This window comes from Lacrimispora amygdalina (genome assembly GCF_003432035.1).
In the GTDB taxonomy this organism is placed as follows: Bacteria; Bacillota; Clostridia; order Lachnospirales; family Lachnospiraceae; genus Lacrimispora; species Lacrimispora amygdalina.
This window is the reverse complement of sequence record NZ_QOHO01000016.1, coordinates 57,672-115,342: the sequence shown is the minus strand read 5'-3', so window position 1 is coordinate 115,342 and position 57,671 is coordinate 57,672. Positions and strand designations below refer to the sequence as shown.

Genomic DNA, 57,671 nt, shown 5'->3' with positions numbered 1-57,671 from the left:
TTTAAGAAAATCGTTTTGGTGTTCCTGTTTGCGAAGTTGATAGCCTTGTGCAATCAGCGTATCTACTTTCAGAGCAATTAGGTTTATGTCAGAACACATTGCCCGTGCAATCTGCTGAATGTCATAGCCGTTTTCAATGTATTCCAAAATGGTGTCGTCCGGGAGCGAAGCCTGAGAAGCGAAGATATTTGCTTCATACTCCATACGGTTCTCTCTCATATCAAAGATGTTGAACTCTTTGAACCCGCCAACAGCAACCGCTTCTTGCCTGTGTAGAACATCGTGCCCGATTTCGTGCCATAGCACTATCTGCTCCACGACCGGGTGCATACCGTTTTTAAGAAAAACAAAGCGGTTCTTCAGAATAACCTTGTATGCTCCACGCTGCTTGTCAAAATTCCGGTAGATGATATTGATATCAAGCTCTTTTGCAACCTTGTACGGGTCACGAGTACCGCAGCGGTCAATGAGCTTGTTTACGATTTTCACAATCTCAGCCGTAGTGTAATACCCCAATCCGGCTCACCTCCCATATTATAGTATATCGGATATTAACCCTATAATAAATTATAAACTATTATGTGTCCCATATATTGGACTTAGTTCACTTTGAGGATTACTCGTCTTTGCGGTATTTCTTCGGGGTGTATTTTTTATTGTTTTTCTTTGCTATGAGATATGCTTCCTGAATGGCGTCAACCATTTCACGCATATCCTCGTCAGCCATTTCGCCGCCGGCAAACAGACCGGTAACTTCTGCAAGCAACTCCTGAGCCTGTCTTGCTCCTCTGCGTCCGTACTTATCCTCTACATCGGCGATGAAAGCGTCGTCCTCAGACAGCAGATAATTCACATTTACATTTAAGGATTCTGCCAGTTTCTTATATCTTTCCATTCCTCTCGGACGGGATTTATCATTTTCATAAGAACCAATTATGCGTCGGGTTACGCCGATTTTAGCTGCCAACTCATCTTGACTCATACCAAGCTTTGTTCTTTCAGCCTTGACTTTTTCACCGAATGTCATTGTGATTTCACTCCTTAAAAGAATATTTACAGTTGAACTACCCATTTGCTCTTGACAAGTACAGTTGAAGTGTATATAATATGAAGCGGGAAGTTGAACTACACATAGTGTACACCAAACTACCCAAAATGTCAAGGGGGTTCTAAAAATGTTACGAAGCATACTTCATTGTGATATGAATAACTTCTATGCCAGCGTCGAATGTATGCTCGACCCCGCATTGAAGAAATATCCGATTGCTGTCTGCGGCTCTGTGGAGGAACGACACGGTATCGTGCTTGCAAAGAACTACAAAGCAAGGGCTTTTGATGTGAAAACCGGGGACGCAGTATGGCAGGCTAAACAGAAGTGCAAGGACTTGGTTGTAGTGCCGCCCCATTATGAGGAGTATATCAAATACTCAAAGCTTGCGAGAAGCGTTTATGAGCGATATACCGACCAAGTTGAACCGTATGGTATGGACGAATGTTGGCTGGATATTAGCGGGACAGAGAGCCTTTTCGGTTCGCCGGAAAAGGTGGCAAATGAAATTCGTGAAACGATGAAGTTTGAACTCGGCTTGACGATTTCTGTAGGTGTTTCCTTTAATAAGATATTTGCGAAGCTCGGCTCGGATATGAAGAAACCGGACGCAGTAACCGTGATACCAAAGGACACATTCAGAGAAAAGATTTGGGGACTTCCTGCCGCTGACCTGCTCGGTGTAGGACGGGCAACCCAGCGAGTGCTTGACAGCTATTGTATTCGTACCATCGGGGATTTAGCGAATACCGACCCTGAGTTCTTACGCAGAAGATTAGGAAAGAACGGAGTAGTTTTATGGAACTATGCCAACGGCAACGACCTTTCCCTTGTTGCCAAGAAAGACTTCGTTTCCCCTATAAAAAGCGTAGGACACGGTATAACAACAGTAGCAGACTTAGAGAAACCGGAGCAGGTGTGGCCCGTGTTTCTCGAATTAACCCAAGACATCGGACACAAGCTCCGTGTTCACGAACTAAGTGCAGAAGGTGTTGCAATACATATTAGAGACAACACGCTCAATACAAGGCAATGGCAGACGAAGATTGCACTTCCTACACAGTCTCCGATGATTATTGCAAAGACCGCTTTTCAGTTGTTTGAAAAAAGATATGGGTGGAACAACCCTATCCGTTCTGTGACGGTACAAGCCATAAATCTTGTTCCACAAGACACGCCCCGTCAAATAGATATGTTTATGGACGCCGCAAAACAGGACAAATTGGAGCGAATGGAAAAGTGCGTTGAAGAAATCAGACGGCGCTTCGGAAAGGACAGCATAAGGAATGGGGTTCTGTGTCAGAACCTGCGGCTACCACCGGAAAAAGCCGAAATCACTATGCCGACAGGTATGGTCGGTTAAGGAGGGCTTATTGTGATTGACGAAAAAGAGGTTACGGCTTATGTTGCGATACCCGACTGCTTTTTGCAGGGGTGCAGCGAAGATATTGTTATCTTCCGTGCGGACGGCGGAAACCATTTTACCGACTACGGTATATATGAGGGAATGTTTCTTTTCTTTGACCAGAAAAAACGCTTTAAGAAAGGAAGGCTTTCCTGTTACATCAATACTGCCGGAGATGACCGACCTAAGTACAGGGTGTCGGATAAGAACATCGACGGATACAAGCACTTGGGAAGATTAGTTTTGACTTTGAGAAATTACGAGGTATAGAAATGGAATCCGATAGAAGAAAAGTTTATGTTGAAGTAAATGTAACACACAGACCTGATGGAACGGCTCGTCCGAATTTTATCAAGTTTGAGAATGATGAAAAATATGAGATAGACCGTGTAATTCAGAAATGCCGTGCGGCTTCCACCAAAGTCGGAGGAACCGGTATCCGCTACACGGTACAGATTTGCGGCAAGCCCACATTTCTGTTCGACGAAGAAAACGGAAAGTGGTTTGTAGAAGCAAAATCCTAATGGTAGGAGGTTTTGTAACTTGAAACATTTATCGAGATTTGACATCGAAGCGATAGCCGACAAGTATGTTCAGGCATATATAGCACTTCCCGATGTCCGTAACACACAAATATACAGAATTGACCCGGAGCTTCTCTTGGAGAAGGTTCTCGGATTGAATGTCGAATACCAGCACCTATCCTATGACGGTAGTATTCTCGGGATGACCTCATTTACGGAAATGGGTGTTCAGGTATTTGAAGATGATGATAACGAAGCCTTTTTCTTTTTGGACGGGAAAACCGTTCTCGTGGAAAAGGACTTGAACTTTGACAGCAAGCTGAAAGGCAGAAAGAATTTCACCTTAATGCACGAGGGCAGCCATCAGATATTTAAGATGTTGTTCCCGAATGATTACGGTGTAACACAGAAATCTGCCGGAGTACATTATTACAAGGCAAATTCCGAGAGGAATAAGCCAATATCTGATTGGGAGGAATGGCAGGCAAACACGCTTGGAGCTGCTATTCTTCTTCCTGAAAACCTCATAAAACAAGGAATGTATCTGTTCAATCTCGGAGACAAAATAGAGTGCCTGAATAAGATTTATTTTCCGGAGGTATATAAAAGGTTTGACGCTCTTGCCGATTTTTTGGGGTGTTCCAAAAAGGCTCTTGCCATACGAATGAAACAGCTCGGACTTATGAAAAAGGAGTATCTTGACAATCCTTTTGATTTGGTCACTGTTTATCCGGAGGTGAGCAAACTGTGAAAACATTGGAACAAAAGATAATAGTAAGGTGCAAAAACTGTGGCTGGCGTATTTTCGACAAAGTAACAATGACCACAGGCGTTATTGAACTGAAATGCCCGAACTGCCACAGAGTAGTAGAGGTTGACCTGTCCCTCCGCAAAGGAACGGTCAAGTACAGATTAGTAAAGAACGATAACAGAGCGAACAATTAAATATCGGACAGATGTACCGAGCCACGAGTCCTTGAGCGAAAGCTCCTGAGTCATCAAATTGCCGGACGCTGAGAATTACGGGATAGAAATATCCTAATGTTCTTGGTGTCCGGCTTTTTTGTCGCTCCCGAAAGGAGCAAGACCGTGACATATAAGTGGCTGGCATATATCGCCAAGTATCCGTAATCTCCGAATTTTTGATTTCAACCAAATTCAAAAATTCAAATTCAAGGAGATTACGACAATGACAAAACTTACATTAGAACAACAGGAACTATTATTTGCGAACGACTGCAAGCTCATCAACTTGCGGTATGAATACCACGGTTACACCGGCACGGAGAAATGGGCGATTGTAACAGAACTGGCGGAAGAAGAATTGTGGGTTAAATACCCTGATGTTATCCGTCGGTACACTCCGTTCATTCTGCTTTCTATGGCTCAGGGAGAAGTGATAACGGAATATCAGAACTACGAAGCAAGAGAGAGAATGAGAAGGCTTCTTTTCGGACACGCATTTGACATCAATGACGGAGAATTTGAAGTGCATCATCCGGAATTGGCAGTCGATACAGACCCAATCGAAGAAATAATGCTGAAAGACAATATTAAGCGACTTCGGGAGGTTTTGTGTTACTTAAGCGAAACACAGAAACGCAGAGTTTTTAAGTATTTCTTCTACAACAAAACACTTGAAAAAATCGCAGATGAAGAAGGAGTCGATTTTACTTCTGTAAGGGAATCGGTAAACAGTGCAATAAAAAAGTTGAGGAAATTTTTCTAAAACACCCCCCAAAAACGTTCTCCCATTTCAAACAAGTGAAGGGGTTAATTCTAATCCGGATATGAATTACCTCAGAATAATCGAAAGCGAGGATTTACATATGAAAGAAAAAGAATTTAAGAATGTCAGATGGGGCGATATTTATTACTGCGACTTGGGGGTTACAAACGGCAGTGTGCAATCGGGAATGAGACCGGTTCTTGTGGTTCAGACAAATCGCTTAAATGAAAGCAGTCCTACGGTCGTTGTAGCCGCTATAACGGCTGTTAAAAAGAAAACGGCAATGAATACTCATGTTGAGCTAAACACGGATTGTGGCTTAAAAGAGCCGTCGATGGTAATGCTTGAACAGCTACGCACCGTGGATAAAGCCACAGAGCTTGATAATTTTGTCGGAAGAATTACCGACGCAGATAAAATCAGCGAAATCAAGCGAGGATTGAAATTTGCAGTCGGTATTCCCGTTAAACCCAAGACAGAGCGTAAAGGCATTGTACTAAGTCTTTGCCCTCGTTGCAGAAGCGAGTTTCAGTCTATCCCTGAAAACATTGTAAAAAGACTTGACCCCTTTCAGGCAGATAAAGAGATGTGCGATAAATGTCAGGTAGGATACGGCTATGACTATATGATTTTCAAAAAGCACCATCATCACGCTAAGGGAGGTGTTGACAATGTTTGAAGATAAGATTGAAGCAATGAACAAACTACCCAACGCTGTTGATGATAGTTCCGGCTTTGAGAAAAGAGTTTATACGGTAGAAGAAATAATGGATATTCTCAGCATTGGAAAGAACACTGCTTATGCTCTCGTCAACTCAGGCGTTTTCCATTTTGTAAAGGTCGGCGGACATTACAGAATTTCCAAAAAGAGCTTTGACCGATGGCTTGATAATATGGACAGCGAAAGCTCCGGTTGTCAAGAATGCGATTAAGCCAATCGCATAATTAACAAAAACTCCGATTTTCAGTACCATATAGCCAAGTCGCTTGGCTATATGGTAGTCATAGCGGCAAATAAGAAATCGGAGGTAAACGGTAATGCGAAAGAAAATTGAAAATAGCGATACTCGACTTCCTAATACATTCAGGCGGGCTGAACCTGATATACGAGCATACACGGCAGATGATATACAGCACATCTTGAAAGTGAGCAGAACTACCGTCTATGAGCTGCTTAAAAGCAAGAAATTCCATAGCGTTCGTGTCGGAGGTCAGTATCGAATATCTAAAAAGAGCTTTGAAAATTGGCTCAATGGTGAGGAAGGAGGTTCTGAAGATGGCATTTGTTAATATGTTCAACGACCGAGTGGAGCAGTTTAATCTCAGAGAGGAAAATGAACGCTTGGCAGAATTGTTCAGCGATGAAAAGCTTCAGGAGGAAGCACAGTGGCAAGCCTATTCTGTCAAGGAAATATCTCGGTTGTTTTCCATTTCCGAAGAAGAAGCACTGAAACTGATGAATTGCGGCTTATTCAAAACATACCGAGTCGGCAACGAATACAGAGCTTCAAAGAAAAGCGTTGAAGAAAATAAGAAAATCGTCAAGGCAGTTCTTACATATCAGGACAAAAAGACAATGTCTGTACCCGACGTAATGAGAATACTCGGTCTTGGAAAGACGGCTACATACCGACTCATCAATCAGTGCCGATTTAAGACCTATTTGGTACTGGGCAAAATGAGAGTTGATGTGGACAGCTTTGAAGATTGGTATGCAGGACAATTCCATTATGAGAAAGTAAACGGCGAAAGACCCGGCAAGAAATACGGAAAAACGCTCTCTCCTCTTACTATCGCAAAGGTACTCGGCATTCCGAGAAGCACCGCAAATGACCTTATGAACGACGGTATTGTTGAGTTTATTTGGGTTGACGGTAAACGCCGAATAAAAAGAGAAAGCTTTGATAAGTGGTACGCTTCGCAAAGCAAATACACTAAAGTTAAGGAAATTGAGGAGGTGGAGGGATATGTCGATTGAAGATAGAGTTCGTGAATTAAACGGCGGTACATATGCAAAAAAGAGTTATTCCGTAGAGGAGGTTCAGGCAATCTTGGGTATTACCCGACAGACAGTATATAAGCTCATAAAACAGGGTTGTTTTCAGGCAGTAATGCTCGAAACCGGATACCGCATTATAAAGACCAGTTTTGATAAATGGCTGGATAATGAATAAGGAGGAACGACTATGGCTTCTATTGTAAAGAGAAAGAACCGATATTCCGTCGTTTATACATACAAAGACGATGACGGAAACCAACATCAAAAATGGGAAACCTTTGATACAAACACAGACGCTAAAAAGAGAAAAACTCAAATTGAGTTTGAGCAGCAAAGCGGTACATTTATCATTCCTAATGCTACGACTGTGGCGGATTTGCTTGAAGAATACTGCTCCGTGTACGGAGTAAACAACTGGGCAATGTCAACCTACCGTTCAAAGAAAGGGCTTATGTATAATTACATCATTCCGCTTATCGGCGATGTGAAACTTGATGAACTTACTCCGAGACTTATGGATAAATTCTATCAGAGCCTTTTGAAAGTTAAGACAAAATCGGTGCAGAATAAAAAGCCAAAGAATGAGTATCTGACAGTACATACCGTAAGAGAAATTCATAAGTTTTTAAGGAGTGCCTTTAATCAGGCGGTAAAATGGGAGCTGATGACAAGAAACCCGGTTCTAAATGCGACACTCCCGAAAGAGGAACATCAGAAACGAGAGATTTGGACAGCAGAAACACTTATGCACGCTCTTGAAGTGTGCGATGATGATATTCTTGCATTAGCCATCAATTTATCTTTTGCCTGTTCTCTCCGTATGGGCGAAATGCTCGGACTTACTTGGGATTGTATTGATATATCGGTAGAAAGTCTGAGAGAAAACAATGCTTCCATTTATGTAGATAAAGAGCTTCAGCGAGTAAACAGAGATGTAATGGAGGTGCTTGATAACAAAGACATTATCCGTGTCTTTCCGAGAACCTTATCAAATACAAATACCTCGCTTGTTTTGAAAACACCTAAAACCAAAACCAGCGTTAGAAAAATCTTCTTGCCGTCAACCGTAGCCCAAATGCTATTGGAGAGAAAAAAGCAGATTGACGAAATGAAAGAGCTTTTCGGTGATGAGTATTTGGATTATAACTTGGTATTCTGCCATTCGTCCGGCAGACCGATGGAAGGTCAGGTAATCAACCGTGCATTGAAAAAGCTGATACAGGACAACGACTTACCCGATGTGGTGTTTCACAGCTTCCGTCACGCAAGTATAACCTACAAGCTGAAATGGAACGGCGGCGATATGAAATCGGTTCAGGGCGACTCAGGACACGCCCGAATGGATATGGTTGCCGATGTTTACAGCCATATAATCGACGAGGACAGGCGATACAACGCACAGAAGTTTGAGGAACAGTTCTACAACGCTAAAGGTCTCAAAAATGCGGAAGAAGGTAAAACTGCTCCAATGCCCAAGTTTGAAACTTCGGTTGAACTACTTGACCCAATGGCTGAGGTTCAAGAAGAAAGCAAAGTTGAAGAAGAAAAGCCTGTTGAAAACAGTGCAGACGAAAACGCTGCCTTGCTCGCAAAACTGTTATCAAATCCGGATACAGCAGCATTGTTAAAGGCTTTAGCAAAAACAATTTAGTCATACAAAAAAGGCAATCCGTCAGGGTTGCCTTTTGTAATGCCTGAAAAACCTTGAAATCAAGACGAAAAACCATTATAATATTTGAACACAGATTTCTTATTTGCATAAGAGAATGCTTAAACTTGAAATGCGTTTCCTGTGATTTATGGGTTACAGATTAACTCAATGATGTTTCCCATATTTCTTTGCATTTGCTAATACCCTGCTAAAAGGAAGGCAAAAAACCACGAAAAATTAGCAGGTTTTAGACGAGAATTTATTAACAACAAAACCCCGGAAAAGCCAGTAAAATCAAGGATTTTCGGGGATTTGCAGGGAGTCAAAAATGCCCCTCGGGGGCTTCTCCTAAGCGGTAGGCCGGGTGTTCAAATCACCTCGGGAACGTAATAAGGTACCGAAACCGTAATGGGTTTTGGTGCCTTTTTTTTATAAAATATTTTCTATGGAAAGACAAACAGGTAATATAGGCACTGTATTTGATGAGGCGCTGCAAACAGAAAGAGTATAATTATTTAACGAATCATAATAGTATATATGCCAGGGAGTTATCCTTCCCTCTAAAATAATTGTGTTATCTGAAACATAGAAATTATTAAGCGGATCACCTAATCCTCTTCCAATACATTTTAAATAACTTTCTTTTGCTGTCCAAAAACGAAAAAAGTGATGGTAAGATTCAGGCGCAGCAGTGGTATGAATTATTTGTATTTCTTTTTGGTGAAAATAGTGATTGGCAATGTTTAAATCTATATCATAGTTTATTTGTTCAATATCAATTCCTATCCCGGAATCTGAAATGGCACAAGCTACCCAGTTGCCTGAATGTGAAATATTAAATGACACATCAGGGTAATCCTGCAGAAGCGGTTTACCATAAGAATTATAAGTAAAGTGGAGTGGAATTTTTGGCAAAGAAGAGCCTTGTCTTTTAGAAAGAGCATACCGCAGCAGCATCTCGCCGCAGACAGTACGAATGGTGTCTGTTTCCAGACGATAGTTTGTGGCCTTTTTTTGACGTTCCGGACTAAGATACTGTATAAAATTATTTATAATAATGCTGTCAATATTTTTAATGGAAAGTATATATAATTCATAGGCACGTATCATAACAATTACTCAATTCTTTGCAAATTTATGGTAGTTACCCAAACATTATACCATAATAAAATCTATAAGAGTATGTCAAAATATATTAATTAATGCCTGGAGAATTCCAGGCATTATTAAGTGTGCGCCTTGCGGCGCACGTTTCTAAAGGGTGAAAGTCCCTAGTCCGCAAATAATTATCTACCTCCTACCCGATTGATCTAATTACTAGTGTATACATTAACCACCAAACCATTTTAGCGGCACGGTTACTAACGGCGGGAAGAAAATAAGCGCAAATACAAGGATAACCTGAAGGATGTAGTAGGGCATAACAGGCTTTATAATCTTTTCCATACTTACCTTTCCTGTAGCGCAGGCCACATTTAATACTGGACCTACAGGCGGAGAAGTGAGACCCAGTACGTTAGCAAGGGTGAATACCACACCGAAATAGACAGGATCGATTCCGGCAGCGTGAATCAGCGGAAGCATGATGGGAGTCATAATTAATATAGTTGGAACAACATCAATGCAGGTTCCCATAATAATGATGATAATCTGAAGTACAAAGTTTAACAGTGCCGGATTCGCAGTAAGTCCATGCAATGATTCCGTCAGCATCTGTGGAATCCGTGATATCGTCATCATATAGGCGGCAACCTGCGCAGTGGCAGCCAGGAACATAACAACGCTGGACATTTTAGCAGCGGCTACAAAAGCCTTAATTAAATCCTTAAATTTAAGTTCTCTGTAAACAAAAATACCTACAGCAATGGCATAGACAACTGCAACCACACCAGCTTCCGTAGCAGTAAATATACCGCCTCTGAGACCGAATAAGATGATAAGGGGCAATAACAAAGCCCATAACCCGTTAATGAATATTTTCATGATTTCTTTAACGGTATATTTTGTTGTATCTGATTTTAAATTGTCTTTGCGGGTAACGATAAACCATACACTGCACATAATAATTGTTAAGTAAATTGCAGGGGCAATCCCGCCCAGAAACAGTGATTTAATTGAGCACCCAGCTGCAACGCCATATACGATCATGGGGATGGAAGGCGGCATAATAGGTGCTACAAGATTCGCACTTGCCACCAGACCTGCAGATTTTGCACGGTCGTATCCGGAGTCAACCATCATTGGGATCAGAATTGCACCGAGAGCAGCAGTACTTGCAACCGCTGAACCTACAAGGCTTGCAAACATCAGACAGGCTAATATGGTTACATATCCGAGACCTCCGCGAAAACGTCCCACGAAAATATTGCAGAATTTAATGATCCGGTTTGTAAGTCCTCCGCGGTTCATCAGTTCCCCGGCAAGAACAAAAAAGGGGAGAGCCATCATGGTGACACTGTCAGTTCCCCGCATGAGCTGGGCTGCAATAATCTGGGAATTAACATTATTGCCTCCAAGAACCATTGCAGTGGCAACTCCGCAAAGGATAAGTGCAAATGCGATGGGCAGACCAATAGCTATTCCGCCGATCAGAAATACTAGAAAATAAATTAAGATTGACATGGTTCCTCCTTATTCAAGCGTTGCCGCGCTTTCGTCCTGCGGGGTTATCAGGTCTTTTACCGTACGTTTTAATACCCATAGTTTAAAAATATTTCCTGAAGCCAGTAGTATAATGGATATTCCCATGATAAAACCGGAAAGGTATACCACCCATACCGGGAGACCGGTTGCAACCCATTTGTTATGGTAGTTTTGCAGCATGAGACCGTAACTACCCGTAGTAAGAGCCATCATCAGCCAGATAATAAGCCCCTGTATTAATGTGTACAGCAGTTTCTGGGCTATGGACGGCAACCGGATCAGAACGGAATCAATCAGAAGATGCCGGTTATCGCGCATGGCTTCTATAGATCCCAAATAAACCAGATAGATAAAGCTGATCCGTGCAACCTCCTCCGACCAGGCAAAACCTGTATCAAAAATAAAACGCAGAATTACGTTTGCAAAAACAAGTATAATCATCACCGCCAGGGCAATGGATATTAAGACTTCAATTCCTTTAAAGAGGGCATTTAACAGCCGGCTCATAGGCACCTCCTGCGAATGTGAATCAATATTGAGTTATTGGACTGCTTTAATCTTTTCTGTCAGATCCTTTGCCCACGGATTCTCAGAATAAAGTTTATCTGTGAGAGGTTTGATCTGTTCAATGATTTTTTCTTTGTCCTCAGGAGTACATTCTGTTACCGTCACACCGTGATCTTTTAAGAACTGACGGTCTGTGTCAACACTTTTTATGTACTCATCCCAGGCTGTGTCACAGGAAGCTTTGGCTGCATCCCGGATTATCTGCTGCTGGTTATCACTTAAACCATCCATAAAGCTGGCAGAGGCAACAATCTCCAGAGTGGAAATAATATGGTTTGTCTCGTAGACATATTTTTGTACTTCGTAAAAAGCTTCACTGATAACCGTTACCATACCATTATCCTGTCCATCAACTACTCCGGTTTCCAGGGCAGAGAACAGTTCGCCAAGAGGGATTACCTGCGCGGAAGCACCAAGATTTTCTACTATGCCCATATGAATGGGATTACTTGGCATACGGAACTTCTGACCCTTAAAATCATCAACGCTTGTAAGCTGTTTATTACTTGTAAATGTTCTGGCGCTGTTCGGCCCCCAGCCCAGCATATAGACGGTAGGAAACTTTTCGTGAAACTCTCCGCTGATATCTTCTGCAATACTTCCTGTCCATACTTTTTTCGCATGGTCTAAATCCCGGTATAAAAAAGGCCAGTCGGAAATCAGCATAGTTGTATATTCCTGGTTCATAGGTGTTCCTACAATTGCTATTTCGATTGTTCCGTTCCGGACTCCATCCCATAAGTCACCCTCGTTACCCAGTGTTCCTGAATGATAAAGTTCAATCTTAATGCTGCCGTTGCTTTTTTCTTCAACCAGTGGTTTAAAAACATTGTCCAGAGCAGCAGCCATCGGATGTGTTGAGCTCCAGTTATCTCCAACCTTAATCGTCACCGGTTTTTCGGAGGTTTCTGCCTTTGAAGCAGTTCCGGCTAAAGTATTGGTCCTGTTACCGCCAGGGCTCTGACAGGCTGTGAATGAAAATGCTGTGATTGCGGATAAAATAATAGCTGTAATTCTTTTTTTCATGATAACTCCTCCTCATACGTACTTTAAATAATTTATTAGTCCCCGAATAAAATCACCATTTTTGCCATATCCTCCGGCGGATTCTGCATATTTTTGAATACCCGGTCAATTTCAGAAAATGAAATAGTATCACTGACGATTCCCGCCAGCCGGTAGGCTTTCTGACGGAATTTTTCTATCGTCGGCTCAAACTGTCCCGAAGACATACGGGTTCCGATAATAGAGAGTTCTCTTCCGTTAATCATGCTCTGGGTAATGTTTTCTTCAGAGGTACAGAAGCCCAGAGGCACGATACGGGCACCATTAGCAGGGATTCCTTTTTGCAGAAGCATGGACAGAGATCCTGGGTAGCCGGCAGCATCAAATATCACGTCTGCACCTTCCCCGTTTGTATATTCCTGTATCCTGCCATGCAGATCCTCTGTTTTGGTATTAATAATAAAGTCAGCTCCGAAATCCTCAGCCCGTTTTAAAAAATTATCTTTTATATCAGCACATATGACGGTACAGCCTTTTTCTTTACAAACCTGCAGTATAATGGTTCCGATTGTCCCCATACCCAAAACCAGAACCACATCACTTCCCTGCACACCGGCTCTTTTGGTGCAGTGCCCCCCGATTGCAAAGGGCTCGATCAGTGCGGCTTCCTGAAATGGCAGATCTTCAGGCAGCAGATAAACTTCATGCTCAGCAGCAATGAAGTATTCCCTCCAGCCGCCATCTACGGCAGCACCCCTTGCTTTTACTGATCTGCATATGTTTCGTCTGCCGCTTTTGCACTGCTTACAGGTCCCGCAGGCAACTACCAGATCCACAACTACATGATCCCCCTTCTTAATTTTTGTCACGCCTTCGCCAACCTCTTCGATAATACCTGCATTTTCATGTCCAGGGATGCGGGGAAACTCTGCCATTGGATTCTCACCCAGGAATAAATGAAAATCCGAACCGCACACACCGGCTGCTTTCATTTTGATCAGCACTTCCCCTTTTGATGGTTTTGGACACTCTGTATCCTCAATGCTGTACCGAAATGGAGCATTTACTGAAATTTGTTTCATATGACCCTCCTTTGTAAAATACTTATTGTTTCATTTCTGATATACTTGTTAATATATAAGTGAAATATATTAGAATATAGTAACTTTATATCATTATTAAGAAGGTGTGTCAATTTATAAAATATACTAAATGTGAAGATAAAATTTTGTAAATATTACCCAAATTCGGATATTAAATAGAATTTGAAAATAAAAAAGAGTTGTTATATAATTAACATGTATTTTAATTAGTATATATGGTTGAAGGGAGTAAAGATGGGAAAACAGGATAGCCAGACAAGCTTAGCTGCTGATAAAACGGTGTATGATTTTATTGGCAGAAGAATTCTTGATTTATATATTAAGCCGGGAGAGACTATTAATATAAATGAACTAGAGAAGTTTTTAAATGTAAGCCGCTCTCCGATCCGTGATGCTTTAATACAGCTTGAAAAGGAAGGGCTGGTTGTTACAACTCCTAAAAAAGGTACCATTGTTTCGAAAATAAATGCTTCGCGTGTAAAGGATGAAAGATTTTTGCGTTCCTGTATTGAAGAACGTGTCATGGAAGAATTTCTGGAAATTTTCCAGGAATCAGATATTGAAGAAATGAGAAATGCGATTAAAGCTCAGGAGAGAGCTGTTAAACTTTTTGATGCCAGAGAGTTTCTGGCCTGCGATGATACTATGCACAGCATTCCATTTAAGGTCACAGGGCATCAGTTCTGCCTTAATACCGTATTAAATATGTCGGGGCATTATTCACGAATCCGGCTTTTGTCTTTATCTGATATGACTACGCTGCGCCAGACTCTGGAACAGCATATGACAATGATTGAATTAATAATAAAAAAAGATTCAACCAGCTTAAAGACACTGATTCATGAGCATATCACCAATAAAGAATCGGAGTTCCAATCCCTCCTGAACCAATATCCGGATTTATTCGAAACAGAAATCCCCACTGCATCAAATGCCGCCAATATCTGGGAGTCAGACTTTTTAAAACAGAAGGATTTTTCCTGATCGGTAGTTGTTATACTGGCTGACAAAATATAAAAAATGTTATTGACAAATTAGTAAGGTACCTTTAAAATGAAAAACAAAGGTACCTTACTAATTTTTTGAAAGGAGTTTAGTGATGAACCCCAATACAGAATTAATGGAGAAGTTTTTCAGGATCGGTCGGCTGATGCATCAGAGTCATCACAAAAAATCTAAGCATTGCAGTGATTCCTGCAGAGGACAGGGAAGAGTATTGTCTATTTTAAAAAAGAATCCCCAGATAACACAAAAAGAGTTATCTGCTTTGCTTGATATCCGTTCCCAGTCTCTCGGCGAGCTTCTTGCCCGTTTAGAGCGTGATGGCTGTATCTTCAGGGTTCCTTCTGATACTGACCGGAGAGTGCTTCATATTACCCTGACGGAACAGGGAATGAAAGCGGCAGGTCAGGCTGAGGAGAATAAAGAGCGGTCGGCAGAATTATTTGATTGTCTCAGTGAAGAAGAAAAAGAGTATCTAGAGAAAATCCTTGACCGGCTGGTTGTTGTATTTGAAAAGGAAGCCAGTGAGTCAGGGGATATGCGATCAGAAAAATGACAGGAGGAAATTGATGGAAACCTATATTTTTTACGGACTGGCTTTGATTGGATTGGGTGTCTCCTTTTGGAAAGATAAGGAAAAGACGAAGACTGCTCTTAAGAAGTCATGGAAATCTTTGGAGAATATACTGCCTCAGCTGCTGACCATGATATTTTTGATCAGTGTGCTGCTGGCCTATCTAAACACCAGTCTGATATCCAGACTGATCGGGGGAGAATCCGGATGGGTTGGTGTTATTATAGCAGCTGTGGTCGGTTCCATTACCATGATTCCGCCTTTTGTAGCATTTCCTACAGCCTCCATGCTTCTTAAGGCAGGAGCGGGGTTTATGCAGATTGGTGCGTTTGTCTCTACACTGACTATGGTTGGAATTGTTACGATGCCGGTTGAAATGAAATATTTTGGCAAGAAAATGACGTTATACCGGAATATACTGGCATTTGTTTTTTCTTTTGCTGTGGCATTTTTAATTCAGGGGGTGACAGGGTGATATGAAACGATATCGGTATGCTATTTTCATGATAGTTGTAATAGGATTGATAGCAATATTTGACCGGCAGGCTGCCGCCTTATCTGTAAACAATGCCGGATTGCAGTTAAAACAGATGTTTTTTGTTATACCGCCAATTTTTCTGCTTCTCGGCCTTCTTGATGTGTGGGTGCCCAGAACCACCATGGTTAAATATATGGGAGAAGGGTCAGGAATGAAAGGCATATTGCTGGCTTTCCTCATTGGGTCGGCGGCAGCAGGACCTCTCTACGGAGCGTTTCCGGTGGCTGCAGTTTTTATGAAAAAAGGAGTGAAGTTTTTAAATCTCATGGTTTTTATCGGCGCATGGTCCACTACGAAAATTCCCATGCTGATGTTTGAGATTGAATCTCTGGGCTTAAAATTTGCCCTCACAAGACTGGCCATTGACATACCGGGTATTATTCTGATTGCATTTTTACTGACAAAACTAATGTCAAAAGGGGAACTTGAAGAGATCTATAAAAATTCTGAAGCTATGGCATAATCATGTACCGGACTGGCGTTCTTTGAATAGAATAAACCAAAAAGGTTAAGAAATGAGATTATGGGCTATTATATCACTGTTGACGGAAATGTCAATATTTACGTGGAGGATTTGAATCCGGACTGCGAGAAAACCATCCTGTTTCTTCATGGCTGGCCGGGGAGCCGCAAACTGTTTGAGTATCAGTTTAATGTGCTCCCGGGTATGGGTTTTCGCTGCATTGGGATTGATACAAGGGGATTTGGGGATTCGGATAAGCCTTTTTGCGGGTACGACTATGACAGACTTGCAGATGATGTGAGAGAAGTAATTGATGCACTGGGATTAAAAAACATTACCCTGGCCGGCCATTCTACCGGGGGTGCCATAGCAATCCGGTATATGGCGAGGCATAAATGCCATGGGGTATCGAAGCTGGCTTTGTTTGCAGCAGCAGCACCAAGCCTGATTAAACGGCAGAATTTCCCCTATGGAGTTGATCTGCAGACAGTGACGGATATTATAAACGGGACTTATGAAGACCGGCCCAATATGCTCAGGAATTTTGGAGATATTTTCTTTTTCCAGCATATAACCGGACCATTTGCAGATTGGTTTCTGCAGGTGGGACTGCAGGCGGCCGGCTGGGCAACGGCTAAGGTTGCGAATACATGGATTCAGGAGGTTTTGTTCCAGGATCTGACAGAAATTTGTGTACCAACTCTGATTATTCATGGAATCCATGATAAAGTAGTACCCTTCTCATTGGGGGAGATACAGCATCAGTATATTAAAAATTCTATACTTCTGCCTTTTGAATTCAGCGGACATGGCGCATTCTATGACCAGAAGGATGAATTCAATCAGGCACTGGCGGAGTTTGCAGAGTAAATATCACAATATCTAAAACAGGGCAGTTAGTAGAAACCAATTTGGTTTTATTACTATTGCCCTTTTTTCTATGCCTTAAGTGGGATTTATGGTTTATAATCTCAAGAAACGAATTGTGTAAAATATTTATATTTATCCAATATTTGCCGATATTATTAATGAGAAATAAAAATAATCTATGAATTAATGTCAGAGATATCAATTGAATGAAAATTCAACTATCTATTAACTCTAATTTTACAGGAGGTATTATTTTATGGAGATTACAAAACGCAAACTGGGAAGTCAGGGGCTTGAGGTGTCCGCTGTTGGCCTTGGCTGTATGGGAATGAGCCAGTATTATGGACCTGCAGATGAAAAGGAATCAATTGCCACTCTTCACCACGGACTGGAGATTGGATGCAATTTTTATGATACTGCAGAAAGCTATGGTCCTTTTGTTAATGAAGAACTGTTAGGAAAGGCTTTTAAGGACCGCAGAGAACAGGTAATTATTGCTACAAAGTTTGGATGCCGTTTTCTGGGAAATACACTGATTGGCTGGAACAGTCATCCAAAACATATTAAAAAGGCCGTAGAGGGATGCCTGCGACGTCTGAATACGGAATATATTGACCTTCTATACCAGCACCGCGTTGATCCGGGTGTGCCCATTGAAGAAGTTGCCGGTGCGGTATCGGAACTGGTGAAAGAAGGAAAAGTAAAATACTTTGGTCTTTCTGAAGCCGGTATTGCAAATATCCGTAAAGCAAATGCCGTTCACCCGGTTACTGCACTGCAAAGTGAATATTCTTTATGGGAACGGAATCTGGAGCCGGACATCATACCTGTATTACGCGAATTAGGGATAGGGCTGGTCCCGTACTGTCCGCTTGGAAAGGGCTTTCTATCAGGAAATGTTAAGAGAGCCGAAGAATATCCAAAAGGGGATGCAAGACGCTCAGATCAACGCTTTAAGGGCAAAAATTATGATACAAATAAACAGGCAGCCGATGTGGCGTTTAAAATTGCAGCAGAAAAAGGTGCCAAGCCCTCACAGATTGCTCTGGCCTGGCTTTTACACAAAGGGGATGACATTGTACCCATTCCCGGTACAAAGCACCGCGCTTATCTGGAAGATAATATGGGGGCAGTATCCATACGTCTTGATTCCGGTGAGATGAAGCTTCTTGATGAGGCAATGAAACCCGGTAAAATAGCCGGTAAAAGACATAGTGCACTGGCAATGACTGCAATTGACCGTAAAGTCTGACAGGAATTAACGCTCATCACCATTCACAAATTCTCTTATATGAGGTATAATGAAACCTGATATACATAATTCTGATTTGTAATAAAAGAGATAGAAAGGTGAGGGATGCTGCATGAATATCAGGAAGATTATGGCATTGATGCTTACGGCGGCACTGGTTACAGGGGTGAACTGTACCACTGCATCAGCTGCTTCCAGAAAGAAGATCACTACGGTAAAGATGACGGTATCAGCGGACATTATACTGGGTGGGACCATTTCCGAACAGCAGGCGGAAGTTACGGTAAAAAGTGATAAGATTGAGGTTGACCAGTGTGAGTTTATAAACGATGGATTCCAGTGGTATGAAAATGATGTTCCCAGACTGGAGGTAACTCTGCACTGTCAGGACGATTATTATTTCGATACAAAGGACGGAAGCTATACAATTGATGGCGGAACTTATGTAAAGCAGAAAAAGGAAGATTATAATCAGACTCTGATTGTTACCATAGATTTACCTTCTGCAGGTGAATTTACACAGCCAGTCAGCTCTTTGAGCTGGAGCGACAATCATGTGGCAAACTGGTCGAAGTGTGTGGGGGCAGGAAGCTATGAGGTTAAGCTTTACCGCGACGGAAAAGGTGTAGGTGCTGCAAAGACAACGGATCAAACAAGTATGGAACTTGGCAGTTTCCTGACGAGAGAAGGAAACTATACGTTCCAGGTACGGCCGGTAAATGCAAAGAATCCGGAAAATAAAGGAAAATGGGTAGAATCAACATTCAATTTCGTTAGTCAGGATGCTGCAAAGTCAAACTTAATCAATTTTGCAGGAAGCTGGAAGCAGGATCAGACAGGCCGGTGGTATGAAAATGGGGATGGGAGCTATTCAAAAAACAGCTGGCAGAATATTAACGGTGAATGGTATTTCTTTAATGAAAAGGGATATATGGCAACAGGCTGGATCGACTGGAATGGGAAGCAGTATTACTGCGATACGGAGACCGGACAGATGCTTACGAATGGTACTGCACCTGATGGAGCGAAGGTCGGAGCTGATGGAGCACGGCTTCCCTGATGGTGATCTTATATGTACGGGCTGCTTTTTGCAGTCCGTTTTTGATGCGGGGAAAAAAGTTCCGGATTGGCAGGCATCGGAAAAATGCTTGTAGGATGAGGAATTCTATCATATAATAACACGAAGGAGCAGATGGATATGACAACAAATAAAGCTGGAAAAAAGATAAAGCGGATTCTGGCAATGGCAGCTGTTCTTTGTATGATCTTTCTGACCGGCTGCGTTTACAAAGCAACAGGATCAGGTGCTTCTAATTCTGCTGTACCAGAAGAGACAGATGTTCAAAAGACAGGTTTTGGACTCGCATTGCATTTTATAGATGTAGGACAGGGGGACAGCACCCTTATTCAGGCAAACGGACACTATATGCTTATTGATGCAGGGGAAAAGGATCAGACAGATGTGGTTATCAACTATTTAAAGGAACAGGGAGTAAAAAGTCTGGATTATGTGATTGGAACGCATCCTCACTCAGACCATATTGGAGGTCTGGAAGGGGTAATCCGTGAATTTGATGTAAAAAATGTTATGCTGCCGGAGAAGGAGCACACAACCAGAATTTATGAGAAGCTGCTTGATGCCATTGCAGATAAGAACTTAAAGGTCACCATACCAAAGGCAGGAGAGCGATTTAGTCTGGGGGAAGCGTCCTTTCAGATTATTTCCCCCGGCAGGGATTATGGGGATAATTTAAATAACTGGTCCATTGGCATACGACTGGTATATGGAGAAACCAGCTTTGTTTTATGCGGAGATGCAGAAATGGAAGCAGAGCAGGATATGCTGTTAAGCGGGCTTCCATTAAAAGCAGATGTTTTAAAAGTATCTCATCATGGCAGCAGTACTTCATCATCACCAGAATTTATGAATGCAGTGAGTCCCCGGTATGCAGTTATCTCATGCGGGAAGAATAATGATTACGGGCATCCTCATAAAGAGACATTGGACCTATTAAAAAAACAGGGTATCAATGTTTTGCGGACCGATCAGCTTGGAACCATTGTCATAGAGAGTGACGGAAGCAGCCTTCGGATTCCGGGTCAGCCAGGAGTTTCTAAGCAGCCGGAAGAGACGGATACCGCCAGAGAGTATATCATCAACTCTAATACAGGGAAATTTCATCTTCCGGATTGTAAACTGGCAAAATCCATAAAAAAGGAGAACCGGGAACGATATACAGGAAGCAGAGAAGAATTGGTCAAGAAAGGGTTAGAGCCGTGTAAAAGCTGTAATCCATAGATAATAACGGTTATGAAGGGGGAGTGTTTATGCAATATATCATTGACCGGATCGAACAGGATGTTGTGATCTGTGAGGAGGAAAGCGGTAGTAAGATTAAACTCTCTTTACAGGAGATTCCAAAGGATGCCAGAGAAGGAGATGTTCTGCTAAACACAAACGGAGCTTTCCGGATTGACGAAGAAGAAACAAAAAGACGCAGGCAGAAGATGCGTGAAAAACTGAACAGACTCATTAAATAAAGGATTTGAATATATGAAAAACTACATTGTACTGGATCTGGAATGGAACCAGAATGCCGGAGGGAAGGAGGAAGCAGTCGATCATTTTCCCTTTGAAATCATAGAAATCGGAGCAGTAAGGCTGAATGATGCTATGGAAGAAACAGGAGAATACAGAAGACTGATTAAACCCAGGGTATACACAGAACTTCATGAAAAGATTCTGGAAGTTACCCATATGGATCAACAGACTCTGATGGAAGAGGGGATCTGCTTTGAGGAGGCTGTAGAAGAATTCATTCTCTGGTGCGGGGCAGATCCTGTATTTTGTACCTGGGGTTCTATGGATTTAACAGAGCTCCAGCGAAACATTGCCTATTATAAATTATCAAACCCCTTTAAAAAACCGCTCCTTTACTATGATATCCAAAAGCTTTACAGTCTTTTGGAGGGAGATGGGAAAGACAGGGTTTCTCTTGACGTGGCAGTTTTTGAATCAGGAGTTATGGAAGAGCGGCCCTTTCACAGAGCGATGGATGATGCCCATTATACAGGTCGTATTATGAGCAAAATGGATTTTAAACGGGTGGAGGCATACTGGTCAACCGATTATTACTGTCTGCCTTCGAACAAAGAAGAAGAGGTCTATCTGGTTTTTCCCGGATATTCCAAATATATCTCAAGGCCCTTTGAATCAAAGCAGGCGGCCATTGAGGATAAGACCGTTACAGATTTGATCTGCTGTAAATGCAATCGGATGCTGAGAAAAAAAATCCGCTGGTTCTCTGTAAACCAAAAATTTTATACCGCACTGGGCTGCTGCCCTGTTCATGGAAATGTAAAAGGGAAAATCAGGCTGAGGCGCAACGATGAGGGGATGGTCTATGTAGTTAAGACCATGAAACTGATTGGCGAGAATGAGATCAGCGAGATCTATGAGAAAAAAGACGAGACGAAAAAGAAGCGGGTGGAAAAAACGAAAGTCCGCAAGCAGAACAAGAAGAGGGGAGTATTTCCCCCTTCTTAATATTCGCTTTCACGCATTCGGTAGCCTACTCCTATTTCTGTAAATATATAATTTGGTTCTCCTGGATTTATTTCAATTTTTCTCCTGATATGAGCCATGTTAACTCTTAGAATCTGGTTGTTGCTGTCTGCATAAGGTCCCCAGATATGGTTGATTATGTAGTCGTAGGTAAGCACCTTGCCGGAGTTTTCTGCCAGCAGGGACACCAGTTTGTATTCGATCTGTGTCAAATGGATTACATGACCGTTCAGGGTGACCAGGCGTTTCGCGAAGTCTATAATAAGACCCTTGCATTCATATGGAACCTGAACCACAGACCCGTCAACCGTGCTGACTGTAGACTTACCGTGACGCAAGGCTGTACGGATTCTTGCCAGCAGCTCGCTGGTCCCAAAAGGCTTGGTAATATAGTCATCGGCGCCGTAATCAAGGGCAGCAACCTTTTCCTGTTCCTGAGTTCTGGCGGAAATGACGATGATAGGAATAGCAGACCAGCTTCTTACATTTTTTATAATATCCAATCCGTCTATATCAGGAAGTCCCAGATCCAACAAAATTACGTCCGGACAGTTGGAACTGATCAAAGCCAGTCCGTCTTTTCCGTTCACTGCGCAGATTACCTTATAATCATGTCTTTGCAACGTGCTTTCAATAAAACCTGAAATATTTTTTTCATCTTCAATAAGTGCTATCGTAAATTTATTCACAAGTATTCTCTCCCAATGGTAATGTAAATGTAAAGACTGCTCCCAGTAATTCATTGCCTGCACTTATGGTTCCATTATGCGCGGCTATAATTGTTTTACAGATAGAAAGACCGATCCCCATCCCCTTATGAGAATCTCCGCTGTTGTTGGGTGAAGAGGTATATCCGTCAAAAATGGTAGACAGTCTGTCCGGTGGGATACCTACACCGTGATCCCGGATGTCAAACCGGGCATTTCCATCTTTAATTGATATGGTTAAACTGACAGGATCTTTGGAATTTGAATGATATACCGCATTTTCCAGGAGATTGATAATAACCTGTTCGATGAGTGTAGCATCCATGGGGACCATGACCAGTTCTTCCGGTACAGACACTTTTACCCCGGCATCAGGAAAGCGCTTATGAAAACGCATGACTGCCTCCGATGCCACTTCTTCCAGTGGTTCCAGCGATTTTGTTACCTGCGCTTTTGAACCCCGGATTCTGGTAACAGTCAGCAGGTTTTCTACCATGTTAAGAAGCCAGTTGGCATCTTCCCGGATACCATTTACCAGATTTGCTTTTTCCGCTTCAGACATGGTATTATGATTCTCCAGAAAAGAACTGCTGGCACCGATAATTCCTGTCAAAGGTGTTCTGAGATCGTGGGAAATCGCCCGCAGCAGATTGGCCCGCATAGCCTCTTTTTCCGCTTCCATCAGAAGCTTTTCCCTGTCATGAATAATTTTGTTCTGATGCTTTAAATGCGTGGTAGTGGCACTCGTAATACTGGATATCACCATAAGGGCGATAAATGTTATGGGATACCCATCCATGGTGAAATTTAAGTGCATGAAGGGGTATGTAAATACCAGATTAACACAGATTACACTGATAAAGGAGGCTATAACCCCTGGAATATATCCGTTTGAAAAACGTGAGATTAAAACAACCGCCATCATATAAACGATACTTACGTTCGCCGTGTGTCCCCCGACAAAGACCAGAAGATAGGAAACAATGGTCGCTCCAGTCAGTGCTAAGAAGGTGATGAGAATATTCCACAGCAGTTCTTTCTTTGACATGGTCTTTTTCATAACTCCTCCCATTTACCGGAATTTAAACCTTCCTTTTCTCCAGCCTTTTTTTCTTGTAGTATAGATGCCGCGGCGCTGCTGCAGAAGGGAGTCGAATTCGTCTGCCGATACTCCGGATTCTTTCAGCCGTTTCAGCCGTTGTTCCCTCCGGACAAGAGAGTCCTGCTCCTCTTTGTGTTTTCTGTAAATCATAAATGTGATCAGACCGCCGATGGCGATGGTGACCCCCACACTGCCAAGAATGAGCCAGACTGTTAAGGGGATTTCAAAGGGTCTTAAAGCTTTTTCCCTGTAAGCCTGGGCTGCACGGTCCGCTTTCAGCTTTGCTGCGTCTTTCCCTGCAGAAGCGTCCACTGCTTCCGGTGAAGTTTCAGTAGCTTCGGTTCCTGGTGCATCGTCCAGCTTTGATTTCACTGCAGATTCCACCAAAGAATCATTGATTTCCAGAAAGGTCGATCCAACTACCCGGTCCTGATAGCGGTAGTTAATCCTGGCAATTGCATTCTCCGGATCGTCGTCTGATATGTCGTAGCTGAGCTCTGGCTGTGCGTCATAGAAGTCTGCGGTTTTGGGTAATATGATCCGGCTGTCCGGATCCAGTACAAGAGCTTCCGGTTTGGTGATGGAGAGCCCGCTGAAGTTTAAATCATTGGTAATGGAGCTATAGGTTTTTTCGTAGTCAGCTGCTTTTAATGAGGTAAAATTGTTAAATCCAAATTCCAGCAGATTACGGGTATCAGCCCAGTACTGGGGAGTTGAGCCTTTCAGAATAACGGTGATGAGCTTCATACCGTTCTTTTCGGCACATGTAATAAGCGTATTGCCTGCAAGCGTGGTATAACCGGTTTTGCCGCCGACAATTTCAGGGTAATAATAAGGGGAGCCTTTCCTCATCATCTTATGTCCCGGATAGATGGCAAGTCCCTCTTTGTTAATGGAATTAGGCGGAAGTTTATAGTAGGTGGTGGAATCGATCTCTTCAAAGATGGGATTATTAAAGGCTGCTCTGGCAATTAGTGCCATATCGTAGGGGGAAGTATAATGTTCCGGGTTGTTTAAACCACTGGGGTTGGCAAAGTGGGTGTTTGTACATCCCAGCTCCTTTGCTCTTGCATTCATCATGTCTGCAAAGGCTTCCCTGCTTCCCGCAACATGTTCTGCCAGAGCATTGGCAGACTCGTTGGCGGACTTCAGCAAAAGAGCATAAAGGCAGTCTTTCACGGATAGCTGGTCTCCTTCGTTGATTCCGGCATTGCTGCTTCCGGATTCCACATTAAAGACAGCGTCATGGGAAAATGTCACCGTGTCATCCAGCCTGCAGTTTTCTATAACCAGCAGGGCAGTCATCACCTTCGTAATGCTTGCAGGAAAATACTGGTTGTGTATATTCTGTCCCCAGAGAATCGTTCCGGTATCTGCATCCATTAAAATCGCGCCATCCGCCTGTACCGATATGTTGTCCGGCCAGTCAGCAGCTGCCATTGCAGTTCCTGGAAAAGCCTGGGCAGTCAAAAACAGGCACAGGAAAAAGCTTGAAACTTTTTTAATAAATTGGGTCATACTCTATAATCTCTCCATAGTCAGGTTTCGGTTTCATGCAATACTTCAACTTACAGTATAGGTGATTTGGAGTAACAAGTAAAGATTATTTGCTATTTTTCCCCTTTTTACGCATAAGAAGAACGCATAAAACCAATAGTATCACAACAGAAGAAAAGTAGAGAAATCCAATATAAAAAACAGTGTCCCTGAAAAAACCTTCCGGTACTATATTAATCAGCATGTCGGTTTCAGGGTTAAGCATCCAGAAATCATTTCTGAAAAATATATGATGAAACAGTATGAAATATCTGGTAAAATCCGTGGATATAATTCCTGCAATAACAGCAGATCCTATGAAAAACAATCCGCTTCCTGTCAGAACTGATTTGGGAAAGGTATTGTTCCAGCTGGTTTTTAAGAGCATAAGAATAACAAGGCATAGTGCCATTATCATAAGGCATCCCCTTCGGATGGACATGGCACCTAAAAACAGTCCCTGGACGTCTTCCATGTGAGCGATTTCCCTGGCGTTAAAAAATTCTCTGTGGATACCGCCCATTGTGGTTTCTACGTGAAGGTCCGGCCGGCTGCCTTTTAAATATGCCATCATCTGATCTGTAACGTCCAGAAGATCCTCCATTGTCATGGAGACCGCCTCCGTTACATTATATTTGGAATATTCTTTTTCAAAGTATCCGGGTGTCCAGTAAACGGCTGCCTCAACTGATGTAAATAATAGTACCACCATAAGGCATATGGAAAAAACAATGCCTGTAGTATATTGTAGTAAACGGTTCATGTGTAACCTCCTGATTCTATTGTTTTTTTACGGCAGTAGGCAGATTCCAGCAAAAACGGGTGGCCAGCAAACGGATTATAATGACGGCTGCGGCTCCTGCCAGCATGGCAATGTCTGCGTTGATGCGGTTCATAAGACCGGCATACAGTATAGCGCCTGTGATAGAAGCACAGGCGTAAATATGCTTTTTTAAAACATAGGGAGTCTGGCCTGCCATGATATCGCGCAGGATCCCGCCGCCAACGCCGGTAATGACTCCAAGAAATATAATGAGAAAATGATAAGTTCCATAGCCCGCTAAAACGGCAGTATCAATTCCTACTACAGTAAATGCACCCAGACCAATGGCATCAAAGATGTTCATGATCTTTTCGAAGGTTTCCATATGATGGCCGGAGAGAAATTTCTGATTCATCCTTACTGTAATAAATAGAAGCATAACCGTAATAAAGGCAAGTAATACGTAAATTGGATCCTTAAACAGGGCTGGAGGTACATTCCCAATAATAATATCCCGCAGCATCCCGCCGCCGACTGCTGTCGTAACGCCGAGAACAATAACTCCAAGTAAATCCAGCTGTTTTTTTATGGCTACCATAGCCCCGGAAGAAGCAAAGGCAATGGTACCGATTGCTTCCACAAAGAAAAGCAGAGATAATTCTATTTTCATGGGCAACCTCCGATTATTTCCAACAGAGAAATTAAGGCAAGTATAAGAGTTGAGGGAGTGTTTGTCAATATACAAAAACAGTGGGAAATCCAGCTGTTTAAAAAAAATAACTTGATTTTTTTTCTGAAATTATTTATTATATGAAAAAGTTCAAAAGTGAACAATTGGAATATGTTTCCATCAGGAAAGGAGCGGGGAAGGTATTTGGTAAAACGGCGGAACTTGATGATCTGTTTTCAGAAAGAGGTGTTTGCATGATTGATCAGAAAGAATTTGAAAAAAATGTACAGGAATGGTCGGATATCTGTTTAAATGATGAACGGATTGACTTGGAATCCTATGACAAATACGATGTAAAGAGGGGGCTTAGAGATAAAAACGGCAACGGAGTGGTTGCCGGACTGACCAAAGTGTCAAAGATCTTGTCGAGTAAAACCATAGACGGAGAAAAAGTGCCCTGCGAAGGAGAACTTTATTACCGGGGATATAATATTTATGATCTGGTAAACGGAGTGGTGAAGGAGGGAAGGTACGGGTTTGAAGAGATCGCTTATCTTCTTTTATTCGGAGAATTGCCAGATAAGAAACAGCTGGACCGCTTTTCGAAGACATTAGGCTTCAGCAGGACGCTTCCTACTAATTTTGTCAGGGATGTAGTGATGAAAGCACCGAGTCATGACATGATGTCTACTCTGGCACGAAGTATTCTGACGCTTTCAGCCTATGATGAAAAAGCGGCAGACATATCGGTGCCAAATGTGCTTCGCCAAAGCCTGATGTTAATCAGTGTGATGCCGATGCTGGCAGTTTATGGATACCATGCTTTTAATCACTATGAGCGGGGTGGAAGCATGTATATCCACAGACCGGATGAAAAACTGTCCACAGCAGAGAACATTTTAAGGCTTCTGCGGCCTGATATGAAGTATTCCAGAGTAGAAGCTCATGTTCTTGATCTGGCTCTTATTCTTCACATGGAACACGGAGGCGGTAATAACTCCACCTTTACAACTCATGTGGTAACCTCTTCCGGAACCGATACGTACAGTGTAGTGGCGGCAGCCCTGGCATCGCTGAAAGGACCGAAACACGGCGGTGCGAATATCAAAGTAGTTGAGATGATGGAAGATTTAAGGAAAGAGGTTCATGACTGGAAGGATGAAGAGGAAGTAGAGAAGTACTTAAGGAAGCTGCTTCATAAGGAAGCGTATGACCGGAAGGGCCTGATCTACGGCATGGGACACGCTGTCTATTCCAAATCGGATCCGCGTGCGGAAATATTCAAAGGATTTGTGAAACAGCTCTCTGAAGAAAAGGGACGTTTGGAAGATTTTAACCTTTATTCAGCCATAGAACGGCTGGCGCCTAAGGTAATCGGCGAAGAACGCCGGATTTATAAAGGGGTCAGTGCAAATGTCGATTTTTACAGCGGATTTGTTTACAGTATGCTGGACATTCCAAAGGAATTATTTACCCCCATTTTTGCAATTGCAAGAATCGTGGGCTGGAGTGCCCACCGGATTGAGGAACTGATAAATATGGATAAGATTATACGTCCGGCTTATGTCAGTGTAATGCAGGAAGAGGAGTATAATCCTTTGGATTTCAGATGATTTCAGAAAAGATAAAAAGCAGGCTGCAATGCCTGTTTTTTTGTGGTTTGCCGGTTAAATATGTAAATTCCGGATATAGTTTGTAAAGCTTTCGAAAAGTATCTTGAATATTATAACCGGTCGTTTTATGCTTTAGAAAATGAGAGGCGCTTCCATTCAGAAAAACAATACGATTGAACATCAAACCCAGGAGTATAAGGAGGACTTAAGTATGAAGAGCAGAAAGAATTATGCAGCTGCTTTTATTTTAGCTGCCATAACGGCGGCATTGGCGGGAGGATACGTATATGCGGCAACGGAGCACTTTTCTGATTCTACCACTGATCAGGCGTGGGATGCATGGACGCAGAAGTGGGATGGGCAGGTGAGCCGGGATTATGAAAAAATAGCCCTCACACCAGGTACAGACGAGACAAAATTAAACTTTGCATGGTACTCAAAAACCGATGGAACGGCTACTCCCAAGGTTGAAATATCCAGACGCAGTGATATGGGTCAGTCAACTGCATATGAAGGAAGTGCGGTACAGGCGGTTGACGGATATCAGAGTAACCGGGTGACGGTGGATTCCCTGGCTGAGAACACCACGTATTATTATCGGTATTATAAAAATGGCAAACCGTCTGAAACTGCCTCCTTTAAAACACATAATTTTAACAGTTATTCCATGCTTTACGTAGGAGATCCCCAGATCGGAGCTTCAAAAGGACAAACCACTTCCAGAGGAGATAAACTGGAAAATAAATCAGATATAAATACGGCAGCCCGCAATGATGCTTTCAGCTGGAACAAGACTTTAAACACGGCAATGAATGCAAACCCGAATATCAGTTTTATACTTTCTGCAGGAGATCAGATTAATAAAAATGTTGAAGGGAGAGATCCGGGAAATGAAATCGAATATGCAGGTTTTTTAAATGCGGACTGGATGAAATCCCTTCCTGTTTCCACGACCATAGGAAATCATGATTCTACCAATGAAAGCTATAGTCTCCATTTTAATAATCCTAATGATACGCAGTTGGGTAAGACTACGGCAGGTGGTGATTATTTCTATAAGTACGGTCCTGCTCTTTATGTGGTGCTCAATACAAATAACTATAATTGCGCGGAGCATGAACAGGCAATGCGCCAGGCAGTTGAAACATATCCCAATACAAACTGGAGAATTGTAATGATTCATCAGGATATTTATGGAAGCGGTCTTGACCACTCGGACTCTGACGGGATTGTGCTCAGGACCCAGCTCACTCCCCTTATGGATAAATATGATGTGGATGTTGTGCTTCAGGGACATGACCATACCTATTCCAGAAGCTATTTATTAAAGTCTGACTCTAAAACTCATTCCAACTATAACTTCTATGACTGGGATAATGTAAAAGATGAGGCAGGAAATGTATATCCTTATACGGATGCTTCCTATCAGGCCCAGAATAACTGCTACACCATTGCAAATACAATGACCGGAGGTGTAACAAATGGAGACGGCACCCTCTATATGGAAGCCAATTCTGCCACGGGAAGCAAATATTATGAACTGATCCCCAGTAAACAGGATTATATTGCAGTAAGAAGCCAGAATTGGAATCCCACTTATTCCGTAATTCGTATTAACAGCAACACCTTTGCAATTGATACATATGAAATTGCGGGCGGGAAGGTTCAGAAAATTGATAATACCTACGAGTTAAAAAAGACCAACGCATCCAGGAGATAATGTGGTAAGAATAAACCGGGGCATATAACTGAGTCAGAGTGTCCCGGTTTTATTACAAAAAATAAATGCAACCGGTGAGGAAGGAGCCGCTATATATGGTATTTAAGGAGCAGGAAAAATCCACATGGAAAATTCAGAAAAAGAGGTGGCTTCAGTGGGCTGTATTTGCAGTGTTTATTGCAGGATTCATCCTTTTTTTATTGCGCTTTAATCAGATTGATATTGCCAGTCTCATATCTGCAGAAGGAAGAACGTTTGAGAGGGGACGGGTCATAGAGGTTCTTACGGACAACTTACAGGAAGATGGCAGCAGGACGGGTCAGCAGAAAGTTCTGCTTGAGATCCGTTCAGGATCAATGAAAGGAAAAATGGTTGAAGCAACCAGTAACAATGGATATCTGTTCGGAGCGGCCTGTGAACCTGGAATGAATGTAATTGTGATACAAAGTGTATCCGGTGATATCTCCATTCATACGGTTTACAGCGTGGACAGGGAGTGGGCTGTTCTCGGATTTGTGCTGCTGTTTTTTATGGTTGTCTGCTTAATCGGCGGCCGGAAAGGTTTTTATGCCTGTGCAGGTCTGATATTTACCTTTATCTGCATCATATGGCTTTACATACCAATGATTTACAAGGGCTATTCCCCGTTTTTTGCAGCAGTACTGGTTGCATCAGTTACTACGTTTATCACCATGTACTTACTGGGTGGGTGGTCTGGAAAAACCTTGTGTGCTGTGGCTGGAACAGTCAGCGGAGTTGTCATTGCCGGAGTATCGGCCTGTGTATTCGGAGCGGCGGCCCATATCTCAGGATATAATGTATCAGATATCGAATCCCTGACAGTGCTGGAAAATATTCGGGGAATCCGTGTAGGGGAACTGTTATTTTCCGGATTACTGATTTCTGCTCTTGGTGCAGTAATGGATGTGGGAATGTCCATATCGTCTACTGTCTTTGAGATACATGCCAATAATCCTGAACTGGGGGCAAAAGAGCTGTTTCGCTCCGGCATGAATGTAGGCCGGGATGCCATGGGAACCATGGTGAATACATTGATTCTTGCATTTGTGGGAAGCGGGGTCAGCACGCTGCTGTTAAACTATGCCTATGAATTACCGTATCTTCAGATTATCAATTCAAATAATATGGTAATAGAGGTTATGCAGGGAATTTCCGGAAGTCTGGGAGTTGTGCTGACGATCCCGATTGTATCACTGATGGCATCCTTAACAGCTGCAAAATGGGGGATAAACCGCTGATACATGCTGGACTGTCTGAACGAGTCTGACAAAATCACAGGGACATGGAATGCAGGGCGCGGTGAAGCTCGTTAAATTTATCGGCAAGATGACCGGAAGCCCAGTCATACATATCCCTTGTTTCATATTGGCGGTAATCACATTCCTGGGAAACCAGGAGCATGGTGTAAACATCATACCAGAGAGCACGTAAGTATTCTTTTTCTGAAAGGCGGTCAATGCCGTAACCTTTGTAAAAATCCCTGTCTGTGCCATAAGTACGGAATCCCACTTCCATCAGGGGGTCTGCCCAGAGACTTCTTTCCCAGTCTATCAAACCGGTAATCCGGTTGTCTTTTACAAAGATATTCCCATCCCATAAATCCCAGTGTACAAGACTAGGTACTTTAACCTCATCAAAGATTACTTTGCTTTCATCTAAATCTTTAAACAGCTGTTCCCTGGATATCTTTAAGTCGATGGACAAGCGTTCTCCATCTGAAAATGCCAGCCCAGTCATAAGGGCAAAAACCTGATGCCAGTTATCTCCCTGTAAAGCCGGCTGTCCGGGATAGCCGAACTTACTGCCCTTTATTTCGTTGATTTTTCGGTTCCATCTTCCGGTTTCTGTACGAATCTCCGACTGCACTGCCGCAGAAAGACTGGGAAGAATGGAGTGTAAACTGGCTCCTTCCAGTATCTCCATGAAAAAGTATGGAGAATTAAGCCGGGTAAGGCTGTCATCGTAAAACAGGACCTCTGCAACCGGTATATCGGACTGTTCCTTCACTGTATGCATGGCGAGGACTTCGCTCATCATAATATTCTTCTCGTATGACATAACAGGGGCCTCTTTTGGAGGCGCTATCTTTAATATGCAGGAAGGAGCGTGATCCAGGAAGATTTTGTAGGCTGCATTAAAATATCCTTCTGTCAGTTCCTCTATGCCGGTACAGAATGCATCAGGAAATGCGCGGTGAATGAGAGAAAGAAGCGTCTCTTCTGATTGAATATTTTTAGTAAGACTGTTCATCTGTCACCATCCTTTCAATAATTGCTATTATCAATTGGTGCCGCGGTGGGTATTAACAGATTCTCAATATCTGCTTTTAAAATTGTTTCAGCAATAGATAGTTCATTTTTTTCAATATAATCAATAAGGGCCATATGTAAATCCATGCTGGCATACTGCTTTTTCTGAATAAAGTAAATAGTTTGAATATTTAACGCATCCTGAAGTTGTTTATAAGCATAGCGGTTGCCATAAACAGAGAAAAGCTTTAAATGAAAATCGCAGTTTAAATGCCACTTTCCTATAAAATCACTGGGGCCGCAATTGGTATAATTAATACAGATTGTTCTTAGTTCCTGGATCCATTCACGATCAATGCCTGCTGTAAGATTACGTAAGAATGAACACTCCAGAGATGAGCGGAATTTGACAATCTCATATATTTCCTCAGCGGTTGGCTGGCAAATCTTATACCCCTGTCTTGGAATACTTGTAAGAATAAGCGTAGCAGTTAACTGTGTAAGCGCTTCTCTGATTGGCGCACGGCTAACGTTATACTTTTCCATTAAAAATTTTTCCGTAAGAATTGTGCTCCCAGAATATACTCCATTGATAATATCAGCAATCAATGCATCATGCACCTGTTGTTTTAGTGATGTATCTGAGTTTTTTTCACACATATGAATCCCCCTTTTTGTTGCGACATAAGTCCTTTTATTATACATTTCTTGGAAAATTAAGTCAATATTAACCGGGTATAATATGATTAACAGTAGAATTCACACTATTCTGATCATATCACAAACTCAAATTATGTTAATTAAATGCAAATTTATTGTGACATATTCACATATTTAATGATAAAAAATAGTTAATTATGTAGAAGTTGATAATTAGTATTGATTAGGTGATAAACTCGTGATATGATTAGCACAAGTACACAGTGTATTAAAACCAAAACAAGAAAGGAATAAGGTATGGATAAGCAGACGAGTTTAAAAAAACATCTAATTGGGTACCTCCTCTTGTGTGTCATGATTGTATCATTCCTCTATTTCGGCGTTTACCAGGTGGCCACTGGTCAGGTCAAAATGGACACACAGACAGCATTTCTTACCATGTTAGTTCTACTGATCGTCGGTGAATTATTCTCACTGGCTACCAAGGCTTTCGTTCCGTCCATGTTTATTACAGCGATACTGTTTGTCGTTGGATTTTGGACATACTTCCCGCAGGACATCCTGCAGTTAGGCGGAATAGCTGCCAATCTCCCTACGTTTCTCGTTATGATTATGGTGGTCCATCTGGGTACCATGCTCAATATCAGAGAATTGATTGATCAGTGGAAAACGGTTGTTGTGACTTTAGCGGGTATGCTGGGAATTCTCGTGGTCATATTAACAGTTGGCAGTTTTTTGATTGGCAGAGAGACGGCTGCAATCGCTGCACCGCCGCTTACCGGAGGTTTTGTAGCTGCCATGATGATGCAGAGCGTTGCACCAACTGAAGAATTGGCGATTCTGGCAATGGCAGTATATGTCTTACAGGGGTTTGCAGGATACCCTCTGACCAGCTTATGTCTTAAAAAGGAAGGCAAAACTGTTTTAAAAGCGTTTCGTGAAGGGAAGATGACTGTTGACAAGTCTGCTGCTTCAAGCGGCGGAAAAGCGGAAGAAACAAAGAAAGGTTATGTTTTTCCGCAGATGCCAGAAAGCTTCAAAAGTGATTTCACCCATTTATTCTTTATTGTAACGCTGACGGTTATGGCGGGTTATCTTGATAAACTTACAATGGGATATGTTTCTAAATTTGTGTGGGCATTGCTTCTGGGGGTATTTGGCACTGCTTTGGGCTTTATTGATAAAAATGTTTTGGTACGTTCCCGCAGCATGGGATTTGTGTACACCATAATTATGATGTTTGTATTTTCGCAGTTAAAGTCGGTAACTCCGGAAACTCTGGTGCAGTTATTAAAAAGCTTTGCAGTACTGATTGTCTTAGCGGTAATAGGTGTGGCAGCATTCTCTATTCCGGTAGGAAAAAAGCTGGGACTTAGTGCAGCCATGTCATTTGCGATTGGGCTGGGTACTTTGGCAGGCGGCTTTCCGGCCAGCTATACCTTAAGCGTGGAGGCAGCTAAGGTGCTTTCTGATAATGATGAGGAATACAAAATATTAGAAGAACACATGCTCCCGAAGACTCTGGTATCAGGTTTTGTGAGTGCAACTTCAGGGTCGGTTTTAATTGCGGGCCTGGTAATGGCAATATTTTTTAAATAATAAAAAAATCAGGAGGATAATAACATGATTGATAATAAAATTACGATCAAAGGGGATACAGTAGTAGACATCCAGAGAGGTGCCATCGGACATCGCGCCACATGGACAGGCCTGACCTATACAAAGGGATGTGAAGCCGGCATGGCCGAAGAAATGGAAAAAGTTATCCGTCAGGCAATTTCTGAAACAGGAAATACCCAGGGAAATGAGATCAGAGAAAAATGTCCGGATGCAGAAGATGTATCTGTCTTTGCTGACACATTTCTCTCTCCAACTCTTCAAAAAACATTTGAAATAACTTTTAAGACAAAAAACAAAGACAGAGTGGATCTGGAATTTCATCATTGTCCGCTGTTAAAAGCCTGGCAGGATCTGGGATTTGATGATGCAGCATGTGAGAAATTATGTGATATGGCCATGGATGGAGACCGGGGTATCGCAAATGCGATGGGATATGAATTCCATTTAGGTGATACCATTGCAAAGGGCTGTAAAACATGCGAAGTTTCTTTCTACAAAAAAGAGAAATAAGCACAGCACCGTTAAGGAGAACACTTCTATGAAAAAAACTCAGTATGATAACTATTTGAAGATTTTAAAGGGTGAACTGATTCCTGCCATGGGATGTACAGAACCAATTGCCATAGCGCTTGCTGCTGCAAAAGCAAGGGAAGTACTTGGCCAAATGCCTGATCACATTCTTCTTCGCTGCAGCGGAAATATTATTAAAAATGTAAAGGGTGTTGTTGTTCCTAATTCCGGCGGACAAAAAGGCGTAGAAGTGGCGGCTATTTTAGGCGTTGTGGCTGGTAATCCGGATTCTGAGCTTGAAGTAATAAGCGGTGCTGGCAAAGAAGATATTGAACTGACCAGAAAATTAAACCAACAGGGACTTTGTACCTGCGAATTGGAAGAAGGGGAAGAAAATCTTTTTATACGCGCTTATCTGACTGCAGGGTCTGAGTCTGCAGCCGTGGAGATTCAGACAAAACATAATCATATCTCTAAAATTGAGAAAAACAATCAGATTGTATTTTGGCAGCAGGGTATACAAATTGAGGATTCAGGGGATAAATCACAGCTTAATATCAGGGAGATCCTTGAATTTGCAAATGAGGCAGATCTTAAAGATGTTGAGGATATTATAAACAGGCAGATTGAGTATAATTCCGCCATATCTGAGGTGGGATTGACTCAGGACTGGAGCTCACAAGTTGGACGGACACTGATGCTTCTATCCAACAATGATATCAGGATCAGAGCCAGAGCAGCTGCGGCAGCCGGTTCCGATGCCAGGATGGATGGCTGCGCCATGCCGGTTATTATCAACTCTGGCAGTGGAAACCAGGGAATCACCTGTACGATGCCGGTTGTCGTTTATGCAAAGGAATTAAATGCAGAAAAAGAGGTACTTATCAGGGCACTTGTTCTTACCAACCTTTTATCTCTGCACCAAAAACGATATATCGGGAATTTATCTGCATACTGCGGGGCTGTTTCTGCCGGAGCTGCGGCAGCCTGCGGAATTGCTTATCTCCAGGGCGCTGATTATGATATCATTGGTAAAACGCTGATCAATGCTCTTGGAAATGTTGGCGGTATTGTATGTGATGGAGCAAAAGATTCTTGTGCGGCAAAAATTTCCAGTGCAGTTGATGCTGGTATTCTCGGCTATGAAATGGCAATCCGCAATCATTCTTTCCCATTTGGGGAGGGACTGGTTGAGGAAGACTATGAACAAACTTTAAAGAATATCGGACGAATGGGGCGTCTGGGTATGAAATCTACCGATGTAGAGATACTTAATATTATGATAGGCAGATAAAATAAAATTCCTCCTCTGTAAAATGTTATCGTGACTGTTATAAGGTCACGATAACATTTTTATTTCATAGACGTTTTTTCCTTTCCTATGATATACTAAAATCGTGTGATTTCATCTCAGGATGAAAATAAGGAGGAATTGTCTCGTGGCAAAGAAAAGTGTGCGCAATACCAGGGGGAAAATCGTAAGCGCTGCCTGGAAACTGTTTTATGAACAGGGATATGAAGATACAACGGTGGAGGAAATCATAGAACTTTCCAAGACCTCCAAAGGATCGTTCTATCATTATTTTGATGGAAAAGATGCTCTTCTCAGCACTCTTAGTGTTTTGTTTGATGATAAATATGAAGAACTGAAAACGCAGCTGGATTCTGAACTCCCGGCTGTAGAGAAGCTGCTGCAGCTAAACAGTGAGCTGTTTGGAATGATAGAGAACAGTATTTCCATTGATCTGCTGGCAAGGCTGTTATCTACGCAGCTGGTTACCAGTGGTGAAAAGCATTTACTGGACCACAACCGGACCTATTACAAACTTTTAAGAAAAATCATAGCCCAGGGTCAGGAAGAAGGACAGATTGGGACTAAAATGAGCGTCAGTGAAATGGTGAAGCTCTACGCTCTCTGTGAACGTGCACTTTTATATGACTGGTGCCTGTGCGGAGGAGAATATCCGCTCAGACAGTATAGTGCATCTGTGCTGCCATCGTTTCTAAGCGGATTCCTGCCGGAAAAATAATTTTGCATACTTGTATTATATTTATATTTAAATATCGTATAGTTAAAAACTCTTATAAAATAAAAGAATAATTTTGTTTTTAATAAAAAAGTACAGTATTTAGTCTATACTTCGTTCTGCGTTGCGTTCTATTTTTGTTGATGCTATAATACACCCATTGTCGTTGGGTTTTATAAGAAAAAAAGCAGAAATCAAAGTGTAACAAGGAGGAACGTAATGAATACAGAGCAAGTTGGCATATTGTCTGCCATTTTGATTTATCTGGTGGCTATGGTTTATATCGGATTTTATTACAGCAAAAAGGGCGGTGGCGACTCGGCTGATGAATTCTACCTGGGAGGGAGGAAGCTGGGACCATTAGTAACCGCCATGAGTGCAGAGGCATCTGATATGAGCAGCTGGCTTCTGATGGGACTTCCGGGTGTTGCGTATATGACCGGAATTGCAGATGCCGGCTGGACAGCAATCGGTCTGGCAGCAGGTACTTACTTAAACTGGCTTTTAGTTGCTAAACGCCTTCGCCGGTATTCGGTAGTATGCAATACCATTACAATTCCGGATTTTTTCTCCAGACGCTACCGGGATGAAAAAAACGTATTAATGTGTATATCTGCTGTTATCATTCTGGTATTCTTTATACCATATACCGCTTCCGGCTTTAAAGCCATTGGCACGTTGTTTAACAGCCTGTTTCATGTAGATTATCATACTGTCATGATTTTTGGTGCAATTGTTGTCGTTGGATATACCGTAATGGGCGGTTTCATGGCGGTATCCACTACGGATCTTGTCCAGAGTATTGTTATGAGTATTTCTCTCGTCATTATCGTATTTTACGGAATATCAGTCTCTGGCGGCTGGGATAAGGTTATGGAGAATGCAGGTGCCCTGGACGGATATTTAAGCATGAGCAGAGCTCATAATATGGCAGACCAGACATCTTCTCCCTATGGTATATTAAATATAGTGTCAACTATGGCGTGGGGGCTGGGTTATTTTGGAATGCCCCACATACTTCTTCGTTTTATGGCAATCAGTGATGAGGATAAGCTTACAACATCCCGCCGCATTGCTTCTACCTGGGTTGTGATTTCCATGTTTGTAGCAATCCTTATTGGAATCATTGGTTACAGCGTTTCTGTTGCAGGCCGTATTCCGCTATTTGCCTCCGGGTCGGAAGCAGAAACCGTTATTATCAGACTCGCTGGTCTTCTGGGAGGCCATGGCTTTATTTTTTCGGTATTGGCAGGTGTAGTTCTTGCAGGTATTCTTGCATGTACCATGTCAACTGCTGATTCCCAGCTTTTAACAGCCGCATCAGGAGTGTCTCAGAATCTGATGCAGGACTTTTTAAAACTTAAGGTAAGCCATAAAACCTCTATGCTGGCAGCCCGGCTGACTGTAATCGGGGTGGCACTGATCGCAGTGTTCCTTGCCTGGGATCCGGATAGTTCGGTATTTACCATTGTTTCCTTTGCCTGGGCTGGTTTCGGAGCTTCCTTTGGGCCAGTCATGCTGTTTGCCCTGTTTTGGAAAAGAAGTAATTATTATGGGGCTGTCGCTGGTATGATAACAGGCGGAGCGATGGTATTTATATGGAAGTATCTGGTACGTCCCATGGGCGGTATCTTTAACATATATGAGCTTCTTCCTGCATTTACCGTCGCATGTGCAGCAATAATCATCGTATCTTTGTTAACCCCTGAGCCTGATGGTGAAATATATAAAGAATTTGACTCAGTCAGAAAATAATAAAAAAACAAAAAAACTGCCGGCAGATGTATGCTATGGCAGTTTTTGTTTGCAATTTTTAATTTGATAAAGACTAAGCGGCACTTTTGTGATTACATACTTTTCTTCGTTCGCTTAATAACTTTAAGTCTTGTAAACTCCTCACGGTCCTTTTCTTCCAGAGAATTGGTAATGTTTCTGGTAAGAGTCTCGTAGCGGGGGATCGTAATATTCTTTAATGCATTGGCCCGTTTCTGGGTCCTTTTAATACTGTTAGCCAGACGGTAAGCGGAGTTTTCTACCATGGAAAGTTTTATGGAAAGCTTTTTAACCCGTTCAAAATGATAACGGGCTTCATCAAGGGATTCTCTGGTGCTGTAATAAGCGTATGTTAAATTAAGAGGCATTTCCTCATGCTCCACAAGCGGAATCTCAGTTCCCATAATGCTTCGGGTCTTAATGCGCACCCTGTCATCAATGGGCACGGCCATAGCAATATCCTGGACATAGTTTATTCCCAGTTCAATATTAGCCTTTTGAAGCGCTTTATACGCAGCAGTAAATGTAACGTCAATCTCCGACTGAATTCCCTTTGCCTCATCGATTAAGCTCATCAGTTCTTTGATCAGGATGTTCCTCTTTTTATCCATCAGCTCATAACCCTGCCTGGCTAATGTCAGCGAGTTCTTCGCAAGGATTAAATTCCCCTTGGTTGGAAATGTATTCGGATTCATTCTGACCCCTCCTATTCAACTGAAGATTCAGCGGTGGTTTCCCTGTAATACTGGTCTAATACCTTGGTGTCGATACGGTCCAGTTCGGCCCTTGGTAAAAGACCAAGCAGCTCCCAGCCGATGGTTAAGGTCTCAAGAATGTTTCTGTTGGAGTGATTACCCTGTCCCACAAAACGGCCTTCAAATGCTTTGCCAAAGACCAGATATTTTTTATCAATGGGGGAAAGCTCATCTTCACCAATTACGGAAGCCAGCGCTCTTGCGTCCCCTACCTTGGCATAGCAGGAAAACAGCTGGTTTGCCACACCCTGGTGGTCAGCACGGGTAAAGCCTTCGCCGATTCCATCCTTCATCAGACGGCTTAAGGACGGGAGTACGTTAATGGGCGGATAAACAGACTGCCCGTATAAGTTCCGGTCCAGAACGATCTGTCCCTCTGTGATATAACCGGTAAGGTCGGGGATGGGGTGGGTAATGTCATCGTTTGGCATGGTTAAAATGGGGATCTGGGTAACCGATCCAGGTCTTCCCTTAACAATTCCGGCACGTTCATAGATGGAAGCCAGCTCGCTGTAAAGGTAGCCGGGATAGCCTTTTCTGGATGGGATTTCTCCTTTGGAGGATGAAACCTCACGAAGTGCCTCGGCATAGGCGGTCATATCCGTTAAAATAACCAGGATATGCATACCTTTTTCAAAGGCCAGATATTCTGCCAGGGTAAGAGCCACTTTAGGCGTGATAAGACGTTCTACTACCGGGTCATTGGCCAGATTAATAAACATTGCCACGTGGTCTGATACGCCGCTTTCCTCAAAGGTACGGCGGAAAAAATCTGCCACATCATATTTAACACCCATGGCTGCAAATACTACAGCGAATTTTTCTTCTGATTTGGAATCATCACCTAAAGATGCCTGCTGTACGATTTGCGCCGCCAGTTCATCATGGGGAAGCCCGTTACCGGAAAATATGGGGAGCTTCTGGCCGCGGATTAAGGTCATCAGGCCGTCAATGGCTGAAATTCCGGTACGGATATAATCTCTTGGATATTCTCTTGTTACGGGATTTAACGGCTTACCGTTAATATCAAGATAAATCTCTGAATTGATATCACCAAGTCCGTCTATGGGTTCACCAATGCCGTTAAAAGTCCTTCCCAGCATGTCTTCTGAAACAGCAAGCTCCATGGGATGCCCGGTCAGCCGGGTGTGGACATTCCGAAGTGCCAGTCCATCCGTCCCGCCAAACACCTGAATAATTGCTTTATCTTCATAAACTTCAATAATACGTCCCAGTTTCTGGGTTTTTCCAGCTACTGTCATTTCCACGATTTCGTCAAAGGCAGCATTCTGAACACCTTCTAAAACAACCAGGGGTCCGTTGATTGCACTTAAGCCTAAATATTCGATTGCCATCGTCTGCCTCCTTCCTATGCGTTTCGTTCTATGACAGAATCATAAAAGTTATCAATCTGTTTTTTGTAATCATCAAACATATCCAGTCTGTCATTGGGCACATCATATTTCAGAGATATGATCTTATCAAAGACAGGATCTTCCTTTAAAACGGACATGGGCATTCCCATTGAAACCAGAGAGCGGGACTTTTTATACAGGTAGAGAATTAAGTCCATCATTTTAAACTGCTTTTCCATAGGAACGCAGGTATCGTCTTTATGAAAGGCATTCTGCTGTAAGAATCCGATTCGGATGACCTTTGCGATCTCTAAAATCAGTTTCTGGTCATCAGGAAGCATATCTCCGCCAATCAGCTTGACTATCTCCATCAGGCTGCTCTCCTGGGTCAGGATAAACACCATGCGGTTTCTGTAATCCACAAATTTTTTATCTACCTTTTCCAGATACCAGGGAGCCAGATCTGTTAAATATTCGGAGTAACTGCTAAGCCAGTGAATGGCAGGGAAATGCCGCTCATTGGCAAGATTCCGGTCAAGACCCCAGAAGCAGCGGACAAAACGCTTGGTGTTCTGTGTTACCGGCTCGGAGAAGTCACCTCCCTGGGGAGATACCGCACCAATGATGGTAACGGAGCCTTCTGTTCCGTTAATGTTCTGCATCATACCTGCGCGCTCATAGAATGCGGATAAACGTGAGGCTAAGTAGGCGGGAAATCCCTCTTCAGCAGGCATTTCTTCCAGTCGGCCGGATAATTCTCTAAGGGCCTCTGCCCAGCGTGAGGTGGAATCTGCCATGATGGCAACGTGATATCCCATATCCCGGTAATATTCTGCCAGAGTAAGACCGGAATAAAGACTGGCCTCACGGGCTGCCACAGGCATATTGGAAGTGTTGGCAATCAGGGTGGTCCGGTCCATTAATGGATTGCCGGAACGGGGGTCAATTAACTGTGAAAACTCTTCCAGTACCTGAGTCATCTCATTACCGCGCTCTCCGCAGCCGATGTAGATAATGATATCGGCATCGGACCATTTGGCAATCTGATGCTGGGTCATGGTTTTTCCTGTACCGAAACCTCCCGGAATACAGGCAGTTCCGCCCTTGGCAAGAGGGAATAGTGTATCAATAATTCTCTGCCCGGTGATAAGCGGCTTGGTTGCCGGATACCGTTTTAACGTAGGTCTTGGAACCCGGATGGGCCACTTCTGTGTCATGGTCAGCTGCTTTTGTGTTCCATCTGTCAGCTTCAGTGTAATAATCGGATCGGAAATGGTATAAGAGCCGTCTTCCACTACGTCAAGAACGGTTCCTTCCACATCAGGAGGGATCATAACCTTGTGAACGATGGCGGGAGTCTCCGGCACTTCTGCGATAATCGCACCGGGAAGCAGCCGGTCCCCTTTTTTCACCGTGATATGAGTCTGCCAAAGCTTTTTTGTATCAAGAGAATCGACGTGTATTCCCCTGTCAATATAAGCGCCCCCTGTTTTTGCGATCTCACTTAAGGGGCGTTCAATACCATCAAATATATTGTTAAGAATGCCGGGAGCCAGAGTAACGGAAACAGGAAAACCTGTGGAGGTAACCGTTTCCCCTGGTTTTATGCCGCTGGTTTCCTCATATACCTGAACAATGGTGCGGCGGTCTGTAAGTCCGATGACCTCGCCGACTAAATGATCTTCTCCCACATGGACCATTTCATTCATTCTGAATCCGGGATCACCCTTTAAATAGATGACAGGGCCGTTGATGCCGGAAATGGTGCCTGTATTAGTCATTTGCCGTACCTCCCATCAAATCTTTAATATTGAACCTGAAATCCCGTTTTGCTTCCGCCAGCTTGGTCTGGAAGGAATTATCGATTAAAATGTGCCTGGAGGGAATGACAGCTCTGGTGCCTCCCATAAATGAATACTCACTGACCCGGATATCAGCACTTTCCGGTAATGATAAGCTCCGGATCTTTTCCTCATCTGCAGGGTCAATATAGATGGTGATAAATTCTTTTCCGGCCAGCTCTTTTGCTTCTTTGATTTCTTTTTGAAGAAGTTCCGTATACTGGGGAGTAGCCATGAAATTTATTACCATTTCTTTTAATTCCAGAAACAGTTTTTCTTTTAATTCATCCTGCTTTTTTCCAAATTCACGTTTTGTGCCGATCTGTTCTAAGGAGAGCCGCTTGTTAATCTCTCTTTCGATCTGTTCGCTTTGTGATGCCACCTGCTGTTTTGCTCTGCGTTTTGCATCCTCCTGATGTTCAGAAAAGGTCTGCTCTAAGGCAGCAGTATATTCATCAAGCATCTTTGCACTGCGGGACCTGGCATCTTCCATACAAAACTCAAGGAAGTGCTGCAATTTTTCCTCAGTTGTCAAGATGACCACCTCTTTCTTATAGTTTTAATCCGATTGCTTCGTTGACATAGTCCGTGATAAAGTTGGGCTTGCGGCCGGTACCGTGGCGGTCAGGAATTTCAATGATTAACGGCAGCTTGCGGTTTAATTTCACATCATTGATGATGTCCGGAAATTCTTTCCCGAATTTTTCCGTCAAGAGAATGATCCCGATCTCTTTGTCGGCCAGAACCTTATCAAGCTGGCTCTTCAATTCTGCTTTTTCATGAACGACAGCGCCTTCCACACCAGCCAGTCTCATTCCCGTCCAGGTATCTACGTTGTCGCTGATCAGATACATTTTCATAAATTATAATTTACCCAGGATCATAAAGGATATGATCAGGCCATAGAGACAGACACCTTCGGCAAGACCTACGAAGATTAATGATTTACCAAGTATGGAGCTGTCTTCGCTGATAGCACCCAGAGCTGCGCTTGCTGCTGCGGAAACAGCGATTCCGCCGCCGATACAGGCAAGACCGGTAGAAAGAGCAGCTGCCAGATAGCCCATGCCGGCTACGCTTCCGGCGGCATTCGAAGCGGCTTCTGCAGCTTCTGCCTGTCCGTTAAAGAGGAAAATACCGGAAACGGCTATTGTACCAAGGAAAAGGAGCAGGTTAATTCCAAGCGCTTTTTTGTAACGCCCTTTTGATTTCTCACCCATGGCAAATGCTCCGAACGGGACTGCGATGCTTAATAGTAATGCAGCTGCTAATGTAATTTTTACTAATGTTGACATATTGGTTTCCTCCTGAAATGATTAATTTTTCTTTCCGTAAGGTTTAAATGCACGGCCGGTTCCACGGTAGAAACGGCTGAATAATTCATAATATTCCAGACGAAGGACCTGAATTCCCACGATCAGTCCCTCCATACCGCAGACAAACAGGTTGCCTAAGATCACACCAAACCAGTTGGGGTTACCAGCTTCCGCGCCGGAAAGCATTAATACCACCCCCATCATGGCAGCATGGCTGATTGCAAAAGCGCCTACTCTGACAAAGGACAGTGTATTGGAAAAATAGCTTAGGAGAACTTCGAAGAGTTCGAAAAATCCCTGTATTACAAACATGCCTTTTCCTTCCGGCAGTCCCGCCGCTTTCTTTTCCAGCAGGGCAGTAAGCGGTTCTTTAAAGAAAATCACGAGAAGCGGAAGACCGAACATCAAAAATAAAATTGCGGATGCCGGAATGGGATTGCCTGTCATATAAAGAACAATGGTAAGGACAAGGCTTGCATAAAAGACAAGCCCGGCTGCGCCGTTGGTATCAAAAAACGTTCGTTCCGGATCGTGTGACCTGAAACTGTTAATAATATTCAGAATCATGGTAAGAAGTATGATTCCCATACCAATGCAGATCGCCGCAATAAATACGGTATTCAGCTTTCCTATAAACGGAAGGTTGGTCATATGCTCCATCGGCCTCAGCCATACGGGGTGTATCACATCTTCAAATCCGAAGACGCTGCCAAAAAGGAATCCGAATATGGTGGAAAAGAATCCGCAGCAGGAAATGATGGCCGCCAGGCTGGCTTTTTTCAGACGGAAAAGAAGAAATCCGCCAAAAAGGAGGCAGAGTCCCTGCCCGACATCCCCGAACATGAAGCCAAACAGGAATGAATAAGTAATTCCGATGAGAATAGTTGGGTCAATCTCGTTATAAGCAGGAAGACCGTACATCTTTATAAACAGTTCAAATGGCTGAAACAGCCTTGGATTCAGCAGTTTGGTTGGAGGATCGCTCATAATGTTGCTGTGGTCATCTTCCACAATACAGAAGGTCTTTTTATCATCGGAGATCTCTTTTTGAAACGCTTTGGCATCCCGGCAGCTCATCCAGCCGCAGAGAATATAAAAGGTATTGATGTTCTGTTTGGTACATGCGGCAAGCTTTCTCACATTAAAATTAGTGGAGAAGGTTTCCAGCCTGTGCAGGGCGGATAAAAGTTCACTCCGCCGCGTTTCCAGTATCTGCGATAATTTCTTTTTGATGGCATTTGCTTCCGTCTCAAGGACCTTTATTTTATCCTGAAGGGAATGAATGGCATCGGATGGTGTGCCCTTATATTCATCGGGCACAAAAAAACGTTCGAAATGCATGGACGAATAAATGGCATCAATCTGGTTTGAAACCGTATCCGGAACAAAGTAAACCAGCCAGACGTATTCCGAATCCTCCCGGCATTTATAAAGGACTGTGTCTATGGTGTCATAAACGTAGCTTTCAAATTTGTTATAATATTCATGTAAAATGCGCCCGAAACGGAATTTAATGTACTTAAAATGCAATATGGAACTCAAGTCGTAATTCAGTCCCGTAAACGGAATGATTTTTTGCAGAGATTGGTTTAAGGCATTGATTTTTTCCTCAACAGCTGTCTGGGAGGCAGTAATTTCTGCAACCTGGGTTCCGATTTCCTCAACGATTTTTGCCGCTTCTTCAACCGATATAGCCTTTGCGTTAAAATCACTGCTGCTATCCGGAAGAAGTCTGCACAGCTCCTGGGCACGCTGAAACGTATCCTTATACGGATTAGTCTCGATATAAGGTCTTAAATCCTTAACCGTTTTTAATTCGGACAACGCATTTTCCAAATGAATTTCATATTTGGATAAATAGGTATCAATAACCCGGTCTATATCATCTTTCGGTCCGGTGATACTTAAAAACTTCATTTTTTCAATCACAGGAAAAGTAACCCCCTTTACTGTTTTACTACATAGGAGATAATTTCATCCGGTTTCAGCTGATACCGGATACTCTCTATGAGTGTAATAATTTTTTGAATTTCCTCCTCCTTTAAATAAAGATAGGAATTTAATGTTGCGATGGAATAAGGATTTTGTCTGCTAGTGGAACGGTATATTTTATCGAGAACTTCACTGGTAAGCTGTTCTAAGTCCGGCTTCTCCCTTATATCCATATCTGCCTTCTGACCATAATAGGTGGTTTTTAAAACAGAAAAAAATTCATCCATAGTCCCGGCTTCCACCATTTTCGCAGTCTGATCTTTTTTTAAATGATAATGGAAAGGAATCAGCAGTGCATAAATATCAGCAGATTTCAAATGGTAATATTTAAGGGAACGGTAAATCCACTGAATATTGAGTAAGTCCAGCTTACTGCCAAAACACTGGATCAAAAGTTCCTGTGACTTCCTGTTTAAATATTTACTCATTACTTTCCATATTGTTTTAAAATAGAGAAGATCTAAATGTACTTCATAATCAAACAGGGTCGTTTCGGATCCCTCTTCTAAATGTGCCAGCAGATCATAATAAATGGAGCCTTCCAGATTTGCTATAAACTCACGTAAATTTGAGGAAGAGGAAAGCTTTATTAAATCCAGCGAGGAGTGTCTGGAAAAAAAGTCCCTGAATACAGAAAGATCGATATCCAGCCGGTTCTGTCCCATTGAATTACGGAAACATTTTTTCAGGATATCGATTTCAAAGTGCATAAAATATAAATCAAGGAATTTACGCTGTGTTAAGTTGGAAAAACGGTAAAGCTTTGCAAAATCCTGATACAGTGACAGGATCAGCCGCTGTTCAATGGCGCCCCGGTGAAGTTTTTCATCGTCCAGATCAGAAAACATGCCCTCATAGGCTTTTAAATGCCTTAAATACTCCACTGCATCGGAAACTGTTTCAAGCGCTGCCATATCCCGGAACTGGCCGTCTGTGATCAGGTGGCTGTCCATCGCCCGTACCTTGGTTGTTAAACCGCTGTAGGATAACAGATTTCCCATTTAATCACCCCTTTATCATGTTGTTAAATAGTTCCTTTGCATATAGGGTATGATGGGCTTCAAAGTTTTTCTCCATCGCCACTAAAATTTTCTGCAATTCATCCTGCTGCATCTTTAAGCGCTGGTTCATTTTAATTTCCATACCTGCTTTCAGCTTTTCTATTTCTTTCTCTGTTTCATTTTCCAACTGGGCATCAAATGCAGCAGTGCGTTCTTCCATTTCTTTTGCAAACGCCTTTTTCTGTTCATTGGCATGTTCCATGATGGAAGTGGCAGCTGATTCGATCTCAGATATTTTATCAATCACAGCATCCATTTTTGCCCTCCTTTTGTGAATAGTGAACTAAATAAAAAGGTTCTAATTAATAATAATACTACAAATTAAAAAAATTTCCATAGAATTTTTGAAATAATCGAATTGTTGACTTAATTTCAACATAAATATAAGGTATACCGATGGCACTTTGCTTATGCATTGTTAACAAAAAAAGCGAAGACCAAAAGTGTTTCACTTCTGATTCTTCGCTTTAAAATATTATTGACCAGCTGCTTTTGTGCTTTCTGAAGCCGGTTCTGATTCTGACTGTGATTCGTCTGTTCCTTCTGCTACGGTTAAAAATTCAGTTGCAACATAGGCCTGTTTGCCCTCAAACATGATAACTGTCCATTTATCATCATAGGTTTCCACATACTCCACAACAGTACCTGAAGCCAGACTTCCAAGCTTTGTGCTGTCGGAGGCGGGCTTGGACCGTACATTAAGTTTGCTTTTGGTTGTATAAACTTTAGGAGGATCTGTTTCTGCTTCTGTAGGTTCTGTCGTAGCTTCTGCAGTGGTAGAGAAAGCCTCTGAAGTGATCTCAGTTGATATCTCTGTAGGCAGGGTTTCGTTCTTTTTATCTTTTCCTGGTATCAGTTTTACAATAATCACCACGATAACAAAAAGAAGCAGAAATATAAGAAGCGGTTTTAATAATCCGGATAAATCAGAATTCTTTTTTCTGTTGCGGCGTCTGCTTCTGTTTTGAGGAGCCGGACGTCTGTCGTTCCTAGGGCCTGAGCCCTGGACAGGTCTTTGGGCAGACCTTGAACCGGAGCCCTGTGCGGTTCTATGAGAAGAACCTGAAGCGGCTCTTTGAGGTGCTCCTGTCCTTCTTGGCTCGTCTGCTGTTGCAGCGGCTCTTTGCGATGATGCTCTTGATGCTATAGGAGCGGCCTGTACTCCTGCGGTGCGCGGTCTCTGGACCTGCCCGTCCTGACGGCTCCTGTGAAAGGCGTTTGTAAAGGCAGTGACTTCAGCAGCAAGCAGTTTGCAGGCTTCAGAAGCATCATAGGGGCTGTCGCTGCCTTCATGTACTGCTTTGTTGCCAAGAACACGAATCCGATGGTAGTGGTCTTTGACAGCCTGGGAAATAAATCGTCCTTCATATAACTGATCAATGCTGTCAGCCAGATCGGTTTCCACAATCAAAGCCTTTTCGGCTAGAAAATGAATCATATATTCCAGAGTCTGGCGGGCTTTGATCATTACCATATTATACTGCTTCTGGTTCATGAGCGCCTCGGTTTCCCTCAAACCCTGCTGGATTTTGATCCAGAGACTGTTATCTATAGTTCCCATGTATTTCCTCCTTTGCAAAACGGTTATATCCTAATATACAGACATTATACTAGATTATAATAAATTGCGCACCTGTTATTTTATTGATTTTCAATTTGTAAGAGAAAATTAAAAAATATACGGGTGCATATAAATACAGGGATTTCCTTACATGAACTTGCGCATTTTATATTCTGTATGATACAATCTATCTGCCATACGCCCATAAAGGCCGTGAATTGGAAAGATGATTAATTGGAGGAATAAAGTTATGAGGCTACGTCACATCCCCGGATCGGAAGAGGAAATCGCCACGAGTCCTTATGTAATTCAAAATCCATCCGGGAAAAAAGGATGCTGGAAGGAAGTATTTGGAAATGAAAACCCAATAGAAATAGAAATCGGCATGGGAAAAGGCCGCTTCATCATGGAACTGGCCACACTTCATCCGGAAATTAATTATGTCGGCATTGAGCGGTATCCCAGTGTCTTACTGCGGGGAGTGCAGAAACGGGCTGATCTGGAACTGAACAATATTTACTTCATGTGTGTAGATGCCAAGAATCTCGCTGAAATTTATGCTCCGGGAGAGATTGAAAAGATTTATCTTAATTTTTCAGATCCCTGGCCTAAGGACCGGCATGAAAAACGCAGGCTTACGTCTGAAGATTTTATGGCGGTGTATAACCAGATTTTAAGACCGGATGGGGTTGTAGAATTTAAAACAGATAACAGGGGATTGTTTGATTATTCTCTGGAAGCCATTCCAAGGGCGGGCTGGAAGATTGTGGACTTCACATATGATTTGCATCACAGCGAGATGGGAGCGGGAAATGTAATGACAGAATACGAAGAGAAATTTTCCTCCAAGGGAAATCCTATCTACAAGCTGGTTGCCTGCCGTTAATATGTAAAAAATAATTACCGGTCTCCTATTTATAACCAGGAGGCCGGTTTTGCATATAATAAACCAAAAGGTGAGGCAGGTGAGCAAACCATGGGAATGAAAGATAAGGTAACAAATAAGCTTCTGCAGGCAACCAGCGATAAAACAGAGCTAAATAAAAAAATGCTTTCATGGAATAAATCTTTTGTGGAAGTGAACAAAACACTGGGTGGAAATTTGAAAAAAAATACGAATAATAAATAAATTCGAAAAAGTTGTAAATATTTTGTAAAAAAGGTGTTGACTTTTGCTGAATACGGTTATATAATTACACACGTGCTTGAGACGAGAGCACACCAAAAAAACGAAAGACAAGCGCCTTTAGCTCAGTTGGTAGAGCAGTAGACTCTTAATCTATTTGTCCAGGGTTCGAGTCCCTGAAGGCGCACTAAAAAAGTACTGGTTTTGCAGACGGAGAGCTGCGGGGTCGGTGCTTTTCCTTTGTGTAAAAATGACTGTGGGAATCTATTTGTCTTACAAAAGCCCTTTTGTCCGAAGTTTCTCCTGAAGACAAGTAATATCACAGGAACCACACCAGCAATTCAGAAGTGCCCTGCGTCTGTAACATAAATAAATTAAGATTGCTTCGTAATCTGAAACATTCATATAACCCAAAGAATACAAATGTTTCCAAAATGAAAGCATTGTTTATTATGTTTTTATGTATTTGAATTAATAGGACTTGCTAAAAATTGATAAAGCGTACTTGAGATTCTTTTATGAAATAAATAATAATATAGTTTTATCATGTACATCACCTCGGAGGATAAATGAAATTTAAAGTTCAAATAACAGAATGTGATAATATTATAAAATTTATTATTAGACATAAATTTATAAAGGGAAATTCAAAGTTAACTGCAATAAAAAAAGATAACTCTATTATGATATGTGACATAAATGTCAGATATAATTGTAAAGGTATCGGTACCACATTGGTAAAACACCTTATCCAGTACGCGAAAGATAACCATTATAATAAAATAACTGGTTGGATATCTTCTGTTGATTTAGACCACATTGACAGACTAAAACATTTTTACGGAAAATTTGGTTTTGAAATTTCAAAGTCCGATGATAAAGATGATCCCATAAGAATATACAATCTTAATCTTTCCATATAATGTATCTCAACCAAGTTCCCGGCCAGAGAAGATCCGGCCGATCGGGAAGATTGATTGAGATACTTTTATTTTATCTGTTGGAAGAAAATATCATTAGTTAATGTACATCTACATCTTTATCAATGCACAATAAATTGTTAAAATCTCAGTTTTGTTTGATTAATCCTATAAAAAAAGCTACTAAACCTAATATCTAAGTCAGTAGCCTATAAATAACTTTAATAGCTTTCCTATATTTCTAATATTTCATTCACCGCCTGTTCCCAATATTCTTCAGGAATGTCAGGCCAAACACAAACACCTGTTTTTTCTTTACACAGTTCCATGGCTTTTGACAATACCCGACCATGAGATATGTTACCTCCTCGTAGTATAGTCTCAGTTATTAAACTCCAATATGGTGCATGTTCATTAAGCTTTGCATTATACATATCGTTGATTACGTCGTCAACATTATATTCCAAGCTAACAAACTCTTCCGACCATGTCGTTTTGGATCCATGTAATATTAAAAACTGTGTCCTTCCTTCGCTAAAAAGAGATACCCCTACGGATCCTGGATTTAAAAGACATTTTAAGTTGTTTATAAATTTGCTTTGCACATGAGTATGACCGCAGAGAATAATTGGCGTTTTAGTTTTATTCATAATTTCAATAGTATGATCATTATCTGGTAACATTTTTTCATTTGTTTTATTAGGAGATCCATGACAAATTGTTATTGGGTCCATTTTACCAAATGCAATTTCACGTGTAAAATTCAACTTTCTAAAAAATTCCAAATCTCTATCTGTAAGAGATTTGGAAGCGTATAACAATGAACCACTTGTAGAGTTATTATCTCTCCAACCGTTTTCCCTGTTATCTTGGTAATTAAGCCAATAATCTTCCTTATTTCCTTTAATAAAATAACACTCATAAGTATCCATTAAATCATACAGAATCTGCATTGTTTTTTCAGGATATGCCAATTCTCCTATATAGTCACCTAAGAAGATAAAAGTTTCAACTTTATGCAATAATGCATACTCAATGCATTTTTTTAATGCTAAATAATTGCCATGGATGTCCGCTAATACTGCTATATCCATTTTACTCCGCCCCCAAACCATGATAATCCTTTTACATCATTTTATCAAATTAGCTACTAACTATCAATATTAATTTCTCAATGTTCAGTAATCCACTAACCAATAATCTAAATCATTTTTATCTATTTCACTAAAAATTTTACATGAATTAAATTGCCTTTTATCAATCATTAGACACCTCGCTTTAATGCATTAAAGTTTTTGCCCAAACCCTATAGTTGGGCAAATTTTAAAATCATGCTCTAGCCATTGTATTTCCTAGAAAAAATACGAATTTACATGTATTTCCAGACCACGTTTTACACGTGGTAAGGGGGTTTTTGATGTTGGCGAGTGCGCCCGGCGCGTTCAGGGGCCCCGGCTACGCCACCCCTATCCGCCCTGGGTGCCCTCGTCAAACAACTTGTACGAATCGTACATGCGATAGTACTTCTTGCGTCCATAAAAAAATGAAGTACCGCATTTTTTCTTGACCCCATACCAATATTCAACAGAAATAAAAAGGGGATGCCCAAGAGAAAAGAGCCCCAGGAAGAAACCCACAGCACCAAAGTTATTAATCTTCCGGTGACGGTATTCGTATTCGGTCAGGCTGCGGATTTGACGGTTAATCAGGCGGTCAAACTGGCTGATCAGTATAATGTTGTATCCATGTTTCCGGTGCTGAGTGAAAAAGTTGGCCCATTGCTGGCGGCTCCGGTCATTCCAGGAACGGCAGTTAAAGATAAGCTGGCATTCATCAATGATAAGCCAGGTCTGACCCTCATGATCTTTCCTCTCTTATCCCGACGGTGACACAAACGGGAGAAGTCTAAGAGACAGTCAACCGTTAAATCAAAGTTATCCTTGTAAAAAAAGATGCCCTTTTTCTTCGAGGTAATCAGATCATAATTGATATCAACATTTGCTATCACATTCTTACCGTGATTGAGCTGGAAGTAAATGTCCTTTGCAACATGGTAGGACTTCCCGGAGCCGGGATTACCAGAATAAAAATAAATCATAAATTATCCCTCCTTGTATCTCATTTTTCTTCCTGGCCGAACCCGATCAGAGCAAGACGGTGAATCATTTGAGATACATCATTCAATCATTTTTACCCAACGGAGGGCAAGCTGCACTGAAATATCACTGGATTTGGATAAAAGTTATGGGAAATCATCAGAATCAAAGATTGGATAAAAAACAGGTAAAATTTATCTTAACTCAATTCCTGATCGGAGCAGCTCCGGGAAACCAGAGAGGAAAATTGAGATACAAAAGAGGGGAACTCTCAGCAACAGTGCCCCCCTCTTTCTGAAAATTGTAGACGAAATACGAAAAAGGAAATATAATGTAAAGTGCTGTTATATCCCAGACTGCGCAGCAGGAAGGGGGTGCAACAGTTGGAATACATATTAACCCTTATGCTTTCGGTCATAGCAGGCGTAGTTACACATTATGTTTGCAAATGGCTCGACCGAAAGTACAAATAACAGCGAGCATAAGAAAACCCAGGGACGGCCATCCCTGGGTTTTCGTTTGTGCAACAATTGAAATACATAATCCCTTTGTATCTCTATTTTATACCTAAAGTACTGGCGTGTCAACAGTTGCGATTAAAAAAAGTATCTCAAAACTTTCGTACCTGCTTTTATCTGAAATAATCACTCTGCTCTGAAACAAATTCTATAGGCTTTTCCAGATCAGATTCTTTCATCTTCTGTATGGCAAGTACAATATACAGCACTGAAAGTCCAAAATTAATGATACCAAACATCGGTATGGAGAATGGTAGAAAGGATACGATTGCCTTAAGTAATAAAGGCAGCGTTCTGGCATACACGCCCATCTGATATAACTGTCCAAAGGAAAGACTGTACTTCATACAGGAGGCGGCTATCATTCCGATCAGTGCAACAACCAGTACTCCAAAGAAAAACAGTGCCGTCATGAATAGAAACGCCAGAATCATAAAAGCTGTTACAATCAGATAGGCACTGGGTACCCATTGCTGTAGTTTCTCCCTGCTGAAATCCATGTCAAAATCGGAAAAGTATCTTCCTGTAATTTCGCCTTTATTCTTTACAATAATCTTTTCCGAATCCATCAGAACTACCTGATAATAATCTGTAAGATATTCCCCGATCTCATCTGCATCATAAAAAGAGGTGTCCGGGGATGTATTTATATAAATATACGTACCGTCTTTTTCGTATTCCACAGGTTTCTCAACCCAGAGCGTTCCGCCGCTCAACTTAAAATCAGGAACATAATCTTCAATGATTTTTACAAATCCCCCTGTTTTAAACTGAAATTTTAAAAATGGAACAATCATGGTCAGCGAAAAATATAGGACCATAAGAACAACTCCTGCTAAAAAAACTTTCCTGCGTTTATTTTTAATAAATTCTTTGTAGCTTTTAAAATCATAAAGAGATAACATCAGTTCCTTAAATACATTCATTTTCATTTTCCTCCTTTATAACTGTGCCAGTGAAAGTCCAATTCCAAAAACCAAAGCATAAACCAAAATCAGCACTACAAAATCCAGGGCCACTCTTGCGGCTATATGAATTTTTGTGTTGGAAGAAATTGAAACGGTAGCAGAACAGCCAATTAAACCAATTGCCGCGCCCAAAAGGCCATTTATAAGATTTATCATGTGTAATGCCATGAAGACATATGACCATTTAGGAATATTAACCGGAACATACGTTTCTCCCGTTGCACAATCTTTCTCATCAATCACCAGTTTAGTTCCCCCGATCAGGGAACTTACAATTAATAAAGCCTTTTTAGTTCCGATATTAACGGCATAAGCAGTTTGAAACCACTCTCGCTTAACCAGGAAGTCTTTCAGTTTGTTTACTTCATTATTCACAAGAACCTTATTCCCCTTCAGCCTGATCTCATACTCCTTTTCATCAACCTTTACTTTCCATACTTTACCCATGTTTCTGTATCCTTTCTCTTAAGTGTTTTTATACATGATTATCTTATCATATGGTGCATGAAAGGAGAAGACTTTCCTTTATACTATTTCGTAATAACTTCCAGTCTGTTTTTTACATTTCTTTTTAAGCTCGGCAATGTCGGCTGAGAAGGAGTCTATATTTTGATAGGTCCTCGTCCGGTTTGAAATTCCTGCCACAGACAGGCTTGCAATTGGAAACTCTTCCGTAAGTCCCCGCCTGTTTTTGGAGATGATATACCCTCTGTCAATGTCATCTTTGTGGTACAGGGAAGGAACGCGTTGGGAAAAGTGATCAATGACCTTCTCGCAGTACTTCTCTGCTTCGTGGTAATCACAGATAACAATAAAATCATCTCCTCCGATATGGCCGATAAATTCGTTTTTGACAGCTGCTTTATTCAAAGTATCGGCAAGAAGCATAAGCATCATATCTCCGGACTGAAAGCTGTATGCATCATTATAGGATTTGAAGTTATCAATATCAAAATATATAATACAATAGGGAGCATCACCGAGAACCCGGTATAAAATTTCCTGGTCGATCAAAAGGTTACCGGGCAGACCTGTCAGCGGATTGGAGTGCATGGCGGTATCCACTTCCACCTTTGTACAGGCTTCAAGAAGATCTTTGATTGTGACGATACCCCAGTAGTTTCCTTCCTTTTCCACAACTATGGGATTGTAAAGCTGTTCGTATTGCCGCTGCATGGCCAGCTTGGAAACCTGATTGACCGGCATATCGTAATTTACGCTGAGAAAGTTCCTGCTGGTCAGCTGCTGTATGCTTTTCTTTGAGTTAAGACTAAAACCGTATCTGCCGCCGAATTTTTCGATCAGGGAAGTTCTTGTCATAAAGCCAATGGCAGCTCCTCTGTCTGTCACTGTGAACTCAGTAATAGATGGGTCATTCTGGAGCGTCTCGTATATTTTCAGAGCTTTTTCATAGGGGGAAAAGGTGTGGCCTGAACGTGATAAATATCCGGCCATGGGATAGATGGAGGTCTTGCTCTTTCTGATATAACTTTTAGCCTGAAAACTTTTGATTAAGTCTGCTTTTTCTTTGGAAATATCCTTGAAATCCTGGTCTGGTTGGCCCAGAAAAAAGCCCTGACCATAGCCAATGCCAAGACCGATTAATGTATCCAGTTCCGCTTCTGTTTCAATTCCTTCCGCAATTACAAGAATTCCTGCATTTTTTCCAAATTCAGACAGTGCTCTAATCAGCATCTGCTTCGTTTCATCTTTATGTACATCTCTGATCATGTTCATGTCTAGCTTTATTAAATCTGGTTTGGCACTGGCAATAATATTAAGGCCGGAATAACCAGCGCCCACATCGTCAATAGCGATTCCGTAATTCTGCTTCTGGTAGTGCTCTACTGCTGAAGTAAATGCGTGGGTATCCAATATAGAGACGCGCTCCGTTATTTCAAAGATAATGTCATTGGAGTTTAATCCGAATTTTTGTAAGTATGCTTTGGTAAAACCTTCCCTGAAGGTATTGTCATAAATAATATTACAGTTCACATTAAGAAATAGTTTTTTCCCCCGCTCCATATATACGGACTGCTCAAGCGCCTTTCCCCTGCACAGGGTTTCCAGCTCCCAGGACTTATTATGCTTAAATGCAGTCTGAAACAATTCCTCAATATTCATTTCAAGTTCTTTTTCCGATATGCGGCTCAACGCTTCGTAGCCGTAGGTTTTTCCATCCACAAGCGAAACAATGGGCTGAAATACCGGCGTTAAATACCGGCCTTCTAAAATTCTGTCTAATAGCTGATGTTTGTTGTCCATGACAATGCTCCTTATTCCGTTCACATTGTGATGAAACAATTTTATAGTATGGATAAAAAGAAAACAAGCACATTACAGTAAAGTATATGTAATACTTGTTTTAAAGGTCTGATGCTCCTTGAAGGCTGATCGTACAGCCAATATAGATCTTTTTAATAGGAAGAGAAACATTTAAAATGATGTTTAAATGCACGGGAGCATTTGTGTGTTTTGATAGTAACGCTTTAGCATGATAAAATGGCAACTGGTTTTTTATCCATGTAAAATGCTATATTTTGACTTTCGTTAGTTACTTATGACGGTTAATTAAAAAAACAAAAAAAAATACCTGGCAATTTACACAAAATATTAGAAAAAAATTCTACATATAACCCAGAAAAATTCGTTTAAAAAGGGTGACTTTACAATTTGTTTACATTTTAAGTTAAAAAATTAATAATAAATTCAGAATTAAGGCAGTTAAAATTGTTCCAAATGTTCAAACAATTGTGAGCATTAATAAGATGTTATGAATCAGGCAAAAAGTTGACAATTCTTTCAGATGAAAGTATGATACACGGTATACTCAAACAACATTGTACATATATGCGTACAATATGGTTGGGAACCATAAAGGAGAAAAACAGTCTCTAAGAAAGGAAGTGAGCATTACGGAGGAGCTGGCAGAGAAGTTATTAGAGGAACTGAACTGCGAAACGGTCTTTACCATTCCGATATTCGGCGGCATTCCAATCGCTGAATCCGTAGTGGTGACATGGGTGATCATGTTGGCATTGACTGTCCTTTCCATCATCCTGGTTAGAAATCTGCAGGTTGAGAATCCTGGAAAGAAACAGCAGGTGCTTGAGATGGCTATCGGCGGACTTTACAATTTTTTTGAAAGTCTGATCGGTGAGGAAGGGAAACGCTACATCCCTTATCTGATTTCTGTGGCAATTTATATCGGTGTAGCGAACTTAATCGGCATCATCGGCTTTAAGCCTCCCAC

63 protein-coding genes and 1 tRNA gene (2 of these 64 cut by a window edge) are annotated in these 57,671 nt (G+C 41.9%); 34 read left to right on the top strand and 30 right to left on the bottom strand.

Annotation, left to right across the window (positions count from 1 at the left end):
• On the bottom strand, positions 1–516 hold the 5' portion of the coding sequence (locus tag DS742_RS05720; protein WP_117416048.1) for an ImmA/IrrE family metallo-endopeptidase. 18 nt of this gene lie to the left of the window's left edge; only the first 516 of its 534 coding nucleotides appear in the window; it begins with the start codon at positions 514–516; the stop codon falls past the left edge of the window.
• 100 nt (positions 517–616) lie between these two features.
• The gene (locus DS742_RS05715) at positions 617–1,027 is read right to left on the bottom strand and encodes a helix-turn-helix domain-containing protein (RefSeq protein ID WP_003525181.1); all 411 of its coding nucleotides are present in this window, start codon (positions 1,025–1,027) and stop codon (positions 617–619) included.
• Between the two features lie 148 nt (positions 1,028–1,175).
• On the opposite strand from DS742_RS05715, the gene DS742_RS05710 reads away from it, so the two are divergent.
• From DS742_RS05710 to DS742_RS05655, 11 genes are all read left to right on the top strand, one after another.
• Complete coding sequence (locus DS742_RS05710) at positions 1,176–2,411, top strand: DNA polymerase Y family protein (protein WP_117416047.1); 1,236 nt, start codon at positions 1,176–1,178, stop codon at positions 2,409–2,411.
• A 12-nt stretch (positions 2,412–2,423) separates the two neighbouring features.
• Positions 2,424–2,723 (top strand): hypothetical protein, encoded by a 300-nt coding sequence (locus DS742_RS05705; protein ID WP_117416046.1) that lies wholly within the window; start codon positions 2,424–2,426, stop codon positions 2,721–2,723.
• Positions 2,724–2,725: 2 nt separating this feature from the next.
• Positions 2,726–2,977 (top strand): hypothetical protein, encoded by a 252-nt coding sequence (locus tag DS742_RS05700; RefSeq protein WP_014635881.1) that lies wholly within the window; start codon positions 2,726–2,728, stop codon positions 2,975–2,977.
• Positions 2,978–2,996: 19 nt separating this feature from the next.
• Positions 2,997–3,728, top strand: coding sequence for an ImmA/IrrE family metallo-endopeptidase (locus tag DS742_RS05695; protein WP_117416045.1), 732 nt, complete (start codon positions 2,997–2,999; stop codon positions 3,726–3,728).
• 438 nt (positions 3,729–4,166) lie between these two features.
• A complete protein-coding gene (locus tag DS742_RS05685) occupies positions 4,167–4,706 on the top strand; it encodes a sigma-70 RNA polymerase sigma factor region 4 domain-containing protein (RefSeq protein WP_015573050.1) in 540 nt (179 codons plus the stop codon).
• Positions 4,707–4,806: 100 nt separating this feature from the next.
• Positions 4,807–5,385 carry a type II toxin-antitoxin system PemK/MazF family toxin gene (locus tag DS742_RS05680; RefSeq protein WP_170313374.1) on the top strand — a complete coding sequence of 193 codons (579 nt, stop codon included), beginning with the start codon at positions 4,807–4,809 and terminating at the stop codon, positions 5,383–5,385.
• Entirely contained in the window at positions 5,378–5,638 is a 261-nt protein-coding gene (locus DS742_RS05675; RefSeq protein WP_117416043.1) for a helix-turn-helix domain-containing protein, read from the top strand. The genes DS742_RS05680 and DS742_RS05675 overlap by 8 nt, the downstream gene beginning before the upstream one ends.
• 106 nt (positions 5,639–5,744) lie before the next feature.
• The gene (locus DS742_RS05670; protein ID WP_117416042.1) at positions 5,745–5,996 is read left to right on the top strand and encodes a helix-turn-helix domain-containing protein; all 252 of its coding nucleotides are present in this window, start codon (positions 5,745–5,747) and stop codon (positions 5,994–5,996) included.
• Positions 5,983–6,684 (top strand): helix-turn-helix domain-containing protein, encoded by a 702-nt coding sequence (locus DS742_RS05665; protein ID WP_170313373.1) that lies wholly within the window; start codon positions 5,983–5,985, stop codon positions 6,682–6,684. Before DS742_RS05670 ends, DS742_RS05665 begins: the two co-directional genes overlap by 14 nt.
• Positions 6,674–6,880 (top strand): helix-turn-helix domain-containing protein, encoded by a 207-nt coding sequence (locus DS742_RS05660; RefSeq protein ID WP_117416040.1) that lies wholly within the window; start codon positions 6,674–6,676, stop codon positions 6,878–6,880. The genes DS742_RS05665 and DS742_RS05660 overlap by 11 nt, the downstream gene beginning before the upstream one ends.
• Positions 6,881–6,892: 12 nt before the next feature.
• A complete protein-coding gene (locus tag DS742_RS05655; protein WP_117416039.1) occupies positions 6,893–8,356 on the top strand; it encodes a tyrosine-type recombinase/integrase in 1,464 nt (487 codons plus the stop codon).
• A gap of 429 nt (positions 8,357–8,785) precedes the next feature.
• Here DS742_RS05655 and DS742_RS05650 read toward each other — a convergent pair whose 3' ends face one another.
• From DS742_RS05650 to DS742_RS05630, 5 genes are all read right to left on the bottom strand, one after another.
• On the bottom strand, positions 8,786–9,466 hold the full coding sequence (locus tag DS742_RS05650) for a 4'-phosphopantetheinyl transferase family protein (RefSeq protein ID WP_117416038.1): 681 nt from the start codon (positions 9,464–9,466) through the stop codon (positions 8,786–8,788).
• 219 nt (positions 9,467–9,685) lie between these two features.
• Positions 9,686–10,978, bottom strand: coding sequence for a TRAP transporter large permease (locus tag DS742_RS05645; protein WP_117416037.1), 1,293 nt, complete (start codon positions 10,976–10,978; stop codon positions 9,686–9,688).
• A 9-nt stretch (positions 10,979–10,987) separates the two neighbouring features.
• Positions 10,988–11,506: a TRAP transporter small permease gene (locus tag DS742_RS05640; RefSeq protein WP_117416036.1), complete on the bottom strand. Its 519-nt coding sequence runs from the start codon at positions 11,504–11,506 to the stop codon at positions 10,988–10,990.
• 33 nt (positions 11,507–11,539) lie between these two features.
• Complete coding sequence (locus tag DS742_RS05635) at positions 11,540–12,592, bottom strand: TRAP transporter substrate-binding protein (RefSeq protein ID WP_117416035.1); 1,053 nt, start codon at positions 12,590–12,592, stop codon at positions 11,540–11,542.
• A 35-nt stretch (positions 12,593–12,627) separates the two neighbouring features.
• The gene (locus DS742_RS05630) at positions 12,628–13,653 is read right to left on the bottom strand and encodes an alcohol dehydrogenase catalytic domain-containing protein (RefSeq protein ID WP_117416034.1); all 1,026 of its coding nucleotides are present in this window, start codon (positions 13,651–13,653) and stop codon (positions 12,628–12,630) included.
• 255 nt (positions 13,654–13,908) lie between these two features.
• Between DS742_RS05630 and DS742_RS05625 the strand changes: the two genes are divergently transcribed.
• The 10 genes from DS742_RS05625 (at position 13,909) to DS742_RS05580 (ending at position 21,920) form a co-directional block, all read left to right on the top strand.
• The gene (locus DS742_RS05625) at positions 13,909–14,658 is read left to right on the top strand and encodes a GntR family transcriptional regulator (RefSeq protein WP_117416033.1); all 750 of its coding nucleotides are present in this window, start codon (positions 13,909–13,911) and stop codon (positions 14,656–14,658) included.
• A 115-nt stretch (positions 14,659–14,773) separates the two neighbouring features.
• Positions 14,774–15,232: a MarR family winged helix-turn-helix transcriptional regulator gene (locus DS742_RS05620; RefSeq protein WP_117416032.1), complete on the top strand. Its 459-nt coding sequence runs from the start codon at positions 14,774–14,776 to the stop codon at positions 15,230–15,232.
• Between the two features lie 13 nt (positions 15,233–15,245).
• Positions 15,246–15,725 (top strand): permease, encoded by a 480-nt coding sequence (locus DS742_RS05615; RefSeq protein ID WP_117416031.1) that lies wholly within the window; start codon positions 15,246–15,248, stop codon positions 15,723–15,725.
• A 1-nt stretch (position 15,726) separates the two neighbouring features.
• Positions 15,727–16,251, top strand: a complete 525-nt coding sequence (locus DS742_RS05610; RefSeq protein WP_117416030.1) for a permease — start codon at positions 15,727–15,729, stop codon at positions 16,249–16,251.
• 60 nt (positions 16,252–16,311) lie between these two features.
• On the top strand, positions 16,312–17,121 hold the full coding sequence (locus tag DS742_RS05605; protein ID WP_117416029.1) for an alpha/beta fold hydrolase: 810 nt from the start codon (positions 16,312–16,314) through the stop codon (positions 17,119–17,121).
• 256 nt (positions 17,122–17,377) lie between these two features.
• Positions 17,378–18,373, top strand: a complete 996-nt coding sequence (locus DS742_RS05600) for an aldo/keto reductase (protein WP_117416028.1) — start codon at positions 17,378–17,380, stop codon at positions 18,371–18,373.
• A 112-nt stretch (positions 18,374–18,485) separates the two neighbouring features.
• Positions 18,486–19,433, top strand: a complete 948-nt coding sequence (locus DS742_RS05595) for a PspC-like choline-binding domain-containing protein (protein ID WP_117416027.1) — start codon at positions 18,486–18,488, stop codon at positions 19,431–19,433.
• Positions 19,434–19,571: 138 nt separating this feature from the next.
• The gene (locus DS742_RS05590; protein ID WP_117416026.1) at positions 19,572–20,672 is read left to right on the top strand and encodes a ComEC/Rec2 family competence protein; all 1,101 of its coding nucleotides are present in this window, start codon (positions 19,572–19,574) and stop codon (positions 20,670–20,672) included.
• 29 nt (positions 20,673–20,701) lie between these two features.
• Positions 20,702–20,914, top strand: coding sequence for a DUF3006 domain-containing protein (locus DS742_RS05585; protein ID WP_117416025.1), 213 nt, complete (start codon positions 20,702–20,704; stop codon positions 20,912–20,914).
• A 13-nt stretch (positions 20,915–20,927) separates the two neighbouring features.
• Positions 20,928–21,920 carry a 3'-5' exonuclease gene (locus DS742_RS05580; RefSeq protein ID WP_117416024.1) on the top strand — a complete coding sequence of 331 codons (993 nt, stop codon included), beginning with the start codon at positions 20,928–20,930 and terminating at the stop codon, positions 21,918–21,920.
• Here the strand turns inward: DS742_RS05580 and DS742_RS05575 are convergent.
• The 5 genes from DS742_RS05575 to DS742_RS05555 form a co-directional block, all read right to left on the bottom strand.
• Positions 21,917–22,627 (bottom strand): response regulator, encoded by a 711-nt coding sequence (locus DS742_RS05575; RefSeq protein ID WP_242996399.1) that lies wholly within the window; start codon positions 22,625–22,627, stop codon positions 21,917–21,919. The two genes, DS742_RS05580 and DS742_RS05575, sit on opposite strands and share 4 nt — an antisense overlap.
• The gene (locus tag DS742_RS05570) at positions 22,620–23,705 is read right to left on the bottom strand and encodes a sensor histidine kinase (protein ID WP_242996398.1); all 1,086 of its coding nucleotides are present in this window, start codon (positions 23,703–23,705) and stop codon (positions 22,620–22,622) included. The genes DS742_RS05575 and DS742_RS05570 overlap by 8 nt, the downstream gene beginning before the upstream one ends.
• 12 nt (positions 23,706–23,717) lie before the next feature.
• Positions 23,718–25,265 (bottom strand): serine hydrolase, encoded by a 1,548-nt coding sequence (locus DS742_RS05565; protein ID WP_117416022.1) that lies wholly within the window; start codon positions 25,263–25,265, stop codon positions 23,718–23,720.
• An 85-nt stretch (positions 25,266–25,350) separates the two neighbouring features.
• The gene (locus tag DS742_RS05560) at positions 25,351–26,046 is read right to left on the bottom strand and encodes a TIGR01906 family membrane protein (RefSeq protein ID WP_117416021.1); all 696 of its coding nucleotides are present in this window, start codon (positions 26,044–26,046) and stop codon (positions 25,351–25,353) included.
• Between the two features lie 16 nt (positions 26,047–26,062).
• Positions 26,063–26,716, bottom strand: coding sequence for a trimeric intracellular cation channel family protein (locus tag DS742_RS05555; RefSeq protein ID WP_117416020.1), 654 nt, complete (start codon positions 26,714–26,716; stop codon positions 26,063–26,065).
• 254 nt (positions 26,717–26,970) lie between these two features.
• Between DS742_RS05555 and DS742_RS05550 the strand changes: the two genes are divergently transcribed.
• The 3 genes from DS742_RS05550 to DS742_RS05540 all read left to right on the top strand — a co-directional run bounded on the left by DS742_RS05550 (position 26,971) and on the right by DS742_RS05540 (position 31,308).
• Positions 26,971–28,329: a citrate/2-methylcitrate synthase gene (locus DS742_RS05550; RefSeq protein WP_117416119.1), complete on the top strand. Its 1,359-nt coding sequence runs from the start codon at positions 26,971–26,973 to the stop codon at positions 28,327–28,329.
• Between the two features lie 211 nt (positions 28,330–28,540).
• Positions 28,541–30,049 carry a purple acid phosphatase family protein gene (locus DS742_RS05545; RefSeq protein ID WP_117416019.1) on the top strand — a complete coding sequence of 503 codons (1,509 nt, stop codon included), beginning with the start codon at positions 28,541–28,543 and terminating at the stop codon, positions 30,047–30,049.
• 95 nt (positions 30,050–30,144) lie between these two features.
• Positions 30,145–31,308, top strand: a complete 1,164-nt coding sequence (locus DS742_RS05540) for a YibE/F family protein (protein WP_117416018.1) — start codon at positions 30,145–30,147, stop codon at positions 31,306–31,308.
• 34 nt (positions 31,309–31,342) lie between these two features.
• On the opposite strand, the gene DS742_RS05535 is transcribed toward DS742_RS05540, so the two are convergent.
• Positions 31,343–32,320, bottom strand: a complete 978-nt coding sequence (locus DS742_RS05535) for a phosphotransferase family protein (RefSeq protein ID WP_117416017.1) — start codon at positions 32,318–32,320, stop codon at positions 31,343–31,345.
• A 14-nt stretch (positions 32,321–32,334) separates the two neighbouring features.
• Positions 32,335–32,979 (bottom strand): GntR family transcriptional regulator, encoded by a 645-nt coding sequence (locus DS742_RS05530; RefSeq protein WP_117416016.1) that lies wholly within the window; start codon positions 32,977–32,979, stop codon positions 32,335–32,337.
• A gap of 297 nt (positions 32,980–33,276) precedes the next feature.
• Here DS742_RS05530 and DS742_RS05525 point away from each other — a divergent pair, with 297 nt between their 5' ends.
• The 5 genes from DS742_RS05525 to DS742_RS05505 all read left to right on the top strand — a co-directional run bounded on the left by DS742_RS05525 (position 33,277) and on the right by DS742_RS05505 (position 38,891).
• Positions 33,277–34,578 (top strand): hypothetical protein, encoded by a 1,302-nt coding sequence (locus DS742_RS05525; RefSeq protein WP_242996397.1) that lies wholly within the window; start codon positions 33,277–33,279, stop codon positions 34,576–34,578.
• Positions 34,579–34,602: 24 nt separating this feature from the next.
• Entirely contained in the window at positions 34,603–35,109 is a 507-nt protein-coding gene (locus tag DS742_RS05520; RefSeq protein WP_117416015.1) for an L-2-amino-thiazoline-4-carboxylic acid hydrolase, read from the top strand.
• A 28-nt stretch (positions 35,110–35,137) separates the two neighbouring features.
• A complete protein-coding gene (locus DS742_RS05515; protein WP_117416014.1) occupies positions 35,138–36,403 on the top strand; it encodes an L-cysteine desulfidase family protein in 1,266 nt (421 codons plus the stop codon).
• A 145-nt stretch (positions 36,404–36,548) separates the two neighbouring features.
• Positions 36,549–37,139 (top strand): TetR/AcrR family transcriptional regulator, encoded by a 591-nt coding sequence (locus DS742_RS05510; RefSeq protein WP_117416013.1) that lies wholly within the window; start codon positions 36,549–36,551, stop codon positions 37,137–37,139.
• 216 nt (positions 37,140–37,355) lie between these two features.
• Complete coding sequence (locus DS742_RS05505; RefSeq protein WP_117416012.1) at positions 37,356–38,891, top strand: sodium/proline symporter; 1,536 nt, start codon at positions 37,356–37,358, stop codon at positions 38,889–38,891.
• A 92-nt stretch (positions 38,892–38,983) separates the two neighbouring features.
• On the opposite strand, the gene DS742_RS05500 is transcribed toward DS742_RS05505, so the two are convergent.
• The 10 genes from DS742_RS05500 to DS742_RS05455 form a co-directional block, all read right to left on the bottom strand.
• Entirely contained in the window at positions 38,984–39,604 is a 621-nt protein-coding gene (locus DS742_RS05500) for a V-type ATP synthase subunit D (RefSeq protein WP_117416011.1), read from the bottom strand.
• Positions 39,605–39,615: 11 nt separating this feature from the next.
• Positions 39,616–41,019: a V-type ATP synthase subunit B gene (locus DS742_RS05495; protein ID WP_117416010.1), complete on the bottom strand. Its 1,404-nt coding sequence runs from the start codon at positions 41,017–41,019 to the stop codon at positions 39,616–39,618.
• 14 nt (positions 41,020–41,033) lie between these two features.
• A complete protein-coding gene (locus DS742_RS05490; protein WP_117416009.1) occupies positions 41,034–42,800 on the bottom strand; it encodes a V-type ATP synthase subunit A in 1,767 nt (588 codons plus the stop codon).
• A complete protein-coding gene (locus tag DS742_RS05485) occupies positions 42,793–43,395 on the bottom strand; it encodes a V-type ATP synthase subunit E (RefSeq protein WP_117416008.1) in 603 nt (200 codons plus the stop codon). Before DS742_RS05485 ends, DS742_RS05490 begins: the two co-directional genes overlap by 8 nt.
• A gap of 16 nt (positions 43,396–43,411) precedes the next feature.
• Positions 43,412–43,720: a V-type ATP synthase subunit F gene (locus tag DS742_RS05480; RefSeq protein WP_097006078.1), complete on the bottom strand. Its 309-nt coding sequence runs from the start codon at positions 43,718–43,720 to the stop codon at positions 43,412–43,414.
• Between the two features lie 3 nt (positions 43,721–43,723).
• Complete coding sequence (locus DS742_RS05475) at positions 43,724–44,155, bottom strand: ATP synthase subunit C (RefSeq protein WP_117416007.1); 432 nt, start codon at positions 44,153–44,155, stop codon at positions 43,724–43,726.
• A 21-nt stretch (positions 44,156–44,176) separates the two neighbouring features.
• Positions 44,177–46,105 (bottom strand): V-type ATP synthase subunit I, encoded by a 1,929-nt coding sequence (locus DS742_RS05470; RefSeq protein WP_117416006.1) that lies wholly within the window; start codon positions 46,103–46,105, stop codon positions 44,177–44,179.
• 17 nt (positions 46,106–46,122) lie between these two features.
• A complete protein-coding gene (locus DS742_RS05465; protein WP_117416005.1) occupies positions 46,123–47,169 on the bottom strand; it encodes a V0D/AC39 family V-type ATPase subunit in 1,047 nt (348 codons plus the stop codon).
• A gap of 4 nt (positions 47,170–47,173) precedes the next feature.
• A complete protein-coding gene (locus DS742_RS05460; protein WP_117416004.1) occupies positions 47,174–47,485 on the bottom strand; it encodes an ATPase in 312 nt (103 codons plus the stop codon).
• A 219-nt stretch (positions 47,486–47,704) separates the two neighbouring features.
• Positions 47,705–48,790: an SH3 domain-containing protein gene (locus tag DS742_RS05455; RefSeq protein WP_117416003.1), complete on the bottom strand. Its 1,086-nt coding sequence runs from the start codon at positions 48,788–48,790 to the stop codon at positions 47,705–47,707.
• Between the two features lie 250 nt (positions 48,791–49,040).
• Between DS742_RS05455 and trmB the strand changes: the two genes are divergently transcribed.
• The 4 genes from trmB (at position 49,041) to DS742_RS05440 (ending at position 50,839) form a co-directional block, all read left to right on the top strand.
• Positions 49,041–49,676 carry a tRNA (guanosine(46)-N7)-methyltransferase TrmB gene (gene trmB / locus DS742_RS05450; protein ID WP_117416002.1) on the top strand — a complete coding sequence of 212 codons (636 nt, stop codon included), beginning with the start codon at positions 49,041–49,043 and terminating at the stop codon, positions 49,674–49,676.
• A 90-nt stretch (positions 49,677–49,766) separates the two neighbouring features.
• Entirely contained in the window at positions 49,767–49,919 is a 153-nt protein-coding gene (locus tag DS742_RS28745) for a hypothetical protein (protein WP_170313372.1), read from the top strand.
• A gap of 111 nt (positions 49,920–50,030) precedes the next feature.
• A tRNA-Lys gene (locus DS742_RS05445) sits at positions 50,031–50,103 on the top strand.
• 382 nt (positions 50,104–50,485) lie between these two features.
• A complete protein-coding gene (locus DS742_RS05440; RefSeq protein WP_117416001.1) occupies positions 50,486–50,839 on the top strand; it encodes a GNAT family N-acetyltransferase in 354 nt (117 codons plus the stop codon).
• 230 nt (positions 50,840–51,069) lie between these two features.
• Here DS742_RS05440 and DS742_RS05435 read toward each other — a convergent pair whose 3' ends face one another.
• The 6 genes from DS742_RS05435 to DS742_RS05410 all read right to left on the bottom strand — a co-directional run bounded on the left by DS742_RS05435 (position 51,070) and on the right by DS742_RS05410 (position 56,683).
• On the bottom strand, positions 51,070–51,930 hold the full coding sequence (locus DS742_RS05435; RefSeq protein ID WP_117416000.1) for a metallophosphoesterase family protein: 861 nt from the start codon (positions 51,928–51,930) through the stop codon (positions 51,070–51,072).
• Between the two features lie 372 nt (positions 51,931–52,302).
• On the bottom strand, positions 52,303–52,656 hold the full coding sequence (locus tag DS742_RS29985; protein WP_367575495.1) for a zonular occludens toxin domain-containing protein: 354 nt from the start codon (positions 52,654–52,656) through the stop codon (positions 52,303–52,305).
• Positions 52,563–52,934, bottom strand: coding sequence for a zonular occludens toxin domain-containing protein (locus tag DS742_RS30130; protein ID WP_117415998.1), 372 nt, complete (start codon positions 52,932–52,934; stop codon positions 52,563–52,565). The genes DS742_RS29985 and DS742_RS30130 overlap by 94 nt, the downstream gene beginning before the upstream one ends.
• Before the next feature lie 629 nt (positions 52,935–53,563).
• Positions 53,564–54,376 carry a DUF1189 domain-containing protein gene (locus DS742_RS05420; RefSeq protein ID WP_117415997.1) on the bottom strand — a complete coding sequence of 271 codons (813 nt, stop codon included), beginning with the start codon at positions 54,374–54,376 and terminating at the stop codon, positions 53,564–53,566.
• A 15-nt stretch (positions 54,377–54,391) separates the two neighbouring features.
• Positions 54,392–54,865, bottom strand: coding sequence for a hypothetical protein (locus tag DS742_RS05415; protein WP_117415996.1), 474 nt, complete (start codon positions 54,863–54,865; stop codon positions 54,392–54,394).
• 78 nt (positions 54,866–54,943) lie between these two features.
• Complete coding sequence (locus tag DS742_RS05410; RefSeq protein WP_117415995.1) at positions 54,944–56,683, bottom strand: GGDEF domain-containing protein; 1,740 nt, start codon at positions 56,681–56,683, stop codon at positions 54,944–54,946.
• A gap of 596 nt (positions 56,684–57,279) precedes the next feature.
• Between DS742_RS05410 and DS742_RS05405 the strand changes: the two genes are divergently transcribed.
• Positions 57,280–57,671, top strand: partial view of a F0F1 ATP synthase subunit A gene (locus tag DS742_RS05405; protein ID WP_170313371.1) — the 5' portion only. It continues 349 nt past the right edge of the window; 392 of the gene's 741 nt are visible here — the first part of the coding sequence; its start codon is at positions 57,280–57,282; its stop codon lies beyond the right edge, outside the window.

Coding starts and splice junctions, on each gene's coding strand:
- DS742_RS05465 (WP_117416005.1), bottom strand. CDS start 47,169: ATGGGAAATCTGTTATCCTACAGCGGTTTAACAACCAAGGTACGGGCG.
- DS742_RS05545 (WP_117416019.1), top strand. CDS start 28,541: ATGAAGAGCAGAAAGAATTATGCAGCTGCTTTTATTTTAGCTGCCATA.
- DS742_RS05560 (WP_117416021.1), bottom strand. CDS start 26,046: ATGAACCGTTTACTACAATATACTACAGGCATTGTTTTTTCCATATGC.
- DS742_RS05715 (WP_003525181.1), bottom strand. CDS start 1,027: ATGACATTCGGTGAAAAAGTCAAGGCTGAAAGAACAAAGCTTGGTATG.
- DS742_RS05490 (WP_117416009.1), bottom strand. CDS start 42,800: ATGACTAATACAGGCACCATTTCCGGCATCAACGGCCCTGTCATCTAT.
- DS742_RS05680 (WP_170313374.1), top strand. CDS start 4,807: ATGAAAGAAAAAGAATTTAAGAATGTCAGATGGGGCGATATTTATTAC.
- DS742_RS05665 (WP_170313373.1), top strand. CDS start 5,983: ATGGCATTTGTTAATATGTTCAACGACCGAGTGGAGCAGTTTAATCTC.
- DS742_RS05600 (WP_117416028.1), top strand. CDS start 17,378: ATGGAGATTACAAAACGCAAACTGGGAAGTCAGGGGCTTGAGGTGTCC.
- DS742_RS05645 (WP_117416037.1), bottom strand. CDS start 10,978: ATGTCAATCTTAATTTATTTTCTAGTATTTCTGATCGGCGGAATAGCT.
- DS742_RS05625 (WP_117416033.1), top strand. CDS start 13,909: ATGGGAAAACAGGATAGCCAGACAAGCTTAGCTGCTGATAAAACGGTG.
- DS742_RS05520 (WP_117416015.1), top strand. CDS start 34,603: ATGATTGATAATAAAATTACGATCAAAGGGGATACAGTAGTAGACATC.
- DS742_RS05595 (WP_117416027.1), top strand. CDS start 18,486: ATGAATATCAGGAAGATTATGGCATTGATGCTTACGGCGGCACTGGTT.
- DS742_RS05540 (WP_117416018.1), top strand. CDS start 30,145: ATGGTATTTAAGGAGCAGGAAAAATCCACATGGAAAATTCAGAAAAAG.
- DS742_RS05640 (WP_117416036.1), bottom strand. CDS start 11,506: ATGAGCCGGCTGTTAAATGCCCTCTTTAAAGGAATTGAAGTCTTAATA.
- DS742_RS05460 (WP_117416004.1), bottom strand. CDS start 47,485: ATGGATGCTGTGATTGATAAAATATCTGAGATCGAATCAGCTGCCACT.
- DS742_RS05660 (WP_117416040.1), top strand. CDS start 6,674: ATGTCGATTGAAGATAGAGTTCGTGAATTAAACGGCGGTACATATGCA.
- DS742_RS05585 (WP_117416025.1), top strand. CDS start 20,702: ATGCAATATATCATTGACCGGATCGAACAGGATGTTGTGATCTGTGAG.
- DS742_RS05620 (WP_117416032.1), top strand. CDS start 14,774: ATGAACCCCAATACAGAATTAATGGAGAAGTTTTTCAGGATCGGTCGG.
- DS742_RS05685 (WP_015573050.1), top strand. CDS start 4,167: ATGACAAAACTTACATTAGAACAACAGGAACTATTATTTGCGAACGAC.
- DS742_RS05420 (WP_117415997.1), bottom strand. CDS start 54,376: ATGAATGTATTTAAGGAACTGATGTTATCTCTTTATGATTTTAAAAGC.
- DS742_RS05415 (WP_117415996.1), bottom strand. CDS start 54,865: ATGGGTAAAGTATGGAAAGTAAAGGTTGATGAAAAGGAGTATGAGATC.
- DS742_RS05630 (WP_117416034.1), bottom strand. CDS start 13,653: ATGAAACAAATTTCAGTAAATGCTCCATTTCGGTACAGCATTGAGGAT.
- DS742_RS05535 (WP_117416017.1), bottom strand. CDS start 32,320: ATGAACAGTCTTACTAAAAATATTCAATCAGAAGAGACGCTTCTTTCT.
- DS742_RS05590 (WP_117416026.1), top strand. CDS start 19,572: ATGACAACAAATAAAGCTGGAAAAAAGATAAAGCGGATTCTGGCAATG.
- DS742_RS05650 (WP_117416038.1), bottom strand. CDS start 9,466: ATGATACGTGCCTATGAATTATATATACTTTCCATTAAAAATATTGAC.
- DS742_RS05580 (WP_117416024.1), top strand. CDS start 20,928: ATGAAAAACTACATTGTACTGGATCTGGAATGGAACCAGAATGCCGGA.
- DS742_RS05530 (WP_117416016.1), bottom strand. CDS start 32,979: ATGTGTGAAAAAAACTCAGATACATCACTAAAACAACAGGTGCATGAT.
- DS742_RS05700 (WP_014635881.1), top strand. CDS start 2,726: ATGGAATCCGATAGAAGAAAAGTTTATGTTGAAGTAAATGTAACACAC.
- DS742_RS05710 (WP_117416047.1), top strand. CDS start 1,176: ATGTTACGAAGCATACTTCATTGTGATATGAATAACTTCTATGCCAGC.
- DS742_RS05655 (WP_117416039.1), top strand. CDS start 6,893: ATGGCTTCTATTGTAAAGAGAAAGAACCGATATTCCGTCGTTTATACA.
- DS742_RS05480 (WP_097006078.1), bottom strand. CDS start 43,720: ATGAAAATGTATCTGATCAGCGACAACGTAGATACCTGGACGGGAATG.
- DS742_RS05410 (WP_117415995.1), bottom strand. CDS start 56,683: ATGGACAACAAACATCAGCTATTAGACAGAATTTTAGAAGGCCGGTAT.
- DS742_RS05550 (WP_117416119.1), top strand. CDS start 26,971: ATGATTGATCAGAAAGAATTTGAAAAAAATGTACAGGAATGGTCGGAT.
- DS742_RS05555 (WP_117416020.1), bottom strand. CDS start 26,716: ATGAAAATAGAATTATCTCTGCTTTTCTTTGTGGAAGCAATCGGTACC.
- DS742_RS05570 (WP_242996398.1), bottom strand. CDS start 23,705: ATGAAAAAGACCATGTCAAAGAAAGAACTGCTGTGGAATATTCTCATC.
- DS742_RS05635 (WP_117416035.1), bottom strand. CDS start 12,592: ATGAAAAAAAGAATTACAGCTATTATTTTATCCGCAATCACAGCATTT.
- DS742_RS05475 (WP_117416007.1), bottom strand. CDS start 44,155: ATGTCAACATTAGTAAAAATTACATTAGCAGCTGCATTACTATTAAGC.
- trmB (WP_117416002.1), top strand. CDS start 49,041: ATGAGGCTACGTCACATCCCCGGATCGGAAGAGGAAATCGCCACGAGT.
- DS742_RS05565 (WP_117416022.1), bottom strand. CDS start 25,265: ATGACCCAATTTATTAAAAAAGTTTCAAGCTTTTTCCTGTGCCTGTTT.
- DS742_RS05670 (WP_117416042.1), top strand. CDS start 5,745: ATGCGAAAGAAAATTGAAAATAGCGATACTCGACTTCCTAATACATTC.
- DS742_RS05610 (WP_117416030.1), top strand. CDS start 15,727: ATGAAACGATATCGGTATGCTATTTTCATGATAGTTGTAATAGGATTG.
- DS742_RS05515 (WP_117416014.1), top strand. CDS start 35,138: ATGAAAAAAACTCAGTATGATAACTATTTGAAGATTTTAAAGGGTGAA.
- DS742_RS05525 (WP_242996397.1), top strand. CDS start 33,277: ATGGATAAGCAGACGAGTTTAAAAAAACATCTAATTGGGTACCTCCTC.
- DS742_RS05455 (WP_117416003.1), bottom strand. CDS start 48,790: ATGGGAACTATAGATAACAGTCTCTGGATCAAAATCCAGCAGGGTTTG.
- DS742_RS05675 (WP_117416043.1), top strand. CDS start 5,378: ATGTTTGAAGATAAGATTGAAGCAATGAACAAACTACCCAACGCTGTT.
- DS742_RS05615 (WP_117416031.1), top strand. CDS start 15,246: ATGGAAACCTATATTTTTTACGGACTGGCTTTGATTGGATTGGGTGTC.
- DS742_RS05440 (WP_117416001.1), top strand. CDS start 50,486: ATGAAATTTAAAGTTCAAATAACAGAATGTGATAATATTATAAAATTT.
- DS742_RS05435 (WP_117416000.1), bottom strand. CDS start 51,930: ATGGATATAGCAGTATTAGCGGACATCCATGGCAATTATTTAGCATTA.
- DS742_RS28745 (WP_170313372.1), top strand. CDS start 49,767: ATGGGAATGAAAGATAAGGTAACAAATAAGCTTCTGCAGGCAACCAGC.
- DS742_RS05605 (WP_117416029.1), top strand. CDS start 16,312: ATGGGCTATTATATCACTGTTGACGGAAATGTCAATATTTACGTGGAG.
- DS742_RS05500 (WP_117416011.1), bottom strand. CDS start 39,604: ATGAATCCGAATACATTTCCAACCAAGGGGAATTTAATCCTTGCGAAG.
- DS742_RS05495 (WP_117416010.1), bottom strand. CDS start 41,019: ATGGCAATCGAATATTTAGGCTTAAGTGCAATCAACGGACCCCTGGTT.
- DS742_RS30130 (WP_117415998.1), bottom strand. CDS start 52,934: ATGATTTATTTTTATTCTGGTAATCCCGGCTCCGGGAAGTCCTACCAT.
- DS742_RS05505 (WP_117416012.1), top strand. CDS start 37,356: ATGAATACAGAGCAAGTTGGCATATTGTCTGCCATTTTGATTTATCTG.